At 68.3% G+C, this 51,891-nt stretch carries 45 protein-coding genes and 1 tRNA gene; 19 read left to right on the forward strand and 27 right to left on the reverse strand.

Annotated elements, in window-relative coordinates; genetic code table 11:
• Window positions 1-185: 185 nt before the first annotated feature.
• The 3 genes from CCS01_RS36205 to CCS01_RS21840 are packed head-to-tail and all read left to right on the forward strand — an operon-like array spanning window position 186 to window position 1,772.
• The gene (locus CCS01_RS36205; RefSeq protein WP_158258534.1) at window positions 186-524 is read left to right on the forward strand and encodes a helix-turn-helix domain-containing protein; all 339 of its coding nucleotides are present in this window, start codon (window positions 186-188) and stop codon (window positions 522-524) included.
• A 35-nt stretch (window positions 525-559) separates the two neighbouring features.
• Complete coding sequence (locus tag CCS01_RS34220; RefSeq protein ID WP_239992349.1) at window positions 560-1,333, forward strand: IS630 family transposase; 774 nt, start codon at window positions 560-562, stop codon at window positions 1,331-1,333.
• A 31-nt stretch (window positions 1,334-1,364) separates the two neighbouring features.
• The gene (locus tag CCS01_RS21840) at window positions 1,365-1,772 is read left to right on the forward strand and encodes a hypothetical protein (protein ID WP_146101890.1); all 408 of its coding nucleotides are present in this window, start codon (window positions 1,365-1,367) and stop codon (window positions 1,770-1,772) included.
• On the opposite strand, the gene CCS01_RS21845 is transcribed toward CCS01_RS21840, so the two are convergent.
• Window positions 1,743-1,819 (reverse strand) — tRNA-Arg (locus CCS01_RS21845). The genes CCS01_RS21840 and CCS01_RS21845 overlap by 30 nt on opposite strands.
• A 172-nt stretch (window positions 1,820-1,991) precedes the next feature.
• On the opposite strand from CCS01_RS21845, the gene CCS01_RS21850 reads away from it, so the two are divergent.
• Window positions 1,992-2,909 (forward strand): NYN domain-containing protein, encoded by a 918-nt coding sequence (locus CCS01_RS21850; RefSeq protein ID WP_104520881.1) that lies wholly within the window; start codon window positions 1,992-1,994, stop codon window positions 2,907-2,909.
• 142 nt (window positions 2,910-3,051) lie between these two features.
• On the opposite strand, the gene CCS01_RS36210 is transcribed toward CCS01_RS21850, so the two are convergent.
• Together CCS01_RS36210 and CCS01_RS33910 are read right to left on the reverse strand one after the other, a co-directional pair.
• The gene (locus CCS01_RS36210) at window positions 3,052-3,546 is read right to left on the reverse strand and encodes a DUF6125 family protein (RefSeq protein WP_408887502.1); all 495 of its coding nucleotides are present in this window, start codon (window positions 3,544-3,546) and stop codon (window positions 3,052-3,054) included.
• 352 nt (window positions 3,547-3,898) lie between these two features.
• The gene (locus CCS01_RS33910; RefSeq protein WP_158258536.1) at window positions 3,899-4,063 is read right to left on the reverse strand and encodes a hypothetical protein; all 165 of its coding nucleotides are present in this window, start codon (window positions 4,061-4,063) and stop codon (window positions 3,899-3,901) included.
• A gap of 722 nt (window positions 4,064-4,785) precedes the next feature.
• On the opposite strand from CCS01_RS33910, the gene CCS01_RS21855 reads away from it, so the two are divergent.
• Window positions 4,786-5,124 (forward strand): hypothetical protein, encoded by a 339-nt coding sequence (locus CCS01_RS21855; RefSeq protein WP_104520882.1) that lies wholly within the window; start codon window positions 4,786-4,788, stop codon window positions 5,122-5,124.
• A gap of 1,856 nt (window positions 5,125-6,980) precedes the next feature.
• Here CCS01_RS21855 and CCS01_RS21865 read toward each other — a convergent pair.
• The 5 genes from CCS01_RS21865 to CCS01_RS21885 form a co-directional block, all read right to left on the reverse strand.
• A complete protein-coding gene (locus tag CCS01_RS21865) occupies window positions 6,981-8,444 on the reverse strand; it encodes a methyl-accepting chemotaxis protein (RefSeq protein WP_170114661.1) in 1,464 nt (487 codons plus the stop codon).
• Window positions 8,445-8,595: 151 nt separating this feature from the next.
• The gene (locus CCS01_RS21870; RefSeq protein WP_104520885.1) at window positions 8,596-10,254 is read right to left on the reverse strand and encodes an NTP transferase domain-containing protein; all 1,659 of its coding nucleotides are present in this window, start codon (window positions 10,252-10,254) and stop codon (window positions 8,596-8,598) included.
• Entirely contained in the window at window positions 10,251-10,961 is a 711-nt protein-coding gene (locus tag CCS01_RS21875) for an XdhC family protein (protein WP_104520886.1), read from the reverse strand. The genes CCS01_RS21870 and CCS01_RS21875 overlap by 4 nt, the downstream gene beginning before the upstream one ends.
• A gap of 846 nt (window positions 10,962-11,807) precedes the next feature.
• Complete coding sequence (locus CCS01_RS21880) at window positions 11,808-12,134, reverse strand: XdhC family protein (RefSeq protein WP_104520887.1); 327 nt, start codon at window positions 12,132-12,134, stop codon at window positions 11,808-11,810.
• A 10-nt stretch (window positions 12,135-12,144) separates the two neighbouring features.
• Window positions 12,145-13,347 (reverse strand): vWA domain-containing protein, encoded by a 1,203-nt coding sequence (locus CCS01_RS21885; RefSeq protein ID WP_104520888.1) that lies wholly within the window; start codon window positions 13,345-13,347, stop codon window positions 12,145-12,147.
• A 203-nt stretch (window positions 13,348-13,550) separates the two neighbouring features.
• Between CCS01_RS21885 and CCS01_RS21890 the strand changes: the two genes are divergently transcribed.
• The 4 genes from CCS01_RS21890 to CCS01_RS21905 all read left to right on the forward strand — a co-directional run bounded on the left by CCS01_RS21890 (window position 13,551) and on the right by CCS01_RS21905 (window position 21,193).
• Complete coding sequence (locus CCS01_RS21890; RefSeq protein ID WP_158258537.1) at window positions 13,551-14,735, forward strand: hypothetical protein; 1,185 nt, start codon at window positions 13,551-13,553, stop codon at window positions 14,733-14,735.
• Between the two features lie 475 nt (window positions 14,736-15,210).
• Window positions 15,211-18,507: an autotransporter domain-containing protein gene (locus CCS01_RS21895; RefSeq protein ID WP_104520890.1), complete on the forward strand. Its 3,297-nt coding sequence runs from the start codon at window positions 15,211-15,213 to the stop codon at window positions 18,505-18,507.
• Window positions 18,508-18,885: 378 nt separating this feature from the next.
• The gene (locus tag CCS01_RS21900; RefSeq protein WP_104520891.1) at window positions 18,886-20,169 is read left to right on the forward strand and encodes an outer membrane beta-barrel protein; all 1,284 of its coding nucleotides are present in this window, start codon (window positions 18,886-18,888) and stop codon (window positions 20,167-20,169) included.
• A gap of 211 nt (window positions 20,170-20,380) precedes the next feature.
• Window positions 20,381-21,193 carry a WecB/TagA/CpsF family glycosyltransferase gene (locus CCS01_RS21905; protein WP_104520917.1) on the forward strand — a complete coding sequence of 271 codons (813 nt, stop codon included), beginning with the start codon at window positions 20,381-20,383 and terminating at the stop codon, window positions 21,191-21,193.
• On the opposite strand, the gene CCS01_RS21910 is transcribed toward CCS01_RS21905, so the two are convergent.
• From CCS01_RS21910 to CCS01_RS21925, 4 genes are all read right to left on the reverse strand, one after another.
• On the reverse strand, window positions 21,132-22,121 hold the full coding sequence (locus CCS01_RS21910) for a glycosyltransferase family 2 protein (protein ID WP_104520892.1): 990 nt from the start codon (window positions 22,119-22,121) through the stop codon (window positions 21,132-21,134). The two genes, CCS01_RS21905 and CCS01_RS21910, sit on opposite strands and share 62 nt — an antisense overlap.
• Window positions 22,118-23,152 carry a glycosyltransferase family 2 protein gene (locus CCS01_RS21915; protein WP_104520893.1) on the reverse strand — a complete coding sequence of 345 codons (1,035 nt, stop codon included), beginning with the start codon at window positions 23,150-23,152 and terminating at the stop codon, window positions 22,118-22,120. The genes CCS01_RS21910 and CCS01_RS21915 overlap by 4 nt, the downstream gene beginning before the upstream one ends.
• 18 nt (window positions 23,153-23,170) lie before the next feature.
• Window positions 23,171-23,884 (reverse strand): sugar transferase, encoded by a 714-nt coding sequence (locus CCS01_RS21920; RefSeq protein WP_104520894.1) that lies wholly within the window; start codon window positions 23,882-23,884, stop codon window positions 23,171-23,173.
• A 707-nt stretch (window positions 23,885-24,591) separates the two neighbouring features.
• Complete coding sequence (locus CCS01_RS21925; RefSeq protein ID WP_239992347.1) at window positions 24,592-25,023, reverse strand: GtrA family protein; 432 nt, start codon at window positions 25,021-25,023, stop codon at window positions 24,592-24,594.
• A 158-nt stretch (window positions 25,024-25,181) separates the two neighbouring features.
• On the opposite strand from CCS01_RS21925, the gene selB reads away from it, so the two are divergent.
• Entirely contained in the window at window positions 25,182-27,080 is a 1,899-nt protein-coding gene (gene selB / locus CCS01_RS21930) for a selenocysteine-specific translation elongation factor (RefSeq protein WP_104520896.1), read from the forward strand.
• Here selB and CCS01_RS21935 read toward each other — a convergent pair.
• The 4 genes from CCS01_RS21935 to CCS01_RS21950 form a co-directional block, all read right to left on the reverse strand.
• Window positions 26,998-28,458, reverse strand: a complete 1,461-nt coding sequence (locus tag CCS01_RS21935) for an ATP-grasp domain-containing protein (protein WP_104520897.1) — start codon at window positions 28,456-28,458, stop codon at window positions 26,998-27,000. The genes selB and CCS01_RS21935 overlap by 83 nt on opposite strands.
• A gap of 339 nt (window positions 28,459-28,797) precedes the next feature.
• Window positions 28,798-29,568 carry a Spy/CpxP family protein refolding chaperone gene (locus CCS01_RS21940; protein WP_158258538.1) on the reverse strand — a complete coding sequence of 257 codons (771 nt, stop codon included), beginning with the start codon at window positions 29,566-29,568 and terminating at the stop codon, window positions 28,798-28,800.
• A gap of 740 nt (window positions 29,569-30,308) precedes the next feature.
• A complete protein-coding gene (locus CCS01_RS21945) occupies window positions 30,309-31,637 on the reverse strand; it encodes an NF038122 family metalloprotease (protein WP_104520899.1) in 1,329 nt (442 codons plus the stop codon).
• Between the two features lie 190 nt (window positions 31,638-31,827).
• Entirely contained in the window at window positions 31,828-32,769 is a 942-nt protein-coding gene (locus CCS01_RS21950) for a LysR family transcriptional regulator (RefSeq protein WP_104520900.1), read from the reverse strand.
• Between the two features lie 466 nt (window positions 32,770-33,235).
• Here CCS01_RS21950 and CCS01_RS21955 point away from each other — a divergent pair, with 466 nt between their 5' ends.
• The gene (locus CCS01_RS21955) at window positions 33,236-34,369 is read left to right on the forward strand and encodes a threonine synthase (protein ID WP_104520901.1); all 1,134 of its coding nucleotides are present in this window, start codon (window positions 33,236-33,238) and stop codon (window positions 34,367-34,369) included.
• Between the two features lie 55 nt (window positions 34,370-34,424).
• Here the strand turns inward: CCS01_RS21955 and CCS01_RS33075 are convergent, their stop codons facing one another.
• The gene (locus CCS01_RS33075) at window positions 34,425-34,952 is read right to left on the reverse strand and encodes a hypothetical protein (protein WP_146101892.1); all 528 of its coding nucleotides are present in this window, start codon (window positions 34,950-34,952) and stop codon (window positions 34,425-34,427) included.
• Window positions 34,953-34,990: 38 nt separating this feature from the next.
• Between CCS01_RS33075 and CCS01_RS33080 the strand changes: the two genes are divergently transcribed.
• Entirely contained in the window at window positions 34,991-35,182 is a 192-nt protein-coding gene (locus CCS01_RS33080) for a hypothetical protein (RefSeq protein ID WP_146101893.1), read from the forward strand.
• An 821-nt stretch (window positions 35,183-36,003) separates the two neighbouring features.
• On the opposite strand, the gene CCS01_RS21970 is transcribed toward CCS01_RS33080, so the two are convergent.
• From CCS01_RS21970 to CCS01_RS21985, 4 genes are read right to left on the reverse strand one after another with little or no spacing between them, the layout of a single operon-like run.
• A complete protein-coding gene (locus CCS01_RS21970) occupies window positions 36,004-37,071 on the reverse strand; it encodes a GNAT family N-acetyltransferase (protein WP_158258539.1) in 1,068 nt (355 codons plus the stop codon).
• A 4-nt stretch (window positions 37,072-37,075) separates the two neighbouring features.
• The gene (locus tag CCS01_RS21975; RefSeq protein WP_104520905.1) at window positions 37,076-37,816 is read right to left on the reverse strand and encodes a YdcF family protein; all 741 of its coding nucleotides are present in this window, start codon (window positions 37,814-37,816) and stop codon (window positions 37,076-37,078) included.
• A gap of 6 nt (window positions 37,817-37,822) precedes the next feature.
• Window positions 37,823-38,755, reverse strand: coding sequence for an NAD-dependent epimerase/dehydratase family protein (locus tag CCS01_RS21980; protein WP_104520906.1), 933 nt, complete (start codon window positions 38,753-38,755; stop codon window positions 37,823-37,825).
• Window positions 38,756-38,791: 36 nt separating this feature from the next.
• Entirely contained in the window at window positions 38,792-39,193 is a 402-nt protein-coding gene (locus CCS01_RS21985; protein WP_104520907.1) for a hypothetical protein, read from the reverse strand.
• A gap of 202 nt (window positions 39,194-39,395) precedes the next feature.
• Here CCS01_RS21985 and CCS01_RS21990 point away from each other — a divergent pair, with 202 nt between their 5' ends.
• The 4 genes from CCS01_RS21990 to CCS01_RS22005 all read left to right on the forward strand — a co-directional run bounded on the left by CCS01_RS21990 (window position 39,396) and on the right by CCS01_RS22005 (window position 42,948).
• Window positions 39,396-40,703 carry an NAD(P)H-dependent oxidoreductase gene (locus tag CCS01_RS21990; protein WP_104520908.1) on the forward strand — a complete coding sequence of 436 codons (1,308 nt, stop codon included), beginning with the start codon at window positions 39,396-39,398 and terminating at the stop codon, window positions 40,701-40,703.
• A gap of 602 nt (window positions 40,704-41,305) precedes the next feature.
• Complete coding sequence (locus tag CCS01_RS21995) at window positions 41,306-41,527, forward strand: hypothetical protein (protein ID WP_104520909.1); 222 nt, start codon at window positions 41,306-41,308, stop codon at window positions 41,525-41,527.
• A gap of 367 nt (window positions 41,528-41,894) precedes the next feature.
• Window positions 41,895-42,095 carry a hypothetical protein gene (locus tag CCS01_RS33085; protein WP_146101894.1) on the forward strand — a complete coding sequence of 67 codons (201 nt, stop codon included), beginning with the start codon at window positions 41,895-41,897 and terminating at the stop codon, window positions 42,093-42,095.
• A gap of 322 nt (window positions 42,096-42,417) precedes the next feature.
• A complete protein-coding gene (locus CCS01_RS22005; RefSeq protein ID WP_146101895.1) occupies window positions 42,418-42,948 on the forward strand; it encodes a hypothetical protein in 531 nt (176 codons plus the stop codon).
• 529 nt (window positions 42,949-43,477) lie between these two features.
• Here the strand turns inward: CCS01_RS22005 and CCS01_RS22010 are convergent.
• Window positions 43,478-44,305 carry a class I SAM-dependent methyltransferase gene (locus CCS01_RS22010; RefSeq protein ID WP_104520912.1) on the reverse strand — a complete coding sequence of 276 codons (828 nt, stop codon included), beginning with the start codon at window positions 44,303-44,305 and terminating at the stop codon, window positions 43,478-43,480.
• 161 nt (window positions 44,306-44,466) lie between these two features.
• Here CCS01_RS22010 and CCS01_RS22015 point away from each other — a divergent pair, with 161 nt between their 5' ends.
• Entirely contained in the window at window positions 44,467-45,435 is a 969-nt protein-coding gene (locus CCS01_RS22015; RefSeq protein WP_104520918.1) for an AraC family transcriptional regulator, read from the forward strand.
• Between the two features lie 228 nt (window positions 45,436-45,663).
• Here CCS01_RS22015 and ada read toward each other — a convergent pair whose 3' ends face one another.
• On the reverse strand, window positions 45,664-46,713 hold the full coding sequence (gene ada, locus CCS01_RS22020) for a bifunctional DNA-binding transcriptional regulator/O6-methylguanine-DNA methyltransferase Ada (RefSeq protein ID WP_239992348.1): 1,050 nt from the start codon (window positions 46,711-46,713) through the stop codon (window positions 45,664-45,666).
• A 148-nt stretch (window positions 46,714-46,861) separates the two neighbouring features.
• Complete coding sequence (locus CCS01_RS22025) at window positions 46,862-47,947, reverse strand: OmpA family protein (protein ID WP_104520914.1); 1,086 nt, start codon at window positions 47,945-47,947, stop codon at window positions 46,862-46,864.
• On the opposite strand from CCS01_RS22025, the gene CCS01_RS33090 reads away from it, so the two are divergent.
• Together CCS01_RS33090 and CCS01_RS22030 are read left to right on the forward strand one after the other, a co-directional pair.
• Window positions 47,946-48,311, forward strand: coding sequence for a hypothetical protein (locus tag CCS01_RS33090; protein ID WP_146101896.1), 366 nt, complete (start codon window positions 47,946-47,948; stop codon window positions 48,309-48,311). The genes CCS01_RS22025 and CCS01_RS33090 overlap by 2 nt on opposite strands.
• A gap of 79 nt (window positions 48,312-48,390) precedes the next feature.
• Window positions 48,391-49,044 carry a DedA family protein gene (locus CCS01_RS22030; protein WP_104520915.1) on the forward strand — a complete coding sequence of 218 codons (654 nt, stop codon included), beginning with the start codon at window positions 48,391-48,393 and terminating at the stop codon, window positions 49,042-49,044.
• 7 nt (window positions 49,045-49,051) lie between these two features.
• On the opposite strand, the gene CCS01_RS22035 is transcribed toward CCS01_RS22030, so the two are convergent.
• The 3 genes from CCS01_RS22035 to CCS01_RS22040 all read right to left on the reverse strand — a co-directional run bounded on the left by CCS01_RS22035 (window position 49,052) and on the right by CCS01_RS22040 (window position 51,747).
• Complete coding sequence (locus CCS01_RS22035) at window positions 49,052-49,993, reverse strand: SMP-30/gluconolactonase/LRE family protein (protein ID WP_104520916.1); 942 nt, start codon at window positions 49,991-49,993, stop codon at window positions 49,052-49,054.
• Between the two features lie 181 nt (window positions 49,994-50,174).
• The gene (locus tag CCS01_RS33915) at window positions 50,175-50,333 is read right to left on the reverse strand and encodes a hypothetical protein (protein WP_158258540.1); all 159 of its coding nucleotides are present in this window, start codon (window positions 50,331-50,333) and stop codon (window positions 50,175-50,177) included.
• Between the two features lie 226 nt (window positions 50,334-50,559).
• Window positions 50,560-51,747, reverse strand: coding sequence for a Fic family protein (locus CCS01_RS22040; RefSeq protein ID WP_104520919.1), 1,188 nt, complete (start codon window positions 51,745-51,747; stop codon window positions 50,560-50,562).
• Between the last annotated feature and the right edge of the window lie 144 nt (window positions 51,748-51,891).

A 51,891-nucleotide genomic window follows, 5' to 3' on the forward strand; every position in this document is an offset into this window, starting at 1 on the left:
GCACAGGCGGGGCGTCAGCGCCGCCCACCGCCAAAGCCGCGTAAGTCATCCAACGCCGCCATCATCGTTCCGGGTACGTGGCGCTAATTCAGCGCCACGGAGAAGAAACGTCGCCTGGAAACTACAGTTGGAATCTTGCCGTTCCCATATGGCGATCTTCGTCAGAACGAGGCTTTTTCAGATCAGTGCTACACGTTGACCATCAGCGCTGGGGCCAGACGGTTGCGGATCTGCGCGATCTGGCCCTGAGTGCCCCGCCTCCCCGCAGCCGCGAACGCTTCCTGGCCCTGCACGAGATCGCCGCAGGCAGTTGTGCCACGACGGTTGCCGAACACACCGGACGACGCGCGCAAACCGTAATGGGTTGGCTGCACGCCTACAACGAACACGGCCCCGAGGCGCTGACCTATCAGCGCACCGGTGGCCGCCCCCCCTTTGCCCCGATATCGCCGCCGCGCTTGGCGAGCAGGTTCGCGCCGCAGAACGCCAAGCGGCCAGTCCACCGGTCGCCGGAGCCGACGTAAAGCCACGTTGGACGCTGCGGCGTCTGGTCGGCTTCGTGCGGGAGCAGTTCGGCCGCCGCTTCTGTCGCGAGACCATCCGCCGCGCGCTGCACCGGCTCAAGCTGTCGTGGAAGAAGGCACACAAGCTGCTCGGCCGCGCCGAGCCGGCTAACCGCTTGGCAAGGCATCAGTCCGCTTCGCGGCCTGATCCGGAGAAACGGGAGGCTTTTGTCGCCCAGATCGGTGCGGTGTTGGATGGTGCGCGCGATGAGCGCCATCACGTGGTCTACCTTGATGAGGCACATCTCCATCAGGACGTCGACCTCGGCTATGGCTGGGGCGAGCGTGGCAGGCGCTTCCAGGTCGCTTCAAGCTCACCCGGCCTGAAGGCCAAGGTCTCGTTCTATGGGTTGTATCTGTATAACGAAGGCCAAGTACGGATCTGGCCCTATGACCGGGCCGAGGGCGGCAATACCATCGACGTGCTGCGCCGCTTGCGCGCCGAGATCCCGACCGGCAAGCTGATCGTGCTGTGGGATGGGGCGCCGTATCACCGCTCCAAGACGGTCTGGTCCGCCGCTGGCAGCCTGGGCATCCATCTGCTGCCGCTGCCCAGCTACAGCCCCGACCTGATGGCGGTCGAGCCGCTGTGGCGCTGGCTGCGCGAGGACGTCACCTACCACCACTGCCATGCCACGGCTGAGGACCTGATCCGCCGCGTCGCCGCTTTCGAAGCCGCCGTCAATGCCGATCCCTGTGCTGTTGCCGATCGGCTGTGGGTCAAGGATCATCTTGATCCTGAGGAGGAGAAGCTACGGTTCTCAAAGTAGACGCGGTTTAAGAAGGACGGCTATGGTCAGGATGGCCGAGGCCGGGGCTACAGACGCGCAGATCGCCGCGGTGTCCGGCCACACCATCGAGCAGACACGGCGCATCCTGGACACTTATATCCCGCGTCGCGGCGAGGTCGCGGCGGGCGCCATCGCCGCCTGGGAGCGGATGAACGATGCCAAGTCACCGGGCCGCCAGCCCCTGAGCGCTCAGGACCGCGAACGGGTGAACAAACTGGCCGCCGTCGGCGGGGCGCCAGTCAGCATCGCTGAGGCGTTCGGCATCGCGGTGGAGGGTGTCGTCGCCGTCCTGGATGGGCGGAGGTCACAGCTTGAAATCCGCCCGTTCCGAAACCTCGGAAATTACGGAACATCGTTTCAGCAAAAGCCGGCTAACTTATTGAAAAATTGGCGCGCCCTACAGGATTCGAACCTGTGACCCACAGCTTAGAAGGCTGTTGCTCTATCCAACTGAGCTAAGGGCGCCCGCCGCCATGCGACTTGCGTCGGTGGCCGTGCCCGGGCGATCGCGTACGCCGTCCGGACCCGGCCGGTGACCTCTTTACCCTGCTTGCCCGGCCATGCCAATTGTCCAAAATTGCCGCGCCGCCAGCGACTCGGCGGGGCCAACCGAACGTCCTGGATTATCACCCCGCCCATGGCGAAAGCAGCCGTCACCTACCACTTCGCGGTCCTGATCGACGCCGACAACACCTCGCCGCAGATCGCGGCCGGGCTGTTTGCCGCCGTGGCCAAGCTGGGCGAGGCCAGCGTCCGGCGGATCTACGGCCCCTTCTCCGGCACACGGCTGAAATCCTGGGCCGAGACCCTGGCGGCCTATGCCATCGTGCCGCACCAGGCATTCGCCAACACGCAGGGCAAGAACGCCTCCGACATCGCCCTGGTGATCGACGCCATGGACCTGCTGCACACCGGCCGGTTCGACGGCTTCTGCCTGGTGTCGTCGGACAGCGACTTTACCCGCCTCGCCGCCCGCATCCGCGAGCAGGGGCTGGCGGTGTACGGCTTCGGCACGGCGACCACGCCGGAGTCGGCCCGGCAGGCCTGCAAGCAGTTCTTCGATACGGGGACGCTGCTGCCGCCGACGGCGAAGGCGGCCAAGGCGAAGGGGAAAAGGGCCGTGAAGCTGCCGCTGCTGGAGCCGGATGATCCGTTTACAGTGCCGCTGCAAATTCCGGCACCGGAACCGCTGCCGGCGGCCGCGCTGCCGCCTCTGCCCAGATCGGTCATCCAGCCGATTGGCGCGGCGGCCGGCCTGCTGGAGCAGGCGGTGGCGCTGGCCACGGGCGCGAATCGCTGGGCCAGTTTCAACGGCGTCGTCACGGCGATCGGCGAGCTGGCCCCGGATTTCAACCCGAAATCATACGGCTGCTCGAAACTCAGCCTGCTGTTCACCAATAGCGACCGGTTCACCATTCGGCGTGACAAGAAGAAGCAGATCCACGTCCGGCTGCTGCCGTTGCAGGACGGTCCACCCGAGGCGGATGATGAGGACCTGTACCGCTGTTGGTCGCAACACCCGGGTTACGACGACGCCGACGAGATTCCGTTCTGAGGCGTTCCCGCGTTGCCACCGGGACCCCCGGACGATGCGCAGCCGTGTTCCGCCGTGCAGCCCTTGCATGGCGCCAACCATCGCCGCAACGCCGGTTCCGCACCCGGCCGCCGATGCCCGCGGTTTTGCACTCATCCCGGACCTATCGCCCATTCAGGCGACGGTGCCGGGCCTGACAGTGCGGGCGGACGCTGCCGTCGATGCGGAATCGCCGGCCGCAGACCCGGTCCACCGAGTGCGCGTCGGGCAGGCATGCACCGCATTCGCATGTCATGCGTGCGTCCAGCGCGCCGGCAACGCCACTGTATCCGGCCACACCACCGGATCTGCACGCATAGCCGGCGAGGCCCTTTCGCCGGCGTGGCGATCGCCCGGCAAGCGGCGCGGTCGCCTGCCCGGGCCCGGCTGACGCGCATCGCCGGCGGCGGCGGGGGGTGGCGCTGGCCGAGCGACGCGGGCGGATGGACGCGCCCCCTCTGGCGTCCTGCGATGCAACATTCGATCCGCACAGGTATTTCGATGCCGGCCTCAGGCGCAACATTGGCCGCCGCCTTGTAGCGAAGCGCCGCTGCGCCGGTAGCCCGCCAGCCATGTGCGCAGCCTGCCGCGGCGGCCGGCGAGACCCCCGGATCAACATGGGCAGCTGGCGAGGCTGTTGTCTCAAATTAGGTGCAGCCGTGCCAAAATACTCGGAATCAACACGTGGAATCAACCGTCCTCATGTTTCAAACATAACTGTAGCGTTACACCTGCGGGACTGGCTGCACAACGGCGCATTGGCCACTCGCGCCCGCGGGGCCGGGCGGGCAGGCATCGGAACGGGCTCGGGCAGCCGAACGGCATCACGGTCTAATCAAACTGAAACAGCAACGTTATGCCTTGCGGCGTCCTGCGGCCGGGCTGGGCAATCCAGGTTCCGCTTTGCCGGCCGGACACGTTATGCCAAAGCCGGGGCAGGAGCGGGCTGTTCTGCTGAGTAAAGTTGCGAATCAGTACTGGGTTCTCCTGATCTGTTCAGCGGCAGGAGCGAAAAAATTTCGCCGCCTGTTAAAACGTGCTTTACCGATCTCCGGTGTTACGGGACACGCCGCGCCCTGACCACGTCGGGGTTTCTTTAAACGCACGATCAGGTTCACCATGACGATCAGGTCCACCTTGGATTACTTCCGTATATTTCCCGGACGCCGCGTTGTGTCTGAGTGTCTGTCCGCGAAGTTCCCCTTATCTTCCAATTAGTTATGGACGACACGGTGTCGCTCATCGGCGGAAACCGCCACTATCTTCGAGACTGTTCCGCTACCAACAGTTGTAATAGGGGCAAAACCCCGGGCGAATTTGGTGATTGCCCATATCGTTCCGCATCTGTATCCAAAAAAATGGCGGAATTCCGTGCCTGTCGTTCCAGTTTCGAGCGTATGCTGCACGTACATGCCCAGGGTTTTGCCCCTATTACTCACCGTCTGCCAAGATAACCCTGGCTGGATCAATAGCACCACAATTTTGTCGAAGCAGGCGAAAACCGCGGTATTCCGCGGGTTTTCAAGCCGGATCAGGCGCTAACTGCGGAAGTTGGGTATAATTTTGCCGTCAACGACTGCGGAACCACGCCGCGTCCGGCTATCGCCCCATGTCCCGCCGATCGGCGGCAAAGCCGGTGCCTGCGTCATCACGTTCCTGGCACATGTGAAGACGGTCACTGTTTTTCGGCCGCGCGAACGGCACTGCAGAGGCAGCACGAAAGGGCGTGCGGGACATCCGAACCGTCGCGCCTTCAATGACTGGCATGGAGCAATGTGGGATGCAGGAAGACACACCGCGATCATTCCCGCCATCTGCCGGCAGGATCGCTTTGCGACCCCGTCGTGGTTTTCGCATCGTGCGTCGCATCACCCGCGGGCTGGATCGCCTGGACAGGCTGATCGTGCGCTGCGCCAAAGCCATGGGCCGGGCTTACCTGGACGGCGTCATTGCCTACGGCGCGGCGTTGCACGGGGTGTCGTGGGTGGCCGTTGCGGGCGCAACGATGGCGGCTCCGCCGGAAACGCGGAACCAACCCGATTTGCATGACGACCTGCCCGAGGCGCCGCTCCGCGATTTCGAGGAACTGCTGGCCTGGCTGAACGCCCAAGGCGATCACGTTCGGCGGAGGCCGGATTGCGGCACCGTCCTGGCCGGCAATGCGCTCAAGCCGATCGGCCGGCGGGGCGAAGCCTGAAATGGGATATTGCCAGTCTGGATCTTGATGCCGGATATCGCCGTGCAGCCGTAACGAAAAATCCGCCTCTTAGTGTCTGTCCAAGAAGGAAGCCAATGAAATCAATGGGCTAATCCACTGTTGGTGGCGGAACAGTCTCGAAAGTAGTGGCGGTTTCCGCCGATGAACGACACCGCGCCGTCCGTAACCAATTGGAAGATAAGGGAAAGTTCTCGGACAGACACTTATGAATCCGGCCCTCGTCGTCTGGATTGCCGGGCCGCGTGTTGCGGCAGGAACAGCCAGGCCCCATTGAAGCCGCCGCGGCCGCAGGGCGCAACAAATTCTTCTCTGCATGCTCTGCGATCTCTGCGTTAAATCGCGGTGGCCGGGGCGCCACCGGCGTTTCGGGTTGGCCGACTCACTGGCAGCGCCGCTCTTTGTTGCGTCACCGCATTTTTAAAACGCAGAGACCGCAGAGCGGGGCGCAGAGCACGCAGAGAAGAGATTCAGATGGCCTGCGGCCGCGGTGGCTGCGGGTTGGTCACCGTGCCTTGTCTGTCATGGCCGGGACAATGGGAGCTCGATCTGCGAATGGCGTGCAGGACGAGCCGAACAAACAACGATAAGGTTTCTTCGTGATAACAGCTATCAGGACGCCCTGGCTGTGATCAGCAAGGCACGGCGATCAATGCCAGGTCAATGCGGCCGCAGGCTTACCGGACTCCGGCTCTGCGCGCGCTGCCATGAAATTGGATTGCTGGGCACCGGCCGTTCAGGACCGTCATGATGGACCCGCGCCGCGGGGAACGGCCCGATCCGGCGATCGTGCACCGGGACGCTGCCAGCAGGCGTTTCCTGAAGCGCGACACCGGATATCGGCCGATCGCGCGCCGCCCGTGCCGGCGGCCCGCCTCCATCCGGACGCAGACCGACGGGGCCGGCCGTGACTCCGGCTGCCGAAACGCCGTGATGCCGCGCTCCGTCTCCGAATCCTGGTTTCGGACACGAAAGGGCTGCATGATCACTTCAAGCGCCCGTTGCAGGGCCGGCGAGAACAAATACGGGGATGAACACCAGGCGCCGCTCCAGGCTTTTGTAGGCTGCGTCAACGCACGTCCGGTTGTTGCGTCTATCCTGCAAAGGCACAGGTCGTTACGCGCATTGTCCCGCACAAATGTACAAGCGATGTCAGAAACCATACCGGCAGCCGGGAACACGGCGGCGCGACCACATCCCGCCGGCGAGCCAGCCGTCTCGCCAATCAGGCAACCACGCACTGGCCCCGGTGCAAGAGGGCGGGAAAAATGCGTAAGGCGCGCAATTCCTCGCGCGCCTTACCCAGAAGATCAGTTACTGCCGGGAGAGCAGGACGATACCGATCGCCGGAGCGATGAGTATCCACATCCAAACCATTGCCATGTCATTCTCCTGTGTTGACTTGATCGACCAGCGGTTCGTCTGACTGTTCCAATGACGGCATTACAGCGGTTCGTCGGCGTACGCACACAATCAACAGTGCATGGGCGTTGGCCTGGGTGCCATGGCCATCCCGTGCCGCATACATGCGCCGATCAACACCCGCTATGTTTGACTATACGATCGATCCGTTCGGCTGTCCAGCCATTGACGTCAACAGTGCTTGACGTTGCGACCAGCGTTTGCGTGGACAGGCCGGGACAGCCGCCCATGCCCGTGCTGCAGCGCGGAACAGGCGCCCCGCAACCGCGACAGCCCGGTAGAATAACGACATGCCGGCTCCGGCGGCGCGACCGGAGCCGCGTCGCGCAGGCGCCATCGCGCGGCCAGGGCGCAGGCCGCTTGGATCGGTCCTCGCCGGCCTGCCCGCTCGCGCCGGCTGCCGGGCTGCGGCCAAGCTATGCGCAATAGCCCAGGCGCAGCCCGCCCCAGTGCCGACCGAGGACCATGATGGGCGCCGAGACGTCCTTCATCGCGAGATGGCTGGCGCCCAGGTCCCTGCGGTAGCGCTGCAGCAGGAAGGGCTTGCGGTTCCGCGCCGCCGCCAGGCCGACGCGATCGGTGAAGATGCGCCGGTTCCGGCAATGCGCGGCATTCCAGTCCGCATCCGGGCCTTGCGGCTGGGCGAACCGGAGGTTGTGTGTGGGCAGGTAACCGTTCCGGTCCACGGCGACGCAGAACACCACGTTTTCGTGCATGGCCAGCACGTCCTCCTGCAGGCGCGGCAGCACGCGATCGGCGAAGCCGGTGAGCCGCGTCAGGTACTGCTGCGGATCGGTGCCGGGGATTGGCGCGTAGTGCTCGTCGAACAGGTCGTCCTCGCTGATCTCGCCGTGCGACAGCGCCGCTTCGAACAGGGCGCCGATGCGCCTTGCCTCGGCGCGCACGCGGTCGATGAACGGGGTGTCGACCGTGGCGACGCCGGAACTTGCCGCCGCGGTCATCAGCGTCTCGGCGACGCCCACCATGCGCCCGATCCGGGCATTGTCCGTCTCCAGCCCGGCGTTCGCGGCGTGAAGCTGGCTGATCAGCCCGACCAGGGTACCGATGAAACCCCGGCTCTCGTCGTCGATCGCCGCGGCCGCCTGGGTGATGACCACGGCCTGGCGGCTGATCTCGCCGGTGGCGCGATCGGCCCGGGCGACGATGCCTGCCAGGCCTGTGGCCTCGCCTTGCGCGGTTTCGGCGGCGTCCGCCCCCTCGGCCGCATGCTGGACCAGGTGCCCGGCGGCTTGGCGCAGGCTGCCGACCGTTTCGTGGATCTGAGCCGTGGCGCGGGCTGTTGTCGCCGCCAGCGCCTTCACCTCTCCGGCGACCAAGGCGAAGCTCTTGTCGGCCCATCCGGCCCGAGCCGCCTCGATCGTCGCGTTCAGCGCCAGCAGGTTGGTCTGGCCGGCAACGCGGGCGAGGTCGGCGGCGATCCGGTCGATCTGCGCCAGGGCACCGTCCAGCGCCCTGGCGTCATGCGCGATGGCGGCGGCGAGGCGCGACAGGTCCGCCATGGTCGCCACCGTCCGGTCCAGCGTCCCGCGCGACTCCGCGATATCGTTATGTGCTTCGATGGCCAGCTTCTCCACCGCGCCGGCCGCCGCGACGACGCGGGCGTTGCCGTCGATCACCTCGGCGGCCCGCGCCCGCATCGTGTCGAACTGCGCGACGGTTCCGGCCAGCCTGGCGGACAGCGCCGCAACCGACCCGGCGACGTCGCCAACCTCCACGCCGAGGGCGCCAGCCTGCCCGGCAACCGTGCCGATCGTGGCGGCAAGGTCGGGGCCTGCCGGAGGGTCCGTGGCAGCCGGCTGGCCCGGCGGCGGGACCGATTCGACGGGATCATCCTGAAGCCGCGCGCCGAATCGGACCAATCTGAGCATCTTGCACCGGTATGACGTCTCGATGCCCAATGTAACAGGCGGTTGGTTAACACAGCCTTAATGTGAGGCGATGCGCTCTTTCGTCGTCATGGCGGGCGCCATGACGAGTGGCGCCGGCCGCCATCATCTCAACGCCTGCCGGTTATCCCACCCCCTCCGGCCGCATCCCGCGCGGCAGCGTCGCCAGCGACTCCGTGGTGTCGAAGTCCCGCAGCACGGCGTCGTCCGCCATCTCCACCTCGGCCACCGACTCGGCGTGCCTGCCGACCAGGAACCGTGCCCCCGAGTCGCCGGCAATCCCCAGGATCTCCGGGAAGAACCGCCGATCCCAGACCATCGGGTTGCCCTGCTTGCCGCGGTACGTCGGCAGGACGATCAGCCGCCCCTCCTGCGGGTCATAGGTGGACAGCAGCCGGTCGATCATCCGCCCGTTGACCAGCGGCATGTCGCCCAGGCACACCAGCGCCGCCGCGCACTCCGCCGGCACCGCCGCGATCCCGGCCTTCAGGCTGGCCGCCAGCCCCTCGGCATAGTCCGGCGCATGCACATAGCGCACCGGCCGCCCGCCCAGCACATGCTCGACCTGCTCCGCCTGGTGTCCGGTCACCACCAGGATCGGCCGCGCGTTGGAGGACAGCACGTTGTCCACCACCCGCGCGATCATCGTCTTGCCGCTCCGGTCGGTCACCAGCAGCTTGTTGTGCGGCGCCATCCGCCGCGAGCGCCCGGCCGCCAGCACCACCGCGGCGATCGTCGGCGCGCTGCGCGGCGCGGCGCCGGACCGAGGCGTCGCCGGCGCCTTCTCCCGCGGCATTGGCCGGGTATCCATCTCCTTCAGCAGCCCGCCGACGCCCATGCGCATGACGTCGCGGGGGGTGACGTCCAGGCCGGCGAACAGCCGCGTCAGCACGAAGTCGATGCCGTTCAGGCTGGGGCTGCGGGCGCAGCCGGGCAGCACCAAAGCCGGCTTCTCGCCAATGCGGCCGAGGCAGATCAGGTTGCCCGGATCCACCGGCATGCCGAAATGCAGGATCTCGCCGCCCGCCTGCACGATGCCCATCGGCCCGACATCGCGCCGGTCCACCACCGCCGAGGCGCCGATGACCAGCAGCATGTCGGCGCCGTCGCGCAGCAGCGACTCCAGCGCCCGGCCGATGGCGTCCTGCCGGTGGGCGCAGCGCAGCGGCGGCAGCAGCGTGCCGGTCAGCGCGCTGATCCGGCCGTCGGTGATGCCGATCGTCTTGTCGGTGACGCTGTCCTTCAGACCCGGCAGCTCGGTGACCACCAACCCGACCTTCAGGGCGCGGAACGGGTGCAGGGTCAGCGGCGAGGGACCCTGGCGCACCATCGCCTCGGCCACCGACAGCACGTTGCCCGGCACCGAGAACGGGATGATCTTGATCGTCGCCACCAGGTCCTTCGGCGCCACCACGGCGTAGTCCGGCAGCGTGCCGATGGTGATCGATTCGTCGATGCCGTTGATCCGGTCGATGCGGCCGGCGTCCACCCGCAGCAGCCCCGGCACCTCGGCCGCCAGGTTGACCCGCCCGGTCGCCGCCCGCGTCCGCCCGAGCAGCGGCGAAACCAGCGGCGTCGCCAGCCGATCGGCTGCGATGTCCTCGGGCACGTCGCCGGGTTCCAGGCGGGCGCAGATCACCTCGGTGCGGCCGGCGGCGCGCAGGGCCTCGATTGCCGCGTCGTCCAGCAGCGAGCCCTTGCGGATCATCCGCTCGCCGACGCGCTGGCTGTGCGCCATGATGGCGCCGCGCGCGTCGGCCAGGGCGGCGGGGCCGAAGATCATGGTGCCGGCTTGGCCGACGGCTTGGGCGGCAGCGGCGCGTTGCGGCGCACGGCGACGATCTCGGCGATGATCGACAGCGCGATCTCGGGTGCGGTGACCGCCTCGATGGACAGGCCGACGGGGCCGCGGATGCGCGACAGGGCGTTGTCGTTGTGGCCCAGTTCCTTCAGCCGCTGCAGCCGCGCCGCATGGGTCCGGCGGGAGCCGAGCGCCCCGATATAGAACGCCTGTGACTTCAGCGCCCGGTCCAGCGCCGGGTCGTCCAGCTTCGGGTCATGCGTCAGCGTCACCACCGCGGTGCGCCGGTCCGGGGCGAGCGCGTCCAGCGCCTCGTCCGGCCAGTCGGTGGAGATGTCCACCCCCGGGAACCGCTCCTCGGACGCGAACGAGCGCCGCGGATCGACGATGGTGACCGAGAACCCGCACGGCACCGCGAACGGCGCCAGTGCCTGCGCGATATGCACGGCGCCGACGACGATCAGCCGCAGCGGCGGGTTGTGGACGTGCAGGAAGTATTCCGCGCCGCCCAGCCGGACGGTGCCGCTTTCATCCCGCTCCAGCGCGCGGTCCGCGGCCTCGTTCAGGTCCGCCGGCGCCTCGGGATCGGGCAGCAGACGCTGTTCCCCGGTGGGAAGCCGGGTCGCCAGCACAATCGGCTGCTTCTCGCGCTTCGCCTGTTCCAGCGCGGCGATAAGATATGGAGTCATTGGACGTCATCCTGCAACGAAGACGATCATGGTAATGCCCGGCGCCCCATTGCGGGAGGGCCAGGCCAGGTTTGTCAATGCCGGCATGAGGCGTGACAGCAGGCTGGGGGTGTCCTGCATTGCCGCCGGGCACCGTTATCGAACCGTCGGCCACCACAAAGTTCGCCAGCCGGCGCGCCGGCACCGAAATAGCTGAAAATGGGCGAGAGGCCGTTACCTCTCCGTCATCGCCGGGCGTGTCTCCATGCGCATCAGGATAAGACGACGGGCGGAGCAAGGTCTCTCCCTTTCGTCACGCCCGGCCATGACGAAAGGGAGAAGACCTTGCTCCGCCCTGCCGTTGGCGCCTGCGGGTCCGCATTTTCATAGGAGGTGCAAAGGATCCTGCCTCCGCCGCGAGACATTGCTGTTGTTCCAAACATGGTCATCGGAGGCGAGACCCTGCTTCAAGCGCCGGTTCCATACGAGAAGACCATGCCAGAGGGTGCACGTTCTTAGTCTTACTGCGTCAAAAACTGAGAGATAGTCGATGTTATCAATGGGTTATGGGAACTCTAGTTTGCGAGAAAACGTCGTGATTTCAACGTGTTAGGTGGAAACTGACACAGTCAAATTAGTAGCTTAGTGTCTTTGTGTTAAAGCAGCAGAAGCAACCGCACGAACCCATCCAGGGACCCACGGTAAACGCAGGCGCCGGCCGCGGCACCGCGTTAACACAAGGACACTAAGCCACGAAGGTTCATTCCCAGGCCCAGCCAGTGGGGTGGAGGCGCGGACTTAAGGCTGACGCCTTCTCTTCCGCCCGAAATTCACCGCCGGCAGCCGGTCCCGCGTGCTTCGCCCCTCTCAGGTCAGCTTTTCCACGAACACCTTCACCTTGCCGCCGCAGGCCAGCCCGACCTCCCAGGCGCGCTCGTTCGTCACGCCGAAATCCAGCAGTTGCGGGCTACCGGTGTCGATCGTCTTCATCGCCGCCTCGGCCACCGCGCCCTCGATGCAGCCGCCGGAGACGGAGCCGGCCATGCGGCCCGACTTCGTCACTGCCATTTGACTGCCGGCGGGGCGGGGCGAACTGCCCCAGGTCTCGGTCACCGTCGCCAGCGCCACCTGCTCCCCGGCGGCGCGCCAGGTGGCGGCGGTGCCCAGGACGTCCTCGACTTCCGTTGTGCTCATCGGTGAGTTCCTATCCCTCAAAACGTCCCGCCAGCGCCGGCCGCGTGAGCGCCGGGCGGGACAACAGGTCGATCAGGCTGCGCAGGCTGGCCAGGTTATGCACCGGACGAAATTCGTCCACGTGCGGCAGCATCGCGCGGATGCCCTGGGACTTTGGCTCGAATCCGCTCCAGCGCAACAGCGGGTTCAGCCATATCAGCCTTGTGCAGGAGCGATGCAGACGGTCCATCGCCTCCGCCAGTCCGTGCGCGCCGTCGCGGTCGAGCCCGTCGGTGATCAGCAGCACGATGGCGCCCTGGCCGAGCACCCGCTTCGCCCACTTCCGGTTGAAGGCCGCCAGCGACTCGCCGATGCGGGTGCCGCCGGACCAGTCGGGCACGGCGTGCGCGACCATCTGGAACGCGACCTCGGGATCGCGGGCGCGCAGCTGGCGGGTGACGTTGGACAGCCGGGTGCCGAACAGGAAGACGTGCACCCGGTCGCGGTCGTTCGTCACCGCATGCAGGAAATGCATCAGGATCTGCGCATACCGCGCCATCGAGCCGGAGATGTCGCACAGCACCACCAGCGGCGGCGGCCGCCTCACCCGGCGGTTGCGGGCGATCGTCACGATCTCGCCGCCCTGGCGCAGGCTGGTGCGGATGGTGCGCCGCAGGTCGGTCACCGGGCCGTTCGGATCCGCCCGCAGGCGGCGGGTGCGGCGCAGGTCCAGCGGCAGCACCAGGCGGCGGATCTCCTGCTTGGCGCGGGCGATCTCCTCGGCGCTCATGGCTTCGAAGTCCATCTGCTGCAGCCGCTCCTGCTCCGACATCGTCATGGCCATGTCGACGTGCGGCGGCTCGTCCTTCGGCTTCGGCGGGGCGTTGCTTTTCGAGGCGAAGGCCTCGGCGACGCGGCGGGCAGCCGGCGGCGGGCGGTCGGGCTTCTTCTCCTTCTGCGCGTTCAGCAGCGCCATCGCCGCGGCCTGCTCCGCCGCGGAGGGGTCGCGCCAGAACAGGGCGAAGGCCTGGTCGAACACCTCCTGGTGCTCGTGCCGGTGCACCATAACGGCGCGGAGCGCGGTGCGGGCCTGGGTGCGTGAGGCAAGATCGACCTGCGTCAGCGCCTGCTGCGCCGCGATGGTCTCGGCGGGGCCGACCGGCAGGCCGGCGCGCCGAAGCAGGCGGGCGAAGTGCATGACGTTGGCGGCGAGGCGAGGGGTCTCGGGCTGCATCGGCAATACTGGAACAGGATGCCGGCGGTCCGCGCAAGGGCGGCGGCGCGCCCGGCCTCGCGATGCCATGCTCGTTATCCTGCCGGCTGGCGGCAGCAATCGACGCGGTCGGCACCCCGGGACCCTTCATGCCACTCAAAGTTGCGCAAGACTTCTACACGTATAAGTGTTAAGTGTTACACGATTTTGCAGCCGGGCGCGGTATGCACGCCAGCGAAGGGTATCGACGATTGAACCACTCCAATGCCAGACCCGCTTTCCCGAGGCTTGCCGCTGCCGGCCTCCTCTCCGCGCCGCTCGCCATGCTGGGCCCGCCGGCAATGGCCCGGGCCCCGGAACCGGAGAGCGCCACCAGCCAGGCTGCCGGCCAGCCGGAGGGCGCCCCGCAATGGACGGTCTTCATTGGCACCATCATTCTGGGACGCAGCGGCGGGGTGAACCAAACCCTGGTCGAACGTGTGCCAGGCACGGAGCCATTCTACAGCACGTTTACCGGCGCAGGCGTCGAAGCCTTCAACAGCAACCAGTTTCAGCAGGGGGTCTCCGCCGGGCCGAAAATCGACCTGACCTACCGCGGCGACTCCGGCTACGGCGCAGAGCTGTCCTATTTCAACATCTTCAACCAGAGCGCCACCAACGTCACAGGCCCCGACACACCGGCGGACTGGCTTGTGATGAAGGCGCCCGGCGTGTTCTGGCAGACGCAGGATTTCCCCTACCAGGCGATGGTGTGGAGAGATGTCACAAATCTCTACAGCGCCGAGGCCAACGGGCGGCTGGCTCTCTCCAGCCGGGTGACCGTGCTGGCCGGTTTCCGTTGGCTCCAGCTGAACGACAACCTGCAGGGCACGTTGAGTCCCACGGACCGCACCGCACCGGTATGGAAACAAAGTTGCGGTGCTTCCAACTGCACCCTCAACGAGGTTGCCCAGGCGCCACTGGGCGTGGCGGCAGGACCTTACCCGCCTTTCTGGAACACAAGCACAACGAACAACCTTTACGGCATCCAGATCGGCGCTGACGGAACAATCTTCCAGCATGGCCGCTTCTCGGTTGAAGGGCAGATCAAGCTCGGGCTGTTCGACAACAACGCACAACAGTCCACGGGCGTGAGCCTCGAGAAGGTGGTCTACCCGGCGAGCGCCGCGGCCAATCACCCGGCCTTTGTCAGCGAGGCCGGCCTGCAGCTGAAATACCAGGTCGGGGATGGGCTGGCGGTGCAGGCAGGCTATGAAGCGCTATGGCTCGTCGGCGTTGCCGTGGCGCCGGGACAGATTCAGGAAACACTCACAACAGGGTCGCGTGCGCCGGTGCATGCGCTTGGCGTCAATGCCGGGTCAGACGTGATATTTCATGGATTCACTGCCGGATTGAGCTATCCGTTTTAGTGCAGCCCGCCGGAAATGCCGACCCCGTTGGATGGGGCAGATGGCCCGCCGCCCTTGGCCCTGGCCATCATTGGCAAGGGATGGGGAATGGGGGCTAAAGCCGTGGCGGTCGGTTGCAGCGTCCCCGGAACCGTTCGTGCCTGCTCATTCTTCCTTGATTTTCAACACGGAGTTAGCCAGTCGGCGCGCCGGCACCGCGATGGCGGAAAATGGGCGAGGTCGGTGCCACCTCGTCATGGTGGGCGCAGGCCCACCATCCACGCCTTCTGCTGGTACCGGCACCGCAAGGCGTGGATGGCGGCCCTACGGCCGCCATGACGTCGGGGCGGTGTACCGCGCCCGGCCTGACGAGTGTATACATTACGTATAATAAATGAAATATTTTGCTATCAAGTGATAATGTTTGTCTGCGACCCGAGAGATTCGCATTGTGATACGCTGGCGACGGCAGCCTTTGCGATAAACGACCTTGGTCATGCCAATTGCAGTCCGCCGCGACAGGTCGAGACGTTACTGGCCACTGTCCGATTTTCATTGCGGGCGCCGGAATCGCAGGTTATCGCGGCTGGCCTCGGCGGCCCTGTTCGGCGTGGCGCCGGTCCCGTTCGGCGTGGCACTGGCAGCGCCGGCCCCGAGCTGCGACAGCCTCTGCGCTGCCCAGAACGCCGACCAGAGAGCCCTGCTGTCACCCTTCCAGCACCTGCTGAACACGCCGGCCGGGCAGGCCCTGCTGCAGGCGAACCTGCAAACCGATGAGAGCATCTATCTGAATTCCCCACCGGCGCAGAAGAACACGGCGGCGGAGAATGCGCTCATCAACTACGTCGTCCAGAACGTTCTCATCGCCACGTTCCCCAACAATCCGAATTTCTATTACACGCAGGCCGGCGTTCCGACGGCGGTCAACCTGCCGGCATCGATTGCCGGCGTGGTGGCGATCGTGGCCGCCAACGTGCCCAGCGATCCACAGGTCGATCTGAAAGGCTATTTCGGCGGCTATGATATCTACGGCATTGCCTACCACGCCACGACGGCCGACCCCAACGGCGATCCGCGACCCTTCCAGGTTTCAAACGTGATCGTCTCGAATCCCTTCACCCCGGCCAATTCGTCGCAATTTGCCTACCAGGTCCAGCAGACGAATGGGATATACAATCAGAACTGGGGAAGCTACACCCAGTCTCCCGCCTTCCCGAGCGGACATTCCTTTTACGGCAATACCACTGGGCTTTTGTATGCCATTCTGGCGCCGGGATATTATCAGCAGTTCGTCCAGGAAGGCGTTGACTTCGCCTACAGCCGCAACGTGTTCGGCGTGCATTATCCGCTGGACGTCATCGGCGGGCGGATCCTGGCGATCTATGTGACGGCGCAGACGCTGGCGGGCAACCCACTGTATCCGCCGGCGAGCCTTGCGGGGAATCTCGATCGGCTCAAGCTGGCCATGCAAGCCTACCTGGCGGGCGCGGGACTGGGCAGCGGCGGCGCATCGCCCTACGCGGCGGCCTGCGCCGGCAACGTGGCGGCCGGCGTCGCCAACCACACCATCCCGTCCGCGGCCACCTATGCCCAGCAGATCCAGGCCTACACCTGGTTCCTCGCCTACGGCCTGCCCTCGGTCGGCGATACCACCCTGGCACCGGTGGTGCCGGCCGGCGCCGCGACGCTGATCGCCACCCGTTTTCCTTACCTGAGCACGGATCAGCTCAACCAGGTGCTCGCCAGCACCGAGCTGCCATCCGGTGTGCCGCTGGATAACGGCACGGGTTGGGCCCGCCTCAATCTCTACGCCGCCGCCAGCGGCTACGGCGCGTTTGCCGGCCCGGTCACCGTCACCATGAACGCTGCGCTCGGCGGGTTCAACGCATTCGATATCTGGAGCAATGGCATCTCCGGCCCCGGCGGGCTGACCTTGCAAGGCTCCGGAACCCTCGTCCTCGCCGGCAACAACAGCTACACCGGCGGCACCGCCGTGCAAGGCGGCACCCTCGCCGTCACCGGCACCCTTGGCGGCAACCTGGCGATTGCCCCGGGCGCCACGTTCGTCAGCGCCGGCGGCTATGCCGTCGCCGCCAATGCGACCCTCGGCAACGCCGGCAGCTTCATCGAGGTGAACACCCCGCTGATCAATGCCGGCACCGCCAGCAACACCGCCAGCAACACCGGCAGCATCATCGGCGACGTCACCAACAGCGGCCGCTTCGCCAACAACGGCACGGTGAGTGGCGCGTTCAGCAATGCCGGCGTGCTGTCCGGCAACGGCACCGTCGGGTCGCTGGCGCTGCTCGCAGGCTCGACCGTGGCGCCGGGCAATTCGGTCGGCACCATCCGCGTGCTCGGCGACCTGACAGTCGCGCCCGGCGCCACCTACCAGGCGCAGATCGGCCCGGGCGGAGCCGACCTCATCGCCGTCGGCGGCACGGCAACGCTCGGCGGCGGCCGCGTGGTTGCCTCGCCCATCGGCACCGCGCCGGCGCTTGGCGCCACCTGGCCGATCCTGACTGCCGCCGGCGGGATCAGCGGCGGCTTCACCGCGCTCACCGAGCCTGGCAACGGCCTGGCCGCCGGCACGCGCCTCGATACCGTCACCGGCAGCCACACCATCACGCTGGCGGTGACGCCGGCGTCCTATGCCAACCTCGGTGCCGCCGGGATGGCGCAGAGCAGCAGCGAGGCGGCCGTCGGCGCGGCCCTGGACGCCATCCGCCCGGCGCCCGGCGCGCCAATGAACGCCGCCCAGGCGGCGCTGTTCGATCCCCTGTATCCGCTGGCCGCCGGCCGCATCACGCCGGCTTTGGACGAGCTGGCGCCGTCGATCTACGCCGACGCACTGATCACCGCGCGGAATTCCTGGTACCTGGTGGCCAACGCCATCAGCGGCCAGTTGGCGGCACGGCGCGGGCTGGCGGCCGATGCGAGCGACAGCATGGCCCCCGGGCCGAACGGCAGCACGATCTGGGTCAGCGGGCTGGCCGGCTACAACAGCGTCGGCGCCGGCGGCGGCGCGCCCGGCTTCACCGCCGGGCTGGGCGGCGCGGCGGCGGGGATCGACATGACGCTGGCCGACGCGGTGCGCGCGGGGGTGGCGGCCGGCACGGTCGCCGGAGACACCTGGTCGCAGGCCAGCGGACACGCCTCCGGCAACACGGCGCAGTTCGCCGTCTATGGCCAGTGGCAGCGCGGCAAGGTGTTCGCCGAGACGCAGCTTGGCCTGATGTATCTGCAGGACAGCGTGCACCAGTCACTGCCGCTGTTCGGCACCGCGGCGCAGGGCGGCAGCAACGGGCTGGCCGCCGGCGGGTCCGTGCGCGTCGGCGTGCAGCAGAGGCTCGACAACTGGCTGATCGAACCAAGCCTGGGCTTCGGCGGCGTCAGCCTGCGTCTCGGCGATGTCACGGAAACCGCCGGCGGGCCGCTGGCGGAAACCATCGCCGGTCAGTCGCTCGGCAGCGCCGAGAGCCTGCTCGCCGTCAGCGCGCAACGCGCCGTCGTCGTGAGCGGGGCCGTGCAGGTGACCGCCAAGGCCCGGCTGGGCTGGTCGCACGAGTTCGCCGACAACACCGCGCGCATCTCGGCTGGCTTCGCCGGCCTGAACGGCAGCGGCTTCATGCTCGACAGCGCGCCCATCGGCCGCGACGCCGCCGTCGTCGGCCTCGCCACCGACATCAAGGTCGCTTCCTGGCCGCTCACCATCTTCCTCAGCTATGGCGGAACCATCAATCCCAGCAGCAATGCCCAGTCCTTCGGGGTCGGCATCCGTTTCAGCCTGTAGCGCGTTGGGAATCCTGTTGGTCTGGATGTTCCCCGTTGTGAGCCGAACCTGCGCTCCGGCCGCTCGTCCAGGGTAACCGGGGCCAGGGACGAGGAACGCGAACCCGCAACGCGCGCTTTCGTTGCGCATCGCAGTCGATCGTTGGAAGGGTCGGTGCCGCTGGCCTTTATCGGCACGGGACCGGCTGCGGGTAGCGCCGCCTGCCTGCGGCATGTGCGCCCCGGTAAACCGTCAAAACCTGGCATGACCGGTTTCACCACGACGGGATCGGGTCCGGCATTGGCGTTCTGCCCACGCCTGCGGTGCTGCGGAAGCACAGCCGTTCCGCCGCGCCGCCGTTAACCGTTCGTTAGCACCTGCCGGCGATACTGCGCCGGCATGCGCAGGCGTTCCTTCCTGAACCGGAGCCTCCTCGCCGCCCTCGGCACGGCCGCAGCCGCCGCGCCGGCCGCGGCGGACATGCTCTCGACCTGGATCCCCGACGGCGTGCCCGGCTACGGCGCCGCGCCCGGCGTCACCGTCGCCTCCCGCCTGCATCCCGAGCAGATGTCGCTCGGCCTGCGGCTCGACTCGTTCCAGATCTGGCCGCGGCTGGACCAGGGCTTCGGCTACACCAGCAACGTCCAGGCCGGCACCCGGCAGCTGGGCAGTTGGCAGATCGTCACCACGCCGACGCTGATCATCAACTCCGACTGGTCGCGCAACGCGTTCGGCGCCGCGCTGTCGGCGCAGAACATGCACTACCTGTCGGCGCCCGGGCAGGACTGGACCAACGCCACGGTCTCGGCCGGCGGGCGGATCGACCTGGGCGCCGACCAGGTCACCCTGGCCGCCTCGCACCTGTCGCTGCACGAGGATCGCGACCGGATCGACAACCTCCCCACCGACCAGCCCGTCGCCTTCCAGGTCGATGACGCCCGCGTTTCCTACACCTTGACCCGTGGGCGCTGGAGCATCATCCCGAGCCTGCAGGCCGCGCGTTGGTCCTATGGCGATGCCACGATCCAGAACGCGCCGGCAGACCAATCCTATCGCGACCGCCTGGTCGGCGAGGGCGCGGTCACGCTGCGCTATGAGTGGGCGCCGCTGCGCAACCTGCTGTTCGTCGTCCGCGCGCTCGGGCAGGACTACCTGCATATGCCGTTCGGCCAGCCGACGCCGAACTCGGCCGGCTACCAGATGCTCGGCGGCTTCAACTACGACGCCAATGCGGTCTGGCACTGGCGTGTCCTCGTCGGCGGCGAGGTCCGCCAGTTCACCGCCTCGGCCTACCCCCAGCAGAACACCCTGATCGCCGACGCCGCCGTGACCTGGTCGCCGACGGGTCTGACCACCGTCGGCTTCACCCTGGACCGGGAAACCGCCGACGCGGCGCAGGAGGGTGTCTCCGGCCTGACCTACACCGCCGCGCGCCTGAGCATCGACCACGAGATCCTGCGCAACCTGGTGTTCAGGGCCTCGGCTGTGTTGCAGCAGGCGGATTTCTTCCAGGGCGGCAGCCAGCGCGGCAGCACCGTGGGGGCGGCGCTGACCTGGGTGATGAACCGCTCGCTGCGGCTGTCGCTGACCTACGACCAGACCGACCTGCAGGCGGTGCACGGCACCACCCTGCCGGGCTACAGCGGCGGCCTGGGCCTGCTCACCGTTCGGATCGGCCTGTGATGCCGGGCCTTCATCCCATTGGCGCTGACTTGAAGAGGAACAGAGCGCGGTCGTCGCCCTATCGTCGCCTTATCGTCACGGCCGGGCGTGTCCCGGCCATCCACCCCCCGCCGTCGAAGCGCGGATGGCCGGGACACGCCCGGCCATGACGGAGAGGCAATTGGTCCGACCCCGTCTCCCTCAGTCAGTGCCCATTGGGCATGCCCTGGCCATGACGAGCGACAACGGGCCTCCGCCCACCCTGGCGACGCGGGCAATCGCGCCGCCGACGCTGCCGCTGCTCGGGCTGGATTTCGCCTGCCTGGACCTGGCGGCGGCCGCGGCGGCGATCGCCGCCCGCCCGGCCGGAGCGCCGTTCGCCTACGTGGTGACGCCGAACGCCGATCACCTGGTGCGGCTGGACGGCGACGTGGCGCTGCGGGCGGCGTACCGGGGCGCGGCGCTGTGCCTGCTGGACTCCCGCGTGGTGGCGGCGGGGGCGCGCCTGCTGGGACTGCCCGCGCCGCCGGTGGTCACCGGCAGCGACCTGACGGCCCGCCTGCTGGCGCGGCACCTGCAACCGGGCGAGCGCATCACCATCGTCGGCCTCTCGCCTGCCTGGCTGCCGGCGCTGGCCGCGCGGCTCGGCGTGGCGCCGCCGGCGCACTATGACCCGCCGATGGACTTCGACTGCGACCCCGACGCCTTCGCCGCCGTGGTGGATTTCGTCCGGGCCCACCCCGCGCGGCTGGTGTTCCTGGCCGTCGGCTCACCGCGGCAGGAGCGCCTGGCCGCCGCCATCGCCGCCGCGGGCGATGCGACCGGCACTGGGCTGTGCGTCGGTGCCAGCCTGGAATTCCTGGCCGGCGCCCGCCGCCGGGCGCCACGGGCGATGCAGCGCCTCGGCCTGGAATGGCTGTTCCGCCTGGCCGCCGAACCGCGGCGCCTGGCGCGGCGCTACTTGGTCGACAGCCCGCGGATCGTCACTTTGCTGTGGCGGCAGCGCCGAGCCGCCCGAGCGCCTCGGTCCGCAGCCGGCGCATGACCGAGCCGCGGTGCGCGCGGTCGTTGCGCAGCAAGTAGGACCAGGCCTCCCGCGGCAGCTTCCGCGGCCTGGCGCGCGGCGCCATCGCCCGCGCGGCGCGGATCGCCCGCACCGTCTGCCGCAGCAAGCCATTGCGGCAACCTTTCAGCAGGTAGCCCACTGCGCGCGGCGCGATCTGCGGCCAGGTGGCGCCGATTTTGCGCTCGATGTACAGGCGGTTGCGGACGAAATAGAACCAGCGCGCGGCGCCCCAGCAGACGCGCCGCTCGGGGCTGACCTTGTGGCGGATCACGATGTCGCCGCGGTAGCGGATGCGCCAGCCCAGCGCGATGGCGCGCAGGCAGAAATCGTATTCCTCCCAGCAGAAGAACAGTTTGCCGTCGTAGCCGCCCGCCTGCTCCCAGGCGCCGCGGCGGAGCGCGTGGCCGGCGCCGACATAGGTGACGGCATCGAAGCTGTCGCCGGCGCTGGGCAGCAGGCTGGCCGGATAGCCCCAGGACGACAGGTCGTCGCGTCCGTCGGCATAGGTGACGATGCGGCAGCCGATGGCGGCCAGCCGCGGCTCGGCGTCCAGCGCCGCGACCAGGCGGGCGACGGTGTCCGGCGCGGCGAACTCGGCGTCGTTGTCCAGCGCCACGATCGCCCGGCCGCTGCCGAGCCGGGCGAGGAAATTGCGCCCGCCGGCGACGCCCAGGTTGCCGCCCACGCTCAGCAGCGCCGCGTTGGGCAGCGCCCGCACCGCCTCGGCCAGCCGTTCCACCCCGGCGGGCTGCGAGCCCTGGTCGAGTACGAACAGGTGCGTCGCCACCCCGATCTGTTCCTGCGAAGAGCGGATCGCCGCCAGGGTTTCCTCGATCCGGTCCAGCGCCAGGATCAGGATGTCGGCATCCACCGGCGCAGCGGGCAGGGAGCCGGCGAGCAGCGTCATTCCGGCCACTCCGCCGACGGGATCGCCAGGTAGGCCAGGCGCTTGCTCTCCTTCCGCCCGCGCGCGACGGCGTCCAGGATCAGGCCGCAGGTCAGCGACAGCGAGCCCAGCAGCACCAGCCCCACCGCGCTCAGCGCCGTCGGCAGCCGCGGCACCAGGCCGGTGTGCACGAACTCCACTACCACCGGAACGCCGAGGCCAAGGCCGGTGGCGACCAGCAGCACGGCGGCGAGGGAGAAGACCTCCAGCGGGTGCTCCTGCTGGATCAGCGTGACGATGGCCCGCAGGATGCGCAGCCCGTCGGCCACGGTGTTCAGCTTCGATCGGCTGCCCGCGGCGCGCTGCCGGTACAGGGTCAGCACTTCCTGCACCGGCATGTGCAGGGCGAGGGCATGTACGCTGAACTCGGTTTCCGTCTCGAAGCCGGAGGACAACGCCGGGAACGACTTGACGAAGCGGCGGCTGAACACGCGGTAGCCGGAGAGCAGGTCGCTGATGCCGCGGCCGAACACCCGCGCGACCAGCCCAGCCAGCAGCCGGTTGCCGAAGCGGTGGCCGGCGCGGTAGGCGCCGCGCGCCACGCCGTGACGGGCGGCGCTGACCATGTCAAGGTGCCGCTCCAGCAGCAGGCGCAGCATTTCCGGCGCCGCCGCGGCATCATAGGTGTCGTCGCCGTCCACCAGCACGTACGCATCGGCCTCGATGTCGGCGAACATGCGGCGCACCACGTGGCCCTTGCCCTGCAGCCGCTCGCGCCGTACGAGGGCGCCCGCCGCCTCGGCCCGCTGCGTCGTGCGGTCGGTGGAGTTGTTGTCGTAGACGTAGATGGTGGCGTCCGGCAGGGCCTTGCGGAAATCGGCCACCACCTTGGCGATGGCGGCTTCCTCGTTATGGCACGGGATCAGCACCGCCACCTGCGCCTCCGGCGGCTGCAGGCCGAACTGCTCGGCGACGGACGGGCCATGCGGCCGCAGTGACGGGTCATGGCCGGCGGTGATGGACGGTGGCAGGCGGAATATGGCGGCGGACATGGCACATGCCCTCCTCGCTCAATACGCGTTGCGCATCCGCAGCACCGCTCCGACGGTGCGGCCGATGATCGCCAGGTCGCGCCAGGGGCTCCAGGTCGCGATGTATTCCAGGTCGCTGTCAAGCCGGCGCAGGAACTTGTCCTCGGTGTCGGTCTCGCCGCGCCAGCCGCGCACCTGGGCCAGGCCGGTGACGCCCGGCTTGACGCGGTGGCGGGTGGCATAGCGGGGCGTGATGCTCTCGAACCGGCGGCCGGCGACGCAGGTGCCGGGAGCGTGCGGCCGGGGGCCGACCAGCGACATGGTGCCGTCCAGCACGTTGAACAGTTGCGGCACCTCGTCGAACGAGGTGTGGCGCAGCAGGGCACCGAGCCGGGTGACCCGCGGGTCGTGCCGCGTCGCCTGCCGGCAGGCGCCGGCGCAGGCCTGCCGCCGCATGGTGCGGAATTTCAGCATGCGGAAGCGCTGGCCGTGCAGGCCGATGCGCTCCTGGCTGAACATCGCCGGGCCGCGGCTGGTCAGGCGGATCGCCGCGGCGGCCAGCAGCATCGGCAGCGCCAGCACGGCCAGGATCAGCAGCGCAAAGCCGATATCCATGGCGCGCTTGATCGCCGCATCGCGCCGCGGCATCGCCGCCGGCGCCTGGGCGGCCGGCTTCCGGGACATGGGCGCGAGGGCGATCGCCCCGGTCTCGCAGGCCCATGGGCTGAAGTAGGAAATCAGGACGGGACTCATGGCCGCACCTAACCCGCTGGTGAGGCGGGAAGACTGGGCATGGTCCGGTTAGCGATTGGTTAACGCCACACGCGCCGATCATCCGTCCGGAAGATTTTTTGGCTGGGCGAGACGGCCGGACCCTCCGACGCATCGCTGCCGCACGCTGGAGCGTTCCGGGCGGGATTCTGAGCCTGTTTGACTGGGGTGGGCCGGGAGGTCTGGGGGTTTGCTGTCCGGGAGCGAGGCGTGGTCACGTGATCTGGCGTGGTTTTGGTGCGGACAGGGTGCCTCCGCCGGCCCGGACAGCGTGGTTGATGGTGTATTTCTGTTTGCACAGAGAAGGAACTGAGGGCGGTGGAGGGCCACGGGGATCAGGGGGATAGCGGGCGACAGAGTGCCGGTGTCGGCGTGGGAGGCTGATGCAGCGATCCAGCCAGGCGGCGAGGTCAGGCTCCATGGTCCGACAGTGCTGATCGCCGGGCGCTTCGCGGGCAGCGCCAGATCTTCTTCCCTGTGGCCCTCGGCGGTTCTCCATTTTTCTCTGTGCGAGCATTCAAGGACGGCCGTACCGCACGCCCGCCGCCGGTGGCGCACGGTCAATCGAAGCGCCGGCACACCCTGTCCAAGCGGCCGGCGCTCAAATCAGCCAAACGGGCCCTCACACATTGCCGAAACGATCTGCCGCGACCCTGGCCCACATCATTATGGCTGGGCTTGCTCCCGGGTCAGCGGAACACCAGCCGGCGCGAGAGGTTGAAATTGACGAACACACCCGCCACGGAGCCCGCGGCAATGGCGATGATCGGCTGCTGGGCGGCAATCGGCAGGAAGGTCACCAGCAAGGCGTAGGTGCCGCGGTTCAGCACGAACCCGGCGAAGTTGGTGGCCATGAAGCGGGCCCATTGCGCGTGGATGGCGCCCGCGCCGGTGCCGTGGCCGCGGAAGGTCCAGATCCGGTTGAGCGCCCAGGTGGTGGTGGCGGCGGTGCCATAGGCCACCATCCCGGCGCCATACAGGCCCAGCGCGTGGCGCAGGCTGTAGACCGTGATAGTGTCGACGATCAGCCCGCCGAAGCCGACGATGATGAACCGGACGAACTGGATCGCCATGATCAGGCGGGCAGGGGACACCGACGGCATCAGTCGGCGTAGCGTCATCTGGATCAAGGCTCATCACATCCGGCTGTTCAGCGCCTGCCTAGCGCTTGCCGGTTCGCCCTCGCAAGCGAACATCCGGCGACAACGACGCGGCGGCGCCGGCGAGGCGGCGTTTTGCTGCCATTCGGCATCATATTTCGGGGAGACGGGACCACAGCATGATTATCGGCACCGCCGGGCACGTGGACCACGGCAAGACCGCGCTGGTCAAGGCGCTGACCGGCGTCGACACCGACCGCCTGGCCGAGGAGAAACGCCGCGGCATCACCATCGACCTGGGCTACGCCTATCAGGGCGAGCTCGGCTTCGTCGACGTGCCGGGGCATGAGCGCTTCGTCCATACTATGCTGGCCGGCGCCTGCGGCATCGACACCGCCCTGCTGGTGGTGGCGCTGCCCGAGGGGATCCGGCCGCAGACCCGTGAGCACCTGCAGATCCTGTCGCTGCTGGGCATCGGCAACGGCGTGGTGGCCTTGACCATGGCCGACATCGCGGCCGATCGCATCCCCGACGTCGGCGCCGCCGTGCAGGCGCTGCTGGCGGGCACGAAGCTGGCCGGCGCGCCGATGGTCCCGGTCTCGGCCCTGACCGGGCAGGGCATCGACGACCTGCGCGGCGCGCTGCTGGCCGCGGGCGGCGCGCCCCGTGACACTGCCGGATATCCGCGGCTGGCGGTGGACCGCGCCTTCACGCTCTCGGGCGCCGGCCTGGTCGTCACCGGCACCTTGGTCGCCGGCCGCATCGCCGCCGGCGACCGCCTGCTGCTGTCGCCGGCCGGGCTGGAACTGCGGGTGCGCGGGCTGCACGCGCAGAACCGGCCGGCCGAGACCGCGGCGGCCGGCCAGCGGGTGGCGCTGAACATTACCGGCCCGCGGCTGTCGAAGGAGTCGGTGGCGCGCGGCGACTGGGTGCTGCATCCGGCGCTGCACGCGCCCACCGCCTCGCTCGATGCCCGGGTCACGCTGCTGGACGACGCGCCGCGGCCGCTGCGGCCGGAAACCGAGGTGCACCTGCACACCGGCGCCGCTCACGTCATGGCCCGCCTCGCGCTGCTCGACGCCCATCGGCTGGAACCGGGGGAGACGGCGCTGGCGCGGTTGACGCTGCGGCAGCCCATCGGCGTGCTGGCGGGCGACCGGATCGTGCTGCGCGACAGCGGGGCGACGCGCACCCTGGGCGGCGGCGTGGTGCTGGACCCGTTCCCGCCGCGGCGTGGCCGGCGCACCCCGGCGCGGCTGGCGCAGCTTGCCGCGCTGGAGACGGCGGATACGGACGAAGCACTGCGCGGGCTGCTGGCAGTTGCGCCCGGCTGGACCGGCGAGGCCGCCTTCCTGCGCGCCCGCAACGTCGAGGAAGCCGCGCGGCCCAGGCTGCTCACCGCGGCCGGGGCCTTGGCGGCGGGCGGGCTGATCCTGTCGCGGGCGGCGTTCGACGGGCTGCGCCAGGCGGTGCTGGCGGCCCTGGCGGCGCAGCATCGCAGCGCGCCGGAACTGCCCGGGCTGCAGCCGGAGCGGCTGCGGCAGGCGATCCTCGGCCGTCCCCCGGCGGCCGCCTTCGCCGGCATCCTGGCGGCGCTGCTGCAGGAGGCGGTGATCGAGCAGGACGGCCCGTGGCTGCGGCTGCCCGGCCACCGCATCAGCCTGTCGCCGCAGGACGAGCGGATCTGGACCGCGGCCCGCCCGATGCTCGCCGCCGAGCGCTTCCGCCCGCCGCGGGTGCGCGACATCGCCCACAGCGTGCAGATCCCGGAACCCGTCGTGCGGGCGACGCTGAAGCGGCTGCAGCGGATGGGTCAGCTGGTCGAGATCGCCCAGGACCATTTCTTCCTGCGCGAAACGGTGGCGGAGATGGCGGCCATCGCCGCCGCGGTGGCGGAGCAGGAGGGCGTGCTGACCGCCGCGCTGTTCCGCGACCGCCTGGACAACGGCCGCAAGGTGGCGATCCAGATCCTGGAGTTCTTCGACAAGGCCGGGGTTACGCTGCGCTCCGGCGACCTGCGGCGGGTCCGGGCGGATCGTGTCGGGCTGTTCGGGCCGGGGACGAAACCGGAGGCGTGAGGGCGGCGCCGGGCGCCCAGGGGGCCGTGTCATGGCCCGCCGTGTCATGGCCCGCCGTGTCATGGGCCGCCGTGTCATGGCCCGCCGTGTCATGGGCCGCCGTGTCATGGGCCGCCGTGTCATGGCCCCCCGAATCATGGTCATCGTCGCGGCCGGCCCGCCGCCGCAGCATCGCCTCGAACGCGGCAAACACCTTGCGCATCTGCGGCGGCTTGTAGGGGAACAGGTTGGGCGGGTCCATCAGGTGGACGATGGCGGCGGTGTCGGCCTCGAACACCAGCAGGCGGCCGTCGTGGGTCTCGGCGCAGTCGATGGCGTAGTAGTCAAAGCCGAGGCGGTCGTGCAGCGCCGCGAACGCGGCTTCGTGGCGGCGGGCGAAGCCGAGGTCGAAATTCGCCATCGCATACGCCTCGGCCGCCCGCCGATCGGCGGATTCGGTCATGCCGGCGTTGAGGTAGTGGACCATCCAGTCCTGCGAGCTGGCCATGTGGCAGAGGAAGGGTCGGCGGTCGATGAAGGCGATGCGCGACTTGTGGTAGAGTCCGTCCGGGCCGGCATACTCCTGGTAAGCGGTCAGGTAGAAATCCCGGGCGAACGACCGCCGCAGGCAGGCGGCCAGCTCCGCGGGCGTGCCGGCCCGCATCAGGCCCGCGCCGGCGTGGGAGCCGCTCGGCCGGATCAGGCAGGGATAGCCGGTCGCCGGCGGCTGGCCGGCGTCGAGTTGCGCCGCGAGCGCCGCCCGGGTCACCGCGACGGTGGGCGGGCTGCAGATCGCCGGCACATTGGCCAGCGACCGCGCCAGCGCGTCGCGGGCCAGCAGCGGCAGGAACCGGGGATCGTTCAGCGCCGGCCGCGGCCAGGCGTCGAACAGGCGCCGCAGCCGGGCCAGCGCCGGGGCGTCGGCCTCGCTGACGGCGAAGAAGGCGACGTCGTGGTCGGGGATGACGCGCGGCAGCGCGCGGTCCGGCAGCAGGTACAGCAGGTCGAGGCGGACATCGATGGCGCCGGTGATGAACTCCAGCGGCGTGTTGACCATCAGGTCGCCGGGGGCCATCAGCGCCAGCAGCCGCAGCAGCCGGCCCGAAGGCCGATCCGATGGCCGATCCGGGGCGGCCTGGCGGCGCACCCGGTAGAGCGGGCTGAGGGCGAGCGCCTCGTCCTGCAGGGCCAGCCCCTCGACGCGGCGGAAGGCCAGTTGGCAGGCGATGGCGGTGTCGTACAGGCGGGCGGCGGGGGATTCGGCGTCGCCGATGCGGGCGACCAGCGCGTCGTGGTCGTCGCCCTGGAAGGCGAAGCTGGTCAGCGCGCCGGCGCCGAGAACCGCCGGCGGAGCGACCGCGTCGTCGAGGGTGGGAAGCCAGTCGGCTGCGGGGAACATCAGCGGGTCCGGGTGCGGTTGCGACGCCGACGATAGCGGGGAAAGGTTAATATTTTCTTTCCGCGGCGACCGGAGTTCGTTCCTGTTTGGCAAGAACAGCGGTGTGCCGAGGTCAGGGCACTCGCACACGACGAAACAAATTCGCGGCTTACAGCGGACTGTATGCAGATTGGGGCATGGTTGCCCATCGCGAGGCCCGGGGGGTAACGTTTCATCACGGTTGACAACGTCCGTTGCCGGGCGACGTCCGCGCACGGTCCAGGCGCGGCGCCTCCACGGCCCCGTTCCGACCGCACCCGGGCGCGGTCCCAACCGGCGCGCGGTCCGCTGCGTCGGTCGCTAACGGGTCCGGAACGGCCGCATCCCGGGCGTCCAGGCGTACGGGGCACCGGCCCGGAACGGACGATATCCCCGCAGCCAGGGGCGACCATGGCGCAGGCGCGGAGCAAGCAGGAAAAACGGCGTCCCCAACCCGATCGGAACACCCGGGATCCAGGCAGGGTAGGGCGGATAGTACGGATACGCCGGGTAAAGCGGGCCACCATCATAAACTGGATACGGCACCTCGCCCGGTTCCTGGAGCGGGGCGCCATAGGCATCGCGGCTGGCCGGCGGAAGCTCGTAGAGCTGCCAGGGCAGCTCCGGGATGCTGCCAACCAGGCTCAGCGGGCTGGTCCGGAACAGCACGTCCGCGATCTTCTTCTGGTGCGCCGACAGGACGTCGTACAGCGCCTGGAAGGCGGCGACGAATTTGTTCAGCCCCGCCATCTGGACCTCGCCCAGCTTCTGGTAGAGGCCAAGCGTCTCGACGGCGGTGCGGTCCGGCGTGGGATGCAGCCGCTCATTGGCCAGCGGAGCGACCGCCGCGGCGTTCTCCCGCAGGACCTGGGCAAGCTTGTTCCACAGCGGCTCCTGGGTCGGCGTAATGCGAAGCCGGTCGTGCAGATACCTGATGCGCGCGGCGACCGGATCAAAGGCGGAGGCTTTGCCATGGCCGTGCTGCGCGGGCGTACCCGACGATGCGGGCGGCGGCGTGGCATCCTGGGCAGCGGCGACTTTATCCGGCGACGGTGCCGCAGCCGCCGCCGGCGCCAGGGAGACAGCAGCCAACAGGTTGAGGCCGGCGGCGCCAAGGTGAGATTTCGCCCTCGTCCGTGTGTGCGCAACAGGACGAGCAGGATGACCTGTCATCGGCTGACGTTCCCTGCATAACAATGCCCACGCCGCGAAGGCCCGTGGCCTCCGCGGACAAAGACGCCTGGTTGCTGCCGCGGATTTCGATCGTTTGCGGACAACGACCAGGATCTTTGCCTGGTATCCGGGATAATCAAGATGGCGCCGCGGCAGCGGGACTGCACGGCCACGCTGCGTGATCCGGCCACCGTATCGGGGATGGACGCAATCGCCAGCGCGCCCGGACGCGGGAATTCCCACGCGGCGATCCCATGGCCTCACCAATGATGAAGGCCGGGCCATACCAGCCGCGATTGCGGAACGATAACGCGTGTCCAAAATTCGGGAAACTGGATGATGAAGCCGAAACAAAAAAGACAGTTGCTCCGCGGAACCTTCGTACGCTCCGTGTTGAAAAGCGGAGGCAAATGCGCCTGGGACCCGGCCTTATCGGCACCGCCGGTCCATGTTCATTGCGCCGAAGGCTCACATGTTTAAGTGTCTGTCCGAGAAGGTAGCCAATGGAATCAAGTGGTTAACCCACAGCTGGTAGCGGAACGGTCTCGAAAGTAGTGGCGTTTTCCGCCGATGAGCGACACCGTGTCGTCCGTAACTAGTTGGAAGATAAGGGAAACTTTTCGGACAGACACCAAGGCGGAGGCGGCAGTCAACCAACGTCAAGCTGCATGAGTTGTCATGTAACCCGTGCCCGAAGCGCCCGCCTCGCCCTGTGCGTGGCCGAGGGCACCTGCCAGCCGGGCCCCCAAGCCGGCGGTGGTATATCCTGCCAAAGTAACGTCTTCCGCCACCCCCTTCGCGGTCCCGAACACGCCCGTCAGCCCTTTCCCGCCCTGATCGTTCAGCCATGCCGGCATGAAGTCCGCCGGAGCGAGGCCCCGGATCGTCAGGCTGTCGCCGGCATGAAAATCGACGGCGGTTGTCGATCCCGCCGTCGCGAGGTGGCTGTCATCGACGAACAACGAGTCAACGCCGCCGTCGGTGGGAACAACCGTGCCGTTCGCCTGGCTCGCATTGATCACCGCGTTGCCGGCGCCGCTGGCGATGAAGCCGTTGTGCGTCTCCGAAACGACATGCAGGGTGTCCTGGCTCACCCGGGCGCTGCTCTGCGTGATCGCGCCGCTCGCCGCGGTGGCAGGCGTCCCGGCCGCCGGCGTGGCGGCGCCGATCGCCGTGTTGCCGCCGGTCGTGGCCGGAGGCGGCGTGCCGGCGACGTTGTAGCCCAGCACGTCCATCATGGTGATGTCGGTTGCCGACATCGGCTCGGCCTGGCCCGGAAGGCTGTAGCCGAACGGGTCGCCCGGCACGCTGGACGCCCAGTCGCCCGGGTCGCCGGTGGGGCTGGGATCGAACGGCAGCAACGCCGTCCGGCCGCCGTCGATCGAGAAATACGACGCCTCGCCCCTGGCCAGCGCGAGTGCCCCGGGCGCGGCGTAGCGGACCAGGTCCATCGGCGAATACCATCCGGGGCTATACTGCAGGCCGGCGAAGCGTCCCAGCGCGTGGGTGATTTCGTGTTCCGCGATACCAATGAAATCATACAGGCCGGGCTGCGCCCTGGCGTTCGGATCGAAGGTGAATCTATAACTGCCGCTGAAGCCGATGCTGCCGTCGATGCCGGGCGACGCGGCCGGCAACGCGCCCCAGGCTTTCTCCAGCGCTGAGGCCACGAAAAAGTTGCCGCCGCCGGTCGGGTCGGCCGCCGGCAGATTCGCCACCACCGATTGATCCGCCGGGGTGGTGGCCACCCTCGCCAGCTCGGCCTTCAGCGTGCCGTACGACATGCCGCTGCCGTTGGTCGGCCCGCCGCTTGCCAGCTCGCCCGCGGGAATCGGGCTGCCATCGTTCTCGCCCCAGCCGATGCGGATGGTGACGGTGATCGGGTTGGTGATCAGCGCATCGAGATAGGCGGCCGCCGCCGCGAGCCCCGTCGTGAACCCGACCGGCGCATTGGCGACGCTGGGGTCGTAGGCAAAATCGATCTGCATCGCGTCTCCCGTGGCCGGAGCGGCCTGAAGATACCATCCCCAATGGCGACGGACCCGGCGTGAGATCAATACACAGCCGTGTCAGTATCAACAGGCGGTGACCATATCAGCCTAGGCCGGGTCTGGTGGCGGCATCAGGCATCGCAGCGCGATCAGCCGTCCCGGCACGGGCTTCGGTTCGGTATATTAACTAAACCAGCCAGGTCGCCTCGTTCTCGCCCCATTCCCGTCCGTCGCGCAGCCGCGTCTCCAGCTGCTTGAACCGCTCGATCATGAAATCGATCACGACGCGCGTGCGCAACGGCATATGCCGCCGCGAGGGATAGACGACGAAGGCGGGACGCCGGCGGGCGACGTAGTCCGGCAGCAGCCGGTACAGCCGGCTGCCCCGGAAATCGTCGGTGGTCAGCGCGTCGCCGAGCAGGGCGATGCCGTAGCCCGCCAGCGCCGCCTGCCGCACCACCAGCGAATTGTTTGAGCGGAACGCGCTGCCGACCTCCACCTCCACCGCGCCGTCGGGACCAGTGAACGACCAACGCGTGCTGCCCGGCCCGATGTCGTGAATGATGCAGGTGTGATCGGCCAGCTCGGAGGGATGCGACGGCGCGCCATGCTTTTCCAGATAGGCCGGCGCGGCAGCCGGCGCCGAGCCGATCATGGCGATGGCGCGCGAAACCAGCGAGGTGTCCGGCGACTGGCCGAAGCGCAGGGCGAGGTCCAGGCGGTCCTCCACCAGGTCGGACAACTCCTCGCTGACCACCAGTTCCAGCGACAGCCCGGGGTAGCGGTGCAGCAGGGTGGTGACGTCCTTGACCAGCAGGATCGCCGCCCCGACAGGCACGCCGATGCGCACCAGCCCGGTCGGCTCGCCGCCGTTGCGGCCGAACGTGTCTTCCAGGTCCTCGGCCTCCTCCAGCAGGTGCCGCGCCCGGTCAACCAGCGCCTGGCCGTCGTCGGTCAGGCTGAGCTTGCGGGTGGTGCGATGCAGCAGCCGGACGCCGAAATGCTCCTCGAGCTGTGCGACCTGGCGCGTGACCGCCGACTGGCTGGTGTTCGTTTCCCGCGCCACCGCGGAAAACGAGCCGGTCTCGACGACGCGAATGAAGGTCTGTAATCCGGAAATCAAATCCATCGGTTCGTCCGTCTGTCCTCAGCGTGCCCGGCTCAGCGAGCTCGCAGAAAATTAATATAGCAACATTCGTCAGTCATGCGACCGGCGAGACAGGCTTGTCGCGGCCGAGGATCGCTTTCCCTACAGGACGCAGCGGACCGGATCGGGAACACGCAGGAACCAGGGCGAACCCACGACCGGCCGGGTCGCCCGATCCGCCCGAAGGCATACCGCGGCGGCAGACTGTGGCGCCCCGATCCGCCGGGTCCGCCTCGGCCCGCCGCTCTCAGGGCGGCAGGCGCGTCGTCACACCGTAAAAGCCGGTACGGCGGCGAAATCCGGTCATGCGCCTGGATATCTTCCGGCCGCCGGGCGGTTGCAAGCCCACGCCCCTGTGATGATTTCGGGACAACGTCAGACGTGACACGCCAAGCCGCGCGCAACCTGCCGCTTGAGTGCCAGTGCAGTTCTGCGCACACTCGTGTGTATGCAAATTGATTATCTCGACCCTCGCTCGGGCGCGACCTTCCCGCTCGACCAGCCGCGCTGGTGCGGGCCGGACCGCGCGCCGCTGATGCTGACGCCGCTGCCCGGGCTGACCCGGACGCAGATCGACGCCGGCCTGCGCAGCCTGTGGCGCTATCGCGCCGCCTTCCCGCTGGCGGTCGAGCAGCCGATAACCCTGGGCGAAGGCTGCACGCCGCTGATCGCGCGCCGCATCGGCGGCGTCTCGACCCTGCTGAAATGCGAGTGGCTCAACCCGACGTGCAGCTTCAAGGACCGCGGCGCCAGCGTCATGCTGTCGCTGCTGCGCGCACAGGGGATCACGGCCGTGCTGGAGGACAGTTCCGGCAACGGCGGCGCGGCGGTTTCCTGCTATGCCGCCGCGGGCGGGATGGCGGCGACGATCCTGACGCCGGAGTCGACCAGCCCGGCCAAGACGGTGCAGATGCGGGCGCACGGCGCGACCGTGGACCTGATCCCCGGCACCCGCCAGGACACGGCGGATGCCGCCGTCGCCCGCTCGGAGTCGATTTTCTACGCCAGCCACAACTGGCACCCGTTCTTCCTGCACGGCACCAAGACTCTGGCCTACGAACTGTGGGAGGATCTGGGCTTCCGCGCGCCGGACAACATCATCACCCCCTGCGGCGCCGGCTCCAACGTGCTGGGCTGCGGCATCGGCTTCGCGGAACTGCTGCGCGCCGGCGAGATCGACACGCTGCCGCGCATCTTCGCCGCCCAGCCGGCCAATTGCGCGCCGATTGGCACGGCGTTCCTGGCGGGGGCGGAGGACGCGGTGCCGACGACGATCGCCCCGACGATGGCCGAGGGCACGGCGATCGCGCATCCGGTGCGGATGCGGGAAGTCCTGGGCATCCTGCGCGAGACCAACGGCGGCGCGGTGATGCTGGACGAGGCGGAGATCGCCGCCGCGACGCTCGACCTGGCCCGCGCCGGCGTCTACGTCGAGCCGACGAGTGCGCAGGCGTCGGCGGCGTTCGGCAAGCTGCTGGAAACCGGGACGATCACGCCGGAGCAGACCACGGTGCTGGTGATGACCGGCACCGGCCTGAAGGCCACGCCGCGGATCGCGGAGCTACTGGGGATTGGGCTGTAAGGGCAGTGGTCCGGCCGCATCATGGCGAGGTGCTCGCCCGGCCTCATCTCAGCGCCTATGCGGACGATCCGGGCCATGATGGCGGGGGAACGTACCGCTGCCTGCAGCACCACCCGGCGGCCGAATAGCGCCGCTGCAACGGGAACAGGATGCGTATCCCGCTGTTGCCATTTGTGGCCTCCGGCGCCAGGCCGCGCTGCACCAGGCGGTTCCAGTTTTCCAGGGTCCGGTACGCCGTGCGCGATCTGCCCGAGCGACTGCCGATGATGGCCAGGCGTGCGGCCTCGACTGCTGTGCTTCCTGCTGGCCGGCTATGCTGGCGAACGCGCGGCACGGAGGCTGACGACACTTTCACGCCGATCCGCAAACCGGTTTCGGCCCGGGTGCCGGACGCCCGCATCGAAGCCGAGCCGGAGGCAGCCAGGCGACAGGCCGACGGGACCTCGATGCGCCGATCCTGATCACCTTCAGTCCGGCGCAGCCATGATCGGCGGCAATCAGGCTTGTCGTGTCGCAACGACTGCGCGTTGTTTCGCTCCAGGTGATGGTTGTCAATAATTGTTTGCAGGCCTTTCAGGAGCACGATAGCGTGCGGGAATAGAGGCAAGCGGTTCAGGAAGGTTGCGTGCGCTGGCACACACCTATCGCGCGATGGCATCGGATGGGGACGACCTCCACCTGAAGGCCATGCTTCGGCAACCCGCGGAGGAATTCGAGCGCGAAGCGGCCGACCTGGAGGGCCACGCCAGTGTCGTTACCAACGACACCAAACAGCCGGCCGGCGCGTCCCGTCCCAAACCCATTGTCGCGTGAAACATATCGAGACGTTCAGTCCCCCCTGGCCGCGCGCGGGCACCACGAGGGATGAAAATGGCAGCCGCCGTTGCTTTTCCGTCATGGCCGGGTGTGTCCCGGTTATCTGCGCTGCGACGGCGGGGGCCGGGACGAGCCCTACCGCATGCACAGATCCTGGAAACAATCGCCGAGCCAGGCGCTCGCCCGATGCCTGGGAACGTTGCCGCCTTGTCGCCGCGCCGATGCGCGTTGGGCGGACCGGCAACTGGCCGAGGATGCGCAGGTCCGCCTCGCCGTCGTGTGACCCGCACGCATCTGGCGTGGGGCGTCGTGCCGACCGGGATGGGGCGGGTCTGCCACCGCAATCAAGCGAACACGGAGTTGCACGGTGTTCGCACGGAGTTGCGCAGCGTCGTCCGGGGCGGCCGCATCATGATCGCCTCCTTGGCGGCGTCCGATCGTTTGATGCGATTCGCGCGACGCGCATGACCAACGTTCTCTGCGGAACTCCGTGCCAACACCGTGCAACTCCGTGTTTGCTTGATTGCCGTCGGTGAAACCGGCACCAGCCATGACAGTATTGAGCCACGGCGGCAGCGGATCGTTTCCGGAATCTGTGCATCCGGTAGGGACACGCCCGGCCACGACGGTGAGGCGATGATCCTGCGGAACCGCATTTTCGCAGCAGCATAGAAACGATTCAGCGGACCTGCGGCCGCGACGGGTGGCCGACGATCCGCCTGCCGTTCCACGGACCGGGCGACTGACAGAGTGTCGGCTCTTGCCGCTGAAGCCCGCGGTCTCCAGTCGCCGTGCGGATGACGTCGCCTTCCTGCCGATCAACGCCCGGTTGGCGCCAGCCGCCGCGCGCTGGCCCGCAGCAGGCCGGCTACCCGGCCGCCGAAATGGCGCAGCAGCGCAAGAGCCCCACGCAGCCGCCATGGCGCGACCAGCAGCACGCCGATGCGCTGGCGCCGTTGCCGCGCCCAGTCCTGCTTGTAACCGTCGTCGCCCCGGCCGAAATCGATTTCCGCCACGTCCTCGTGATCCAGCAGGTGCCGCAGCATCAGCGCCGTCAGCACCGTCCCCGGGGAGTGCGCCTTGTACGCCTCGTCATGCGCCAGCTTCAGCACGATGGCGCGGCGATGCATCACCACCCACATCTGCACCGCCACCGGCACGTCGCCGATGGACCACAGGCCGAACCGCAACGCCCCGGCCGCGGCCATCGCCCGCATCAGCGCAACGTTGAAGGCCGGATAGGGCTCGGGCTCTTTCCAGCTGCGCCGGTACACGGATTCGAACGCTTCCGCCGCCCGGTCCATCTCCGCCGGCTGCGCCAGCAGCGCGAACCGCGCGCCCGGCACCGCCTCGGCCCGCCGCAGCCGCCGCCGGATGGTTTCGCGCAGCGCGCCGGGACGCTCGCGCAGGTAGGCGGCCCAGCCGAGGCCGGACACGTCCTCGTGCCAGTTGCCGAAATGGTCGAAGCGGAGCGGCCACAGCCACGCCCGCCGGGCGCCGGCGCGCAGGTCCGGCAGCCCGTCCCATTCCGCCGGCAGCGCATCCAGCCGGGTGACGCCGCTGCCGCGGCAGAACCGCGCGAACGCCGCCATCGCCGCGACGCGGGACGCCTGCTCCGCTCCGGCGGCGAACAGCGGCGCATAGTCGCAGGTGTAGGGCGTGGTCAGGCCGGCCAGCCGCCCTCCCTGCCGCAGCATCGGCACCAGCGCCACCACCGCATCGCCGGCCCGCAGCGTGACGAAGCACGGCTTGGCATCCGCCGGCAGGCCATGCGCCAGCACCACCTCCCACCACGCCCGTCCGCTGAACAGGCCGGTCGCGCCGTCGAGCAGCGCCAGTGCCTCCGGCGCCAGGCCGCCGAGTACCGCGGTTGTCTCGATTTCCATGCGCTCAGCGGAACCACTTATAATACAGCAGGCCGATCCATTCGTGCATGGCGTAGTAGCCTGTCTGCCAGTCCGAGGCATGCGGCATGAGGTCACCCCAATCCGGGCCATCCGGGTCATCCGGCGGTGTCGGCGCGGCCGTCACCGTCAGGCCGGTGCCCTGGAACGCCACCAACGCCCGCTTCATGTGCCAGGCACTGGTCACGACGTAGATCGAGGTGATGCCCGCGGCGTGCAGGATCCTGGCGCTGTAGCGGGCGTTCTCCCAGGTGTCGCGCGACTTCCACTCGACCCAGCGCGCCGGCGTCTGGAAGTCGTCGTGCAGGCTCTGCAACATGACCAGCCCGACCGCCTTGGTCCATTCGGTGGAGACGCCACCGGTCGCCAGGATCGGCAGGCCGGTCCGCCGGTGCAGGGCGGCGGCGGTGCGCAGGCGGTCGAGCGTCAGCAGGCCCGGCCGGAAGTCAACGATCCCGTTCCGTGTCGAGCGGAGGGTCTCGGCGCCTAGCACGACGATGGCCTGCGGCGGGTGGTCCGCCGGCGGCGTCGTCGGCAGATCCGTCTCCAGCGCGACCAGCGCGCTGTCGGAAACGACCGACAGGCTGAACAGCAGCAGCAGGACGGCGGCCGCCCAGGTCAGGCGGCGGCCGAGCCGGTGCCAGCGGCCGCGCAGCAGCAAGCCGATGATGATCAGGGTGATGAACCCGGTGGGCGGCATCACCAGCGACAGCAGGATGGCTTTCATCGGGCGCTACCGCGTGGCCTCCGTCATCCAGTGCAGGACCCGGGCGAGGCCGTCGCCCAGCGTGACCCGGTCCGGCAGGCCGAGCACGGCGTTGGCCCGGTCGGGCAGGCCATGCGAGTGCCGGATCTCGCCCGCGCGCGGCGGGCCGTTGCGGGCGTCGAGCGGCCTGCCCGCCAGGTCCGCCACCAGCGCCGCCAGTGCCGCCACCGATGTCGGCCGGCCCGTGCAGACGTTGAACACCGGGGAGTCGGCTGGACGCAGCGCCATGGCGGCCAGCAGGGCCGCGACGACGTCGGCGACATAGACGAAGTCCCGGGTCTGCCCGCCGTCGCCGTTGATGGTGATCGCCATGCCGGCGGCGATGCGCTCGCAGAAGATCGAGATGACGCCGGAATAGGGGGATTTCGGGTCCTGCCGCGGCCCATACACGTTGAAGAAGCGCAGCCCGACGGTGGGAATGCCGTGCACATGGCTGGCGACCCGCGCGTGCAGCTCGCAGCCGTACTTGTCGGCGCCGTAGCCCGACAGCGGGCGGCACGGCTCGGTTTCGCCGATTGGCACGCTGGCGGCGTCGCCGTAGACCGCGGCCGAGGACGCATACACCACTGGGATGCGGCCGCCCTGGCGGCGGATGGCGTCGAACACCGTGATGGTGCCGGTCAGGTTGGCGCGGTGGGTGCCGAGCCAGTCGGTGATGCCTTTCTCGACCGAGGCGATGGCGGCAAGGTGGAAGCAGCCGTCCACGCCCTGCATGGCCTGGCCAACCGCATCGGGGTCCGCCACGTCGCCGACGATCAGCGTCACCCCGGGCGGCAGGTTGTGGCGATGGCCGGTGGACAGGTCGTCCAGGACGCGGACGCTGTCGCCGCGGGCGAGCAGAGCCTCGACGAGGTGCGAGCCGATGAAGCCGGCGCCGCCGGTGACGAGCCAGGTGCTCATGGCCGTGCCGCGCCAAGGTGATGGTGGACGCCCCTGTCAGCCGTGCAGCAGCCGTATCTGCCGCGGCACCGTGCCATCGGACAGGTGGCCGAAGCCTTGGTTGGTCTCGTCAAGGGTGATGGTTCCCGTACGTAATTTTTGCATCCGCAGTTTGCCACGCCGAGGCAGCGCAATGAAGCGCGGAATGTCACATTTCGGCGCGCAATCGCCCACACAGGGCCTCGGTATGCTCTTGCCGTCACTGAACAGCGCGGCGATTGGCGCGGGCGGTGCCTGACAAGCCATCATTTCATAGAAGGAATGCATACGGCCACGGCGAAAAACCATGGCGCCGCTGACAGCGTGCATCACAACCAGCACTGCCGGACGACGCAACGCCAGGTGGCCGGACGCTGGGACTTCCTGCCACAACCGCGCCACCCGCACCAAGCCGCGCAACGTCCCCCTGATCCCCTGTGGCCCTCCACAGCCTCAGTTCATTCTCTGTGCGAATAAAAATACCCCATCAACCACGCTGTCCCCGCCAGGGACGCACCACTCCCGCCCACGGCCGTACCGGAAAAAACCCCACCGCCGCCCCACTGTTCCCCAATCCCCCCAACGCTGCTATCGCCTCCCAAACCAGAATGGGAGGACACGCATGAACCTGTACCGCCTGCTGCAAGCCCGTGCCGCCAACGGCCGCCCCGTGCGCGTCGGCCTGATCGGCGCCGGCAAGTTCGGCTCGATGTTCCTCTCGCAGGTGCCGACGACGCCGGGGCTGGAGGTCGCTTCCATCGCCGATCTGTCGCCGGACCGGGCCCGCGCGGCCTGCCGCAACGTCGGCTGGAGCGAGGAGCGCATCGCCGCCACCCGCATCGTCGACGATGCCGCCGGCATGATCGCCGCGCCCGACGTCGAGGTGGTGGTCGAGGCCACCGGCCACGCCCCCGCCGGCCTCGCGCATGCCCGCCGTTCAATCCGGGAGGGCAAGCACATCGTCATGGTCAACGTGGAAGCCGACGTGCTCGCCGGCCCGCTGCTGGCGCAGGAGGCCGCGGCGGCCGGCGTGGTGTACAGCCTGGCCTATGGCGACCAGCCGGCGCTGATCTGCGAGCTGGTGGACTGGGCACGGTCCTGCGGCTTCCCGGTGCTGGCCGCCGGCAAGGGCACGAAGTACAGGCCGGAATACCACGCCTCCACGCCGGACACGGTCTGGGGCTTCTACGGCCTGACGCCGGAACAGGCGGCTGTCGGCGGGATGAACCCGCAGATGTTCAACTCGTTTCTTGACGGCACGAAATCCGGCATCGAGATGGCGGCGGTGGCCAATGCCTCCGGTCTGACGCCGGCGCCGGACGGCCTGGGGTTCCCGCCCATTGGCACGCACGAACTGGCCGAGGCGCTGCGCCCGGGCAACGCCGGCACGCTGCATCATGCCGGCCAGGTCGAGGTGGTTTCCAGCGTGCAGCGCGACGGCAGCCCGGTGCGCAACGACCTGCGCTGGGGCGTGTACGTGGTGTTCGAGGCGCCGAACGATTATGCCCAGCGCTGCTTTCAGGAATATGGCGTGGCAACCGATTCCTCCGGCCGCGTCTCGGCGCTTTACCGCCCGTTCCACCTGATCGGCCTGGAGCTTAACGTTTCGATCCTGTCGGCCGCATTGCGCAAGGAGCCGACGGGGGCGCCGACCGGATTCCGCGGCGACGTGGTTTCGACAGCGAAGCGGGATTTGCGCGCGGGCGAGATGCTGGACGGCGAGGGCGGCGCCTGCGTCTGGGGCAAGCTGATGCCCGCCGCCGACAGCCTGCGCCGCGGCGGCCTGCCGATCGGCCTCGCCAACCGGGTGCCCCTGGTGCGGGATGTGAAGCAGGGCCAGCCGGTGACCTGGGATGACGTGCGGATCGACGCGGCCGACGAAGCCTATCGCTGTCGCCGCGCCATGGAGGCGGCGTTCCCGGCCGGCTGACAGCGACTGATCCGCGTCATCCACTATACTGATCCGCGTTATCCGCAATCCTGGTCCGGCGGGTGCGGGCAAGGCCGGCCGGCCAAGGCCCGCGTCCGTCCCGGCCGGACGTGCCCCTGCCAGACACCGGCGCGAGGCTGCCGCTGCCCCGCCAGCGGCGGAATGCGCGGCCCGCGCCTGTCGCATAGGCGTTACTAACGAGACGGCAAAGGGCGGCCATCGCCTATCGTCATGCCGGGCGAAGGCCCGCCATCCACGCCTTGCGATGCCGCTATCAGCAAAGGCCTGGACGGTGGCCCGGAGCCTGTGCCCGGGCTGGTCCCGGGTAGCCGCCATGACGAGAGGGGCGGTTCGCTGCCACACGAGCCAGACGGCAGAGGTTTGACCGTCTCCTTCGTAAAACAGGGGCGCCGATTACTCCCGCATCATGGCCGTCCATAACATAATGATAACGACCACCGGCGTGTCTCACTATTCCAACGCCAGTGCGGCGCCCGTCCCCGGCGGATCGATCGCGATTTGCGGCCAGTTTGTGACAAAGGCAACAGAAAGCCGCCCAGGTCCAGTGATAAAAGCCGGATCAACCCGAATGGAGCGGCATCATGTCCCAGTATATGCAGTGCATCGCCTCGTCGATCGGACCCATAGTGGTCCGCAGAGGCACGCTTTCCCTGGTGGTTTCAGTTGACGGCATCGCCCCGCGGCGGCACGCGACGATCGTGGACGGCTGGGGCGGCCTGCAATCCGTGACGGAGCGCGAGGACGGCCACTGGCGGCTTATCCAGGGCGACGCCGGCGGGTTCGCGGAATTCGTATCGGTCTGATGGCCGGGAATGCCTCCAGGATGGCCGGAAACGGGCAACGGCGCGATACACAAAGGCCTGCCATCGGCCGGCATGGACGCCCGGTTTTGCGTTGCCGTCGCGGTATCCGCGGCATGTGCCGCTGCGAACACAGGAGCCCGCCATCCATGTCCTGCGGCGCCTGGAAAGGCGTTGAATGTGCGCGCAGAGTAACGATAATCCGCTCGAAGCACGCGTTGACCCTGGACGGGAAGTCCCCCTCGGGTTCGTCCGCGCCTTGTTTGGCCTCCGGGTGCGGCTGACCAGGCCGCGGCATGGCGATCTGCCGCGTGGAGCGGTGCAGCCCCATCAGGCAAAGGGACGATATCCGGACACGCGGCGGCTGGTGATGTCCGGCCGGGACGGTGCCTATCATCGAAACGCCCACTTCAAGCCCCGCAAAGACAGCGCCACCGCTGCCGAGCACGTCATCGTGATCGTGGCCGGTGCCGATCACCGCCTCGCTGTCGCGGCCCCGACAGCGGCCGCCATCCGGCCGGCAATGCCGGAGCACCAGCGCGGAGCATTGGGCATCAACCAGCAAGGCTGAGGGATTGATAACATCGGATACGGCCATGATGGCCAAGCCTTCTCGCTGCAAGCGGTTGGCGACTGCATCAAAGCAGGCGCCACCGGTCATGTCCCCCGCCCCTGATCACCATCCGAAGCGCGAAAGGGCGACGATTGAATGCAGCCGCTCTGTTCCCGGAGGAACCCTCGGACGCCAGCGCGTTTACAACGCTGTGACACGGCGGTGATACGCGATTTACAGCGCTCCCCCAAACCTGCCGGCGGCTACTCAGCCAGAAAAGCAGAAGGAGGTTTCAATGCGACCGCGCACATCGCTGCTGTCCGCCCCGAGGATGCACCTGGTGAGGAAATCGATCGCCTGCTCGGCCATTGCGCTCGCGTCTGTCGGCGCTGCGACGCTGGCAACGCCGGCGACGGCGCAGGAACTGCAGTTTTCCGGCCCAGAGATTATGACGCAAGTCGAGGTACACATGGTCGCGGCGGCAGGTGGCTCAGGTCAGGTCTACGGCGTCGCCAAGTGGATCGGGGCCGCGAGCCTGCCTGGTCTGTTCGACTCGATGCACGAAACCTCAATCGAAGGATTTCAATTCGACGCGAATCGCAAGCAGGGAGAAGCCCGGGGCTCCTTGTTTCGGACAAACAACGATGGTACTATGGCCGGGTCATACAAAGTCAATTTTTCCGTTACCAAGGACGAGAAAGGCCAGTTCAAGGGTTCTTCCGAAGGCACCTTTGAGATCACCGATGGGACTGGCCGCTTTGCGCATGTGCGCGGCCACGGTACTGGGAAGGGAAGTTTCGAGGGCCCAAACTATTCCGGGCAGTTGAACCTCACAGTGACCGGTTTCGAGAAGCGCGCGTCGGCGCAGTGACGTCATTTACGTAGCGGCGTCCGCTGTGCCACCCGGGAGAGTGCGCCTCTCCCGGTTCGCGGCGTTTGTGCTGTTCTTGTGGCATGGCGCGCCATGATCGCGCGAGCCGGCCGGACCGCGCCTTATGGTGTCTCCGAACCCCAAGGCAACGAGCGCCGGCACCAGGCACGGTCAGTGGCGCGTCCCGGTTCGGCCGGAGCCTGGCACGGCTGATTCGTGCTGCGCCGCAGCTGAGCCTGTCCAGAAATTTGTATGAAGGTCATAACGAAGCCCCTGATGGAGGGACGGGAGCGCGTTATGACCTTCATACAAATTTCTGGATAGGCTCGATGCCGAGGCGCTGGGTCGCGAAACCGGCTGTTACCATGCCAGGGCACAGGCGGCCGACGTCCCGTCTTCCAGGCGCAGCCAGCCGCGCGAAGCGCCCGGGACGGCCACATCCTGCCATGCAGTCCCCGCCGCCACGGCGTTCCCCATGCCTCCGTGCGTGCATCCGCGATGCGTCCTGCACCTGCGCGCCCGGAGGCAATCACACCTTCGTCGCCACCACTTCGAGATAGTCCCCCGGGACCACCATCGCGCCGTCGCGCGCGGTATTGAACCGGCCGATCAGCGCATGAAGCTCCGCCTCGAGGCCCCTCTGTCCATCCTCGTCCAGCGCCGCGAAGGCCTTCACCAGCGGGCCGTAGAGCGTCCTGAAAACCTGCACCCAGTGGGCCGGCGACCGGTAGCGGAAGACGAAACTGCGCCGCTGCGTCGCAACCCGCGCGCGGGACCCGAACAGCGAGGCCAGATGCGCCTCCTCGCCCCACAGAACCGGCGGCCTGACGCCCGGCGGCGGCGGGACGCGCGCGCCGACTGTCCTCAGCAACTGGCCGACGAAGCCCGCCGGCGTCCAGTTGGCGAGGCCGATCCTTCCGCCGGGCTTCAGGACACGCAGCATCTCGTCGGCCGCGCGCTGCTGGTCGGGCGTGAACATCACCCCGAAGGTCGAAAGCACGATGTCGAAATTCTCGTCGTCGAACGGCAGGGCCTCGGCGTCGGCCTGCTCGAAGCGCACGTCAAAGCCGTCGGCCGCCGCGCGCGCCCGGCCGCGGTCGAGCAGGTCTTCGACGTAATCGGTCGACACCACGTCCGCGAAGCGGCGGGCGGCGGCGAGCGTGGCGTTGCCGTTGCCGGCACAGACGTCGAGCACACGATGGTTAGCGCCGAGATCCACGGCCTCGCACAGCGTCTCGCCGACGATCTGCAGCGTCACGCCGATGCGCGCATAGTCGCCGGCGCTCCACACCGCGCGCTGGCGGGCCTTGATGGCGGCGTAGTCGACGGCGGCCGGAATTGCGGTCTGGATGTTCATCGCGGCTTTCCTCCCGGTTTCCGCGGCGGCGTTCCTTTGCGCCGATTGCCGCGTCGAAGCCCTTTCCATAAACTCGGGCCCCGCACGGGCGAATGACCGGCTCTCCGCCATGCTTGATCGCGCGTCCGGATTTCGCCACGCGCGCTCCATCCGAGGTTGCCATGCCCGTCGACGTGCTCTCCGATGTGCTCAAGACGGTGCGCCTGACCGGCGCGGCGTTCTTCGACGTCGCCGCCACGAGCCCGTTCGTCGCCGAGCAGCCGCCGCGCGACATCATCTTGCCGCTGATCCTGCCGGGCGCCGAACGGCTGATCGCCTACCACGCGGTCACCGAAGGCGCGTGCTACGCCAGCGTGATTGGCGGCGAGACCTTTCAACTGAAGGCGGGCGAGGTCGTGGTCTTCACCAACGGCGATCCGCATGTGATGGCGAGCCAGCCGGGCATGCGGGGCGACGCCGTTTCCGCCGAGGCGTTCGCCGCGATGGCGGGTGGCCTGCCCTTCGCTCTGAAATACGGCGCCGAGGGGCCGCCCACCGCGCGCCTCGTCTGCGGCTTTCTCGCCTGTGACGCCGAGGCGTTCAATCCGCTGCTGGACAACCTGCCGCCTGTGATCGTGGCGGGCGGCGAGGACGACGCGGGCTGGCTCGGCCAGTTCGCCCGGATCGCCGCCGCCGAAATGGCCGGCGGGCGCGCGGGCAGCGCGGGCGTGCTGGCCAGGCTCAGCGAGCTGATGTTCATCGCGGTCGTCCGCCGGCATATCGAAACCATGCCGCCGCAGCGTGCGGGATGGCTCGCGGGCCTGCGCGATCCGGCCGTGGGCCGGGCGCTCGCCCTGCTGCACGGCGCGCCCGCCCACCCCTGGACCATGCAGGAGCTGGCGGCGAAGGCCGCGCTGTCGCGCTCGGCGCTGTACGACCGTTTCGCGGACCTGGTGGGCACGCCGCCGCTGCACTATCTCGCGCAATGGCGCATGCAGATCGCCATCGGCTTGCTTCGGCGCGGCGACGCCGGCATGGCGGAAATCGCCGCCAGCATCGGCTACGGCTCGGAGGCCGCGTTCAGCCGCGCCTTCCGCAAGATGATGGGCACGCCGCCGTCGGCCTGGCGCAGGCGAGCGGCAACGTCGTAACGCGCGGCACCCGTGCCGATCCCACCGGATCGGCATCAGCGGCAGGTCCCTGTCCCGTTGTGGCCGGGCCTGGCGCAATCGTGACGTGACAGTAACCAGTGCCGCTGTTTCAGTGCCTGTGGAGACCGGGCCCCGCAGGCGCATTTTTTGCGGCCAACGCGGCGAACTGTTGCCATCGACGCCTTGCGCGACGGCGCGCCTCATCGTCGTGGCGCGCCGCGTGCGTCTTCACCCCCGCGCCAGGGCCGCCTGCCGCTCGCGCTCCAGCAGCGCCTTCTTCCGCGGCACGCCCCAGCGGTAGCCGGTCAGGTCGCCGTCGCTGCCGATGACCCGGTGGCACGGCACCGCCAATGACACCGGATTGGTCGCGCAGGACCGCGCCACCGCCCGGATCGCCTTTGGATTGCCGGCCATCGCCGCAAGCTGCGCGTAGGTGCGCGTCTCGCCGGCGGGGATGGTGCACAGGGTGCGCCAGACCCGCTGCTGGAACGCCGTCCCGCGCAGGTCCAGCGGCAGGTCCAGCGCCTGCTTCGGCTCCTCCAGAAACGCCACGACAGCCCGCACCGTGGCCGCCAGCGCCGGATCGCCGGTGGTGACGTCGGCCTTGGGAAAGCGCCGCCGCAGGTCACCCATCAGCGCCTCGTCCGGTTCGGCAAAGCCGATGAAGCACACGCCCTTGCCGGTGGCGCCGACGAGCAGCCGCCCGAACGGGCAGTCGGCAAATGCCGTGCGGATCCGCTCGCCCTGCCCGCCGCGCCGGACGGAGCCAGGGGTCATGCCCAGCAACGACCCGGTCTTCTCGTACACCCGGCTTTCCGAGCCATAGCCCGCCCCGGCAACGGCATCGACGACCCGCTCGCCGTTCGCCAGGGCGCTGTGCAGGCGGCGCGCGCGCATGCCCTCGGCGTAGCTGCGCGGCGTCAGGCCGGTGTGGTCGCGGAACATGCGCAGGAAATGGAACTTGGAGAAGCCGGACCGCTTCGCCAGGTCATCCAGCGACGGCACCGCCTCGCTGGCCTCCATGAAGGCGCAGGCATCGCGCACGACGGCCTGGGCGAGCCGCGCCCGCTCGCCTTTCGGGTCGCAGCGGCGGCAGGCGCGGAAGCCGGCGGCCTCGGCCTCGGGCGCGGACGGGAAGAAGCGCACGTTCCGGCGCAACGGACGCGGTGACGGGCAGGACGGGCGGCAGTACACTCCCATCGTGGTCACCGCGTAGAGGAAATCGGCACTCGCCTGGCGGCCGAGGACCTGTTCCCAGAGTCTGTCGGTGTTGTCCATGCCGTCCACTATCGTCATCGCCGCAAGCTACCGCCATCCGGCGATTGCGCCCAGTCAGGCGCGGCGGATCAGCCGGCCGGCACGGAAAGGGCCGGGGACTCGCATCCCCGGCCCTGATCCTCACCCACGGACCGACAGGCCCGCCCGCTTACTGGATAATGATTTCCACCCGCCGGTTCTGCGGCTCACGCACGCCGGGGCCGGTCGGCACCAGCAGGTGGGTCTCGCCGAAGCCCTGGATGCTGATGACGTTCTTCGGCACGCCGTCGGTCACCAGTTCGGCTGCCACCGCCTGAGCGCGCCGGATCGACAGGCCCATGTTGTATTTCGCCGTGCCGGACGTGTCGGTGTAGCCGTTGACCTCGATCCGGGTGACCTGGACATGGGTGGAGTTGTCAGCCGCTTCCTTGACGATCTGCCGGGCGCGGTCGGTCAGCGTCGCCTTGTCCCAGTCGAAGAACACCAGGTAAGAGCGGGCCGGCGCCGGTGCCGGGGCCGCGACAGGCGCTGGCGCGGGCGGCGGCGGCGCCGGGGTGTTGAAGGCGTAGCGCACGCCGAACACCACCTCATTCATATACTGATTGTGCAGCTTCAGTTCGGATGGGGCGATAACCCCGGCGGTATCCGCCGTGCCGCTGAACTTCTCGCCACCCAGGATGTCCATCCAGCGGTAGTCCGCGGTCAGCGACAGGCCGGGCACGTTCGGGATCGGGAACGAGGCGCCGATGATCGTCTGCCAGGCAAACCCGCCTTCCTGGGTATTCACGCTATTCGAAAAGCCGCCGCCGACCGCCGTCGAGTTCACCGAGTTCAGCCTGGTCCACTGGTAGCCGGCGCCAAGGCCGAGATACGGGTACACCCAGGGGAAGCCGATATCGAGGTCATAAATGGCGTTGACCATCGCGCCCCAGTTGCGGACCGTGCCGGTGGTGGCGGTCGGCACCGGCGCGAGGATGCTGTTCACCCCGCTGCGCATGAAGTCGCCTTCAATCTCGAAGCGGAACCCGTTGCCGATGCCGTAGCCGACGGCAAGCTCGCCATTGAAGCCGTAGTTCAGGTTCATCCGCGCCCGGCCGTTGCCGAAGCCGTTCGTCCCATAGATGGTGACGTTGGGGTTCATCGGAGCGCTCAGGCCGGCGCCGCCGCCGACGTACAGGCCGGTGATGGGCTGGGCCATGGCCGCGACCGGTGTCGCAAGCAGGGTGGTGACTACGATCGCATTGCGATAGCGCATGCGGCATATCTCCTGGTTTATGGTCTCGATCGCCCCCGACAGCCTCACGTGGGCGAAGCCGATCGGCTTGTTCAGCCAGGCGGATATTCCGCCTGAGGGGCCGACCGACAAGTCACCACGACTTGAAGAATCTGAAGAAGGCAGAATAATGGTGTCCATTGGGTCATATCTGCAACAGGGCACATGTCCGGCCGGCGGCTACAGCCTTGCTATCGCTGCAAAAAAATTCCCGTTGTGGGAACCGGGGCACGGACGGTTCCAAACGTTTTTTAATAGTCTGTTTCAGTCGAACCGCCGGCACGGCGGGCCAATCGGCAACATGCCTGGATTTTTCAGGCCTGGCGGAAACCGGTTCGCTAAGTAAAAGTTGTGAATTCTGATAACGATCCTGTGGCGGGATGATTGCTTTCCTTCCCCGCCGGCAATCGCCATAATGGCCGGTGTTGTTCGACACAGGAGACAGCGGCATCACCTTCATGTGGTCCTGGATCAACGCTGGCGTTGACCTCGTTGCGATCTATCCGGCCTATGCCCTGGCGGCGGTGTTCCTGGCCGCCATCATCGAGGCCGTTGCCGTGCTGGGCATCCTGATCCCCGGCACGCCCATCCTGATGACGGTGGCGGGAGCGGCCGCGATGGCCGGCCAGCCGATGATGCCGTTCCTCGCGTTGTCGATCATCGGCGCGGTCATCGGCGATTTCCTCTCCTTCTGGTTCGGCCAGCGCTTCAGCGGCCGGTTGCGCGGCATCTGGCCGTTCGCCAGCCGACCGGCGCTGATGCACAACGCCGAGCGCTTTTTCGAACGTCATGGCACCTACAGCGTCGCCCTGTGCCGGTTCGTCCCGGTGCTGCGCTCCACCGTTCCGCTGGTCGCGGGCATGGCGGGGATGCGGCAGAGGCGCTTCGTGCTGGCCAATGTCAGCTCGGCCCTGCTGTGGGCGCCGCTGCACATCTACCCGGCACAGATGGCGGGCCTGTCCATCAGCCGGCTGCAGGTCGGGGAGTGGCAGTCGGCCTTGACGTGGGGTGGCATCCTGCTCGTCTGCCTGGCCGCGGCCTGGGGCCTGCACCGGGTTGTCATGACTCGACTGAAGTGATCCGCCGTCAGCCGCCCGCAACGCCCTGCGTGTTCACATAGAGTGCATACAGGCCGTGGCTCGCCGCCATGAACAGGCGATTGCGGAACCGGCCACCGAAGCACAGGTTGGCGCAGCGCTCCGGCAGCGCGATATGGCCGATGGGCGCGCCATGCCGGTTGAACACCCGCACGCCGTCCAGCTCGGCGTCGCCCATGCCCCAGCCGCACCACAGGTTGCCCTCGACGTCGACGCGGAACCCGTCCGGCGTCCCGGCTTCGGCATCAATGAAGACGCGGTTGTTCGCCAGCCGCTCGCCACCGCCGACGACGTCGAAGGCGCGGATCAGCCGGTTGGGCGCGGCGCGGGAGGCGACGACATACAGGATCGACTCGTCCGGCGAGAACGCCAGGCCGTTCGGACCCTCGATGCCGTCCGCCATCATCCTGGCCTGGCCGGTCTGCCCGTCGATGCGCCAGACGGCGGGGGTGAGTTCGGACTCGGCCTTCTCGCCTTCATAGTAGCCGCTGATGCCGAACACCGGGTCGGTGAACCAGATCGAGCCGTCCGATTTCACCACGACGTCGTTGGGCGAGTTCAGCCGCTTGCCCTGGTGGCTGTCCATCAGCACGGTGATGCTGCCGTCGTATTCCGTGCGGGTGACGCGGCGGCCGCGGTGCTCGCAGGTCACCAGGCGGCCCTGGCGGTCGCGGGTGTTGCCGTTGGCGTTCCAGGAGGTTTTCCGGAACACGCTGACGGCGCCGGTTTCCTCCTCCCATTTCAGGATGCGGTCGTTGGGGATGTCGCTCCAGAGCAGGTAGCGGCCGTCGGCGAAATACACCGGCCCCTCCGACCAGCGGCAGCCGGTGGCGAGCCGTTCGACGGAGGCGAGTGGCAGGCGCAGCACGTTGAAACTGGGATCCAGCACGGACACGGACGTGTCCGGGTAGCGCTGGCTTGGTTCCCACATGGTCGGGTCCTCCGGTTCGTACCGGCTGCCGAAAATTCCGCCCCCAATTCCCTCGGCTCTTGCGACAAGCGGCAGTGTCGTCCCGGGTGGGTCAGGGCAGCGGCGGAGCCTGGATTGGCGAACGCTTTTTAACACGGAGGACGACGGAGGACCACAAAGGGCCACGAAGGGTGTGAACCAGTCAGCCAATGATGCGGCGCAGGCCGTACGCCAGGTCCAAAGCGTAAACCGCTTCGAGCCGTTCCGGCGATGCTGCGCTGCGCGCTTTGATCGCCAGCCCAATGATGTGGTTCGTCCGGTCCCGGGAAGCCAGCAAGGCCCAGCCTCCGTGGCGCTTCATGGTCCTTCATCCTCCTCCGTGTTGAAAATCAAGGAAGAATGAGCAGGCACGGACGGTTCCGGGGGAGGCACTGCCACCGCCCGCCACGGCGTCAACCCCCAGTGTCTCCACGCCTTGCCGATGGTGGCCAGGGCAAAAGCCGTAGGGCTCTGTGCCACATCCAATGGGGGCGGCATTTCCGGCGATCGGTACCAGACCAGGTTGCCGCGATGCCAAACGCGGGCTGTCAACGCGGCAACGGATCAGTTCCCTCGCTCAGCAGGTCGAGGAAGGCGCCATAGACGAACACCCGGCCGCGCTGGCGTCCGGTTGTCTCCCGGACGATGTTGAGCGCCTGCAGGTGCATCAGGGCACTGGTGACCGTGGGCTGCGACAGGCCGAGGTGGCGCGCGGCGTCCTGGATGGTGGTCAGGGCGCGGCGCTGCAGGAACTGGTACAGCCGCAGCGCGGTGGCGGCCGGGCGGCCGAGGTCCTCGATGCGGGCGCGGTCGGTGCCGAACAGGCGCAGCAGGCTCTGCGCCGTCTGGATGCCCTGGCGCGCGGTTTCGCTGACGCCGCGCAGGAAGAAGGCCAGCCAGTCTTCCCAGGCGCCGTCCTCGCGCACGGCCTGGAGGTGCTCATAGTAGGCGGCGCGGTTCTGCTTGAAGAACAGGCTGAGGTACAGCAGCGGCTCGCGCAGCACGCCGTGCTCGCACAGCAGGAAGGTGATCAGCAGGCGGCCGAGGCGGCCGTTGCCGTCGAGGAAAGGGTGGATGGTCTCGAACTGCACGTGCACCAGCGCGGCCTTGGCCAGCAGCGGCAGGTCGGGGGTTTCGGTGTGGATGAAGGTTTCCAGGTCGCCGAGGCAGGCTGGCATGACGTGCGGCGGCGGGGGCACGAACCGGGCATTGCCCGGGCGGGTGCCGCCGATCCAGTTCTGGCTGAGGCGGAATTCGCCGGGGTCCTTGTACTGGCCGCGGCCTTTCGCCAGCAGGATGGCGTGGATCTCGCGGATCAGGCGCAGCGACAGCGGGAAGCCCTCGCGCAGGCGGCGCAGGCCATGGTCCATGGCGGCGACGTAGTTGGAGACTTCGCGGGCGTCGTCGACCGGGACGCCGGGGGCTTCCTCGGCTTCATACAGCAGCAGGTCGGAGAGGGAGGATTGGGTGCCCTCGATCTGCGAGGACAGCAGCGCCTCCTTGCGGATATACATGTACAGGAACAGCGACGGGTCGGGCAGGACGGAGGCGATGCCGTCGAGGCGCCCGACGGTCTGGTTGGCCAGTTCCAGCGCCGCCTGATGGCCGGTCAGGTCAACCGGCGGGTCGGGCGGCAGCGGCATCGGGACGTAGGCGCGGACGTTCTCGCCGCCGACGGACGTGGTCTCGTAGTGACCCAGGCGGGACTGATGGCGGCGGGACGGATGGACAGGCATCGGCGGCGCCATATTAACCCAGATTTGCCACCTACCCCGAGACAGCTTTTCTTTTCAACATCTTACAGCGCCGTTTTTGGCCGAGTGGCACTACACGCGCGTCATGGGGCGCTAGACAGTGTGCTTCTGGACACCTCCCGGAGC

The organism is Rhodopila globiformis, from assembly GCF_002937115.1.
GTDB lineage: Bacteria > Pseudomonadota > Alphaproteobacteria > Acetobacterales > Acetobacteraceae > Rhodopila > Rhodopila globiformis.

What these genes read in the sequence shown, in the direction of transcription:
- CCS01_RS21980 (WP_104520906.1), bottom strand. Translation starts at nt 38,755, where the DNA reads ATGAGCACCTGGCTCGTCACCGGCGGCGCCGGCTTCATCGGCTCGCAC.
- CCS01_RS21840 (WP_146101890.1), top strand. Translation starts at nt 1,365, where the DNA reads ATGGCCGAGGCCGGGGCTACAGACGCGCAGATCGCCGCGGTGTCCGGC.
- CCS01_RS21920 (WP_104520894.1), bottom strand. Translation starts at nt 23,884, where the DNA reads ATGAGTCCCGTCCTGATTTCCTACTTCAGCCCATGGGCCTGCGAGACC.
- CCS01_RS21975 (WP_104520905.1), bottom strand. Translation starts at nt 37,816, where the DNA reads ATGAAAGCCATCCTGCTGTCGCTGGTGATGCCGCCCACCGGGTTCATC.
- CCS01_RS21915 (WP_104520893.1), bottom strand. Translation starts at nt 23,152, where the DNA reads ATGTCCGCCGCCATATTCCGCCTGCCACCGTCCATCACCGCCGGCCAT.
- ada (WP_239992348.1), bottom strand. Translation starts at nt 46,713, where the DNA reads ATGGACAACACCGACAGACTCTGGGAACAGGTCCTCGGCCGCCAGGCG.
- CCS01_RS22015 (WP_104520918.1), top strand. Translation starts at nt 44,467, where the DNA reads ATGCCCGTCGACGTGCTCTCCGATGTGCTCAAGACGGTGCGCCTGACC.
- CCS01_RS21890 (WP_158258537.1), top strand. Translation starts at nt 13,551, where the DNA reads ATGCACGCCAGCGAAGGGTATCGACGATTGAACCACTCCAATGCCAGA.
- CCS01_RS22040 (WP_104520919.1), bottom strand. Translation starts at nt 51,747, where the DNA reads ATGCCTGTCCATCCGTCCCGCCGCCATCAGTCCCGCCTGGGTCACTAC.
- CCS01_RS21910 (WP_104520892.1), bottom strand. Translation starts at nt 22,121, where the DNA reads ATGACGCTGCTCGCCGGCTCCCTGCCCGCTGCGCCGGTGGATGCCGAC.
- CCS01_RS21875 (WP_104520886.1), bottom strand. Translation starts at nt 10,961, where the DNA reads ATGACTCCATATCTTATCGCCGCGCTGGAACAGGCGAAGCGCGAGAAG.
- CCS01_RS36210 (WP_408887502.1), bottom strand. Translation starts at nt 3,546, where the DNA reads ATGTTGATCCGGGGGTCTCGCCGGCCGCCGCGGCAGGCTGCGCACATG.
- CCS01_RS21970 (WP_158258539.1), bottom strand. Translation starts at nt 37,071, where the DNA reads ATGGAAATCGAGACAACCGCGGTACTCGGCGGCCTGGCGCCGGAGGCA.
- CCS01_RS21905 (WP_104520917.1), top strand. Translation starts at nt 20,381, where the DNA reads ATGACGAGCGACAACGGGCCTCCGCCCACCCTGGCGACGCGGGCAATC.
- CCS01_RS21925 (WP_239992347.1), bottom strand. Translation starts at nt 25,023, where the DNA reads ATGACGCTACGCCGACTGATGCCGTCGGTGTCCCCTGCCCGCCTGATC.
- CCS01_RS22035 (WP_104520916.1), bottom strand. Translation starts at nt 49,993, where the DNA reads ATGTGGGAACCAAGCCAGCGCTACCCGGACACGTCCGTGTCCGTGCTG.
- CCS01_RS33915 (WP_158258540.1), bottom strand. Translation starts at nt 50,333, where the DNA reads ATGAAGCGCCACGGAGGCTGGGCCTTGCTGGCTTCCCGGGACCGGACG.
- CCS01_RS33085 (WP_146101894.1), top strand. Translation starts at nt 41,895, where the DNA reads ATGTCCGGCCGGGACGGTGCCTATCATCGAAACGCCCACTTCAAGCCC.
- selB (WP_104520896.1), top strand. Translation starts at nt 25,182, where the DNA reads ATGATTATCGGCACCGCCGGGCACGTGGACCACGGCAAGACCGCGCTG.
- CCS01_RS33090 (WP_146101896.1), top strand. Translation starts at nt 47,946, where the DNA reads ATGCGGCATATCTCCTGGTTTATGGTCTCGATCGCCCCCGACAGCCTC.
- CCS01_RS21995 (WP_104520909.1), top strand. Translation starts at nt 41,306, where the DNA reads ATGTCCCAGTATATGCAGTGCATCGCCTCGTCGATCGGACCCATAGTG.
- CCS01_RS21900 (WP_104520891.1), top strand. Translation starts at nt 18,886, where the DNA reads ATGCGCAGGCGTTCCTTCCTGAACCGGAGCCTCCTCGCCGCCCTCGGC.
- CCS01_RS21885 (WP_104520888.1), bottom strand. Translation starts at nt 13,347, where the DNA reads ATGCAGCCCGAGACCCCTCGCCTCGCCGCCAACGTCATGCACTTCGCC.
- CCS01_RS22025 (WP_104520914.1), bottom strand. Translation starts at nt 47,947, where the DNA reads ATGCGCTATCGCAATGCGATCGTAGTCACCACCCTGCTTGCGACACCG.
- CCS01_RS21880 (WP_104520887.1), bottom strand. Translation starts at nt 12,134, where the DNA reads ATGAGCACAACGGAAGTCGAGGACGTCCTGGGCACCGCCGCCACCTGG.
- CCS01_RS21990 (WP_104520908.1), top strand. Translation starts at nt 39,396, where the DNA reads ATGAACCTGTACCGCCTGCTGCAAGCCCGTGCCGCCAACGGCCGCCCC.
- CCS01_RS21955 (WP_104520901.1), top strand. Translation starts at nt 33,236, where the DNA reads ATGCAAATTGATTATCTCGACCCTCGCTCGGGCGCGACCTTCCCGCTC.
- CCS01_RS21935 (WP_104520897.1), bottom strand. Translation starts at nt 28,458, where the DNA reads ATGTTCCCCGCAGCCGACTGGCTTCCCACCCTCGACGACGCGGTCGCT.
- CCS01_RS21950 (WP_104520900.1), bottom strand. Translation starts at nt 32,769, where the DNA reads ATGGATTTGATTTCCGGATTACAGACCTTCATTCGCGTCGTCGAGACC.
- CCS01_RS21850 (WP_104520881.1), top strand. Translation starts at nt 1,992, where the DNA reads ATGGCGAAAGCAGCCGTCACCTACCACTTCGCGGTCCTGATCGACGCC.
- CCS01_RS21870 (WP_104520885.1), bottom strand. Translation starts at nt 10,254, where the DNA reads ATGATCTTCGGCCCCGCCGCCCTGGCCGACGCGCGCGGCGCCATCATG.
- CCS01_RS21945 (WP_104520899.1), bottom strand. Translation starts at nt 31,637, where the DNA reads ATGCAGATCGATTTTGCCTACGACCCCAGCGTCGCCAATGCGCCGGTC.
- CCS01_RS22010 (WP_104520912.1), bottom strand. Translation starts at nt 44,305, where the DNA reads ATGAACATCCAGACCGCAATTCCGGCCGCCGTCGACTACGCCGCCATC.
- CCS01_RS21895 (WP_104520890.1), top strand. Translation starts at nt 15,211, where the DNA reads ATGCCAATTGCAGTCCGCCGCGACAGGTCGAGACGTTACTGGCCACTG.